At 62.7% G+C, this 55,695-nt stretch carries 54 protein-coding genes (2 of these 54 running past the window's edge); 12 read left to right on the top strand and 42 right to left on the bottom strand.

Annotated features, from left to right (window positions below):
- From AC4BBN_RS04565 to AC4BBN_RS04520, 10 genes are all read right to left on the bottom strand, one after another.
- Window positions 1-517, bottom strand: the 5' portion of a protein-coding gene (locus AC4BBN_RS04565) for a DODA-type extradiol aromatic ring-opening family dioxygenase (protein ID WP_490590764.1). Its footprint begins 320 nt before the window's first position; the window shows 517 of its 837 coding nt (coding positions 1-517); the start codon lies at window positions 515-517; its stop codon lies off the left edge, out of view.
- A gap of 100 nt (window positions 518-617) precedes the next feature.
- A complete protein-coding gene (locus tag AC4BBN_RS04560) occupies window positions 618-1,568 on the bottom strand; it encodes a LysR family transcriptional regulator (RefSeq protein ID WP_490590763.1) in 951 nt (316 codons plus the stop codon).
- A gap of 458 nt (window positions 1,569-2,026) precedes the next feature.
- Window positions 2,027-2,305, bottom strand: a complete 279-nt coding sequence (locus AC4BBN_RS04555; protein ID WP_490590762.1) for a hypothetical protein — start codon at window positions 2,303-2,305, stop codon at window positions 2,027-2,029.
- Between the two features lie 8 nt (window positions 2,306-2,313).
- On the bottom strand, window positions 2,314-2,727 hold the full coding sequence (locus tag AC4BBN_RS04550) for a hypothetical protein (RefSeq protein WP_490590761.1): 414 nt from the start codon (window positions 2,725-2,727) through the stop codon (window positions 2,314-2,316).
- Window positions 2,728-3,418: 691 nt separating this feature from the next.
- Complete coding sequence (locus AC4BBN_RS04545) at window positions 3,419-3,757, bottom strand: chaperone modulator CbpM (RefSeq protein WP_490590760.1); 339 nt, start codon at window positions 3,755-3,757, stop codon at window positions 3,419-3,421.
- Window positions 3,754-4,668 carry a DnaJ C-terminal domain-containing protein gene (locus AC4BBN_RS04540; protein WP_490590759.1) on the bottom strand — a complete coding sequence of 305 codons (915 nt, stop codon included), beginning with the start codon at window positions 4,666-4,668 and terminating at the stop codon, window positions 3,754-3,756. Before AC4BBN_RS04540 ends, AC4BBN_RS04545 begins: the two co-directional genes overlap by 4 nt.
- A 344-nt stretch (window positions 4,669-5,012) precedes the next feature.
- Window positions 5,013-7,160: a catalase/peroxidase HPI gene (gene katG, locus AC4BBN_RS04535; RefSeq protein ID WP_490590758.1), complete on the bottom strand. Its 2,148-nt coding sequence runs from the start codon at window positions 7,158-7,160 to the stop codon at window positions 5,013-5,015.
- A gap of 221 nt (window positions 7,161-7,381) precedes the next feature.
- Entirely contained in the window at window positions 7,382-9,388 is a 2,007-nt protein-coding gene (locus AC4BBN_RS04530) for an acetyl/propionyl/methylcrotonyl-CoA carboxylase subunit alpha (protein WP_490590757.1), read from the bottom strand.
- Between the two features lie 10 nt (window positions 9,389-9,398).
- Window positions 9,399-10,187: an enoyl-CoA hydratase/isomerase family protein gene (locus tag AC4BBN_RS04525; protein WP_490590756.1), complete on the bottom strand. Its 789-nt coding sequence runs from the start codon at window positions 10,185-10,187 to the stop codon at window positions 9,399-9,401.
- A 16-nt stretch (window positions 10,188-10,203) separates the two neighbouring features.
- On the bottom strand, window positions 10,204-11,811 hold the full coding sequence (locus AC4BBN_RS04520) for a carboxyl transferase domain-containing protein (protein WP_490590755.1): 1,608 nt from the start codon (window positions 11,809-11,811) through the stop codon (window positions 10,204-10,206).
- Window positions 11,812-11,968: 157 nt separating this feature from the next.
- Here AC4BBN_RS04520 and AC4BBN_RS04515 point away from each other — a divergent pair, with 157 nt between their 5' ends.
- A complete protein-coding gene (locus AC4BBN_RS04515) occupies window positions 11,969-12,955 on the top strand; it encodes an AraC family transcriptional regulator (RefSeq protein ID WP_490590754.1) in 987 nt (328 codons plus the stop codon).
- 56 nt (window positions 12,956-13,011) lie between these two features.
- Here the strand turns inward: AC4BBN_RS04515 and AC4BBN_RS04510 are convergent, their stop codons facing one another.
- The 5 genes from AC4BBN_RS04510 to hmgA form a co-directional block, all read right to left on the bottom strand.
- Entirely contained in the window at window positions 13,012-13,689 is a 678-nt protein-coding gene (locus AC4BBN_RS04510; protein WP_490590753.1) for an SRPBCC family protein, read from the bottom strand.
- Window positions 13,686-14,489 (bottom strand): 4-hydroxy-2-oxoheptanedioate aldolase, encoded by an 804-nt coding sequence (gene hpaI / locus AC4BBN_RS04505; protein ID WP_490590752.1) that lies wholly within the window; start codon window positions 14,487-14,489, stop codon window positions 13,686-13,688. The genes AC4BBN_RS04510 and hpaI overlap by 4 nt, the downstream gene beginning before the upstream one ends.
- Window positions 14,490-14,673: 184 nt before the next feature.
- On the bottom strand, window positions 14,674-15,312 hold the full coding sequence (gene maiA, locus AC4BBN_RS04500) for a maleylacetoacetate isomerase (protein WP_490591388.1): 639 nt from the start codon (window positions 15,310-15,312) through the stop codon (window positions 14,674-14,676).
- 10 nt (window positions 15,313-15,322) lie between these two features.
- Entirely contained in the window at window positions 15,323-16,645 is a 1,323-nt protein-coding gene (gene fahA, locus AC4BBN_RS04495) for a fumarylacetoacetase (protein WP_490590751.1), read from the bottom strand.
- Window positions 16,642-17,961: a homogentisate 1,2-dioxygenase gene (gene hmgA / locus AC4BBN_RS04490; protein WP_490590750.1), complete on the bottom strand. Its 1,320-nt coding sequence runs from the start codon at window positions 17,959-17,961 to the stop codon at window positions 16,642-16,644. Before hmgA ends, fahA begins: the two co-directional genes overlap by 4 nt.
- A 211-nt stretch (window positions 17,962-18,172) precedes the next feature.
- Here hmgA and AC4BBN_RS04485 point away from each other — a divergent pair, with 211 nt between their 5' ends.
- Entirely contained in the window at window positions 18,173-18,958 is a 786-nt protein-coding gene (locus AC4BBN_RS04485) for an IclR family transcriptional regulator (protein WP_490590749.1), read from the top strand.
- Here the strand turns inward: AC4BBN_RS04485 and AC4BBN_RS04480 are convergent.
- Window positions 18,938-19,924, bottom strand: a complete 987-nt coding sequence (locus AC4BBN_RS04480) for an alpha/beta hydrolase (protein WP_490590748.1) — start codon at window positions 19,922-19,924, stop codon at window positions 18,938-18,940. The genes AC4BBN_RS04485 and AC4BBN_RS04480 overlap by 21 nt on opposite strands.
- Window positions 19,925-20,110: 186 nt before the next feature.
- Here AC4BBN_RS04480 and AC4BBN_RS04475 point away from each other — a divergent pair, with 186 nt between their 5' ends.
- Window positions 20,111-20,734, top strand: a complete 624-nt coding sequence (locus AC4BBN_RS04475) for an outer membrane lipoprotein (protein WP_490590747.1) — start codon at window positions 20,111-20,113, stop codon at window positions 20,732-20,734.
- 7 nt (window positions 20,735-20,741) lie between these two features.
- Here AC4BBN_RS04475 and AC4BBN_RS04470 read toward each other — a convergent pair whose 3' ends face one another.
- From AC4BBN_RS04470 to AC4BBN_RS04460, 3 genes are all read right to left on the bottom strand, one after another.
- Window positions 20,742-21,116, bottom strand: coding sequence for a hypothetical protein (locus tag AC4BBN_RS04470; protein ID WP_490590746.1), 375 nt, complete (start codon window positions 21,114-21,116; stop codon window positions 20,742-20,744).
- Window positions 21,117-21,313: 197 nt separating this feature from the next.
- Window positions 21,314-21,703, bottom strand: coding sequence for a Cu(I)-responsive transcriptional regulator (gene cueR / locus AC4BBN_RS04465; RefSeq protein WP_490591387.1), 390 nt, complete (start codon window positions 21,701-21,703; stop codon window positions 21,314-21,316).
- A gap of 14 nt (window positions 21,704-21,717) precedes the next feature.
- Window positions 21,718-24,102 (bottom strand): heavy metal translocating P-type ATPase, encoded by a 2,385-nt coding sequence (locus AC4BBN_RS04460; RefSeq protein ID WP_490590745.1) that lies wholly within the window; start codon window positions 24,100-24,102, stop codon window positions 21,718-21,720.
- 173 nt (window positions 24,103-24,275) lie between these two features.
- On the opposite strand from AC4BBN_RS04460, the gene AC4BBN_RS04455 reads away from it, so the two are divergent.
- The gene (locus tag AC4BBN_RS04455) at window positions 24,276-24,482 is read left to right on the top strand and encodes a heavy-metal-associated domain-containing protein (protein ID WP_490590744.1); all 207 of its coding nucleotides are present in this window, start codon (window positions 24,276-24,278) and stop codon (window positions 24,480-24,482) included.
- A 2-nt stretch (window positions 24,483-24,484) separates the two neighbouring features.
- On the opposite strand, the gene AC4BBN_RS04450 is transcribed toward AC4BBN_RS04455, so the two are convergent.
- From AC4BBN_RS04450 to AC4BBN_RS04425, 6 genes are all read right to left on the bottom strand, one after another.
- The gene (locus AC4BBN_RS04450; RefSeq protein WP_490590743.1) at window positions 24,485-25,870 is read right to left on the bottom strand and encodes an MFS transporter; all 1,386 of its coding nucleotides are present in this window, start codon (window positions 25,868-25,870) and stop codon (window positions 24,485-24,487) included.
- A 143-nt stretch (window positions 25,871-26,013) separates the two neighbouring features.
- Window positions 26,014-26,946 carry a CysB family HTH-type transcriptional regulator gene (locus AC4BBN_RS04445; protein WP_490590742.1) on the bottom strand — a complete coding sequence of 311 codons (933 nt, stop codon included), beginning with the start codon at window positions 26,944-26,946 and terminating at the stop codon, window positions 26,014-26,016.
- A gap of 205 nt (window positions 26,947-27,151) precedes the next feature.
- Window positions 27,152-27,880: an amino acid ABC transporter ATP-binding protein gene (locus AC4BBN_RS04440; RefSeq protein WP_490590741.1), complete on the bottom strand. Its 729-nt coding sequence runs from the start codon at window positions 27,878-27,880 to the stop codon at window positions 27,152-27,154.
- Window positions 27,877-28,569: an amino acid ABC transporter permease gene (locus AC4BBN_RS04435; protein ID WP_490590740.1), complete on the bottom strand. Its 693-nt coding sequence runs from the start codon at window positions 28,567-28,569 to the stop codon at window positions 27,877-27,879. Before AC4BBN_RS04435 ends, AC4BBN_RS04440 begins: the two co-directional genes overlap by 4 nt.
- 16 nt (window positions 28,570-28,585) lie before the next feature.
- Window positions 28,586-29,281, bottom strand: coding sequence for an amino acid ABC transporter permease (locus AC4BBN_RS04430; RefSeq protein WP_490590739.1), 696 nt, complete (start codon window positions 29,279-29,281; stop codon window positions 28,586-28,588).
- 69 nt (window positions 29,282-29,350) lie between these two features.
- The gene (locus AC4BBN_RS04425; RefSeq protein ID WP_490590738.1) at window positions 29,351-30,178 is read right to left on the bottom strand and encodes an ABC transporter substrate-binding protein; all 828 of its coding nucleotides are present in this window, start codon (window positions 30,176-30,178) and stop codon (window positions 29,351-29,353) included.
- 215 nt (window positions 30,179-30,393) lie between these two features.
- Between AC4BBN_RS04425 and cysK the strand changes: the two genes are divergently transcribed.
- Window positions 30,394-31,368: a cysteine synthase A gene (gene cysK, locus AC4BBN_RS04420; protein ID WP_490590737.1), complete on the top strand. Its 975-nt coding sequence runs from the start codon at window positions 30,394-30,396 to the stop codon at window positions 31,366-31,368.
- 42 nt (window positions 31,369-31,410) lie between these two features.
- Here cysK and AC4BBN_RS04415 read toward each other — a convergent pair whose 3' ends face one another.
- The 8 genes from AC4BBN_RS04415 to msuE form a co-directional block, all read right to left on the bottom strand.
- Window positions 31,411-31,761: a FlxA-like family protein gene (locus AC4BBN_RS04415; protein WP_490590736.1), complete on the bottom strand. Its 351-nt coding sequence runs from the start codon at window positions 31,759-31,761 to the stop codon at window positions 31,411-31,413.
- A gap of 51 nt (window positions 31,762-31,812) precedes the next feature.
- Entirely contained in the window at window positions 31,813-32,565 is a 753-nt protein-coding gene (locus tag AC4BBN_RS04410) for an ABC transporter ATP-binding protein (protein ID WP_490590735.1), read from the bottom strand.
- A 150-nt stretch (window positions 32,566-32,715) separates the two neighbouring features.
- Window positions 32,716-34,032: an ABC transporter substrate-binding protein gene (locus AC4BBN_RS04405; RefSeq protein WP_490590734.1), complete on the bottom strand. Its 1,317-nt coding sequence runs from the start codon at window positions 34,030-34,032 to the stop codon at window positions 32,716-32,718.
- Window positions 34,033-34,222: 190 nt separating this feature from the next.
- Window positions 34,223-35,224: a branched-chain amino acid ABC transporter permease gene (locus tag AC4BBN_RS04400; protein ID WP_490590733.1), complete on the bottom strand. Its 1,002-nt coding sequence runs from the start codon at window positions 35,222-35,224 to the stop codon at window positions 34,223-34,225.
- Window positions 35,221-36,117 (bottom strand): branched-chain amino acid ABC transporter permease, encoded by an 897-nt coding sequence (locus AC4BBN_RS04395; protein ID WP_490590732.1) that lies wholly within the window; start codon window positions 36,115-36,117, stop codon window positions 35,221-35,223. The genes AC4BBN_RS04400 and AC4BBN_RS04395 overlap by 4 nt, the downstream gene beginning before the upstream one ends.
- Window positions 36,117-37,031 carry an ABC transporter ATP-binding protein gene (locus AC4BBN_RS04390; protein WP_490590731.1) on the bottom strand — a complete coding sequence of 305 codons (915 nt, stop codon included), beginning with the start codon at window positions 37,029-37,031 and terminating at the stop codon, window positions 36,117-36,119. The genes AC4BBN_RS04395 and AC4BBN_RS04390 overlap by 1 nt, the downstream gene beginning before the upstream one ends.
- Before the next feature lie 12 nt (window positions 37,032-37,043).
- Window positions 37,044-38,171 (bottom strand): dimethylsulfone monooxygenase SfnG, encoded by a 1,128-nt coding sequence (gene sfnG / locus AC4BBN_RS04385; RefSeq protein ID WP_490590730.1) that lies wholly within the window; start codon window positions 38,169-38,171, stop codon window positions 37,044-37,046.
- Between the two features lie 24 nt (window positions 38,172-38,195).
- Entirely contained in the window at window positions 38,196-38,771 is a 576-nt protein-coding gene (gene msuE, locus AC4BBN_RS04380; protein ID WP_490590729.1) for an FMN reductase, read from the bottom strand.
- 293 nt (window positions 38,772-39,064) lie between these two features.
- On the opposite strand from msuE, the gene AC4BBN_RS04375 reads away from it, so the two are divergent.
- On the top strand, window positions 39,065-39,214 hold the full coding sequence (locus AC4BBN_RS04375; protein WP_490590728.1) for a hypothetical protein: 150 nt from the start codon (window positions 39,065-39,067) through the stop codon (window positions 39,212-39,214).
- A gap of 252 nt (window positions 39,215-39,466) precedes the next feature.
- Complete coding sequence (locus tag AC4BBN_RS04370; RefSeq protein WP_490590727.1) at window positions 39,467-40,321, top strand: toll/interleukin-1 receptor domain-containing protein; 855 nt, start codon at window positions 39,467-39,469, stop codon at window positions 40,319-40,321.
- Between the two features lie 188 nt (window positions 40,322-40,509).
- Here the strand turns inward: AC4BBN_RS04370 and AC4BBN_RS04365 are convergent, their stop codons facing one another.
- Genes AC4BBN_RS04365 through AC4BBN_RS04355 form a run of 3 tightly spaced genes read right to left on the bottom strand, consistent with a single transcriptional unit; the run spans window position 40,510 to window position 44,476 of the window.
- Complete coding sequence (locus AC4BBN_RS04365; protein ID WP_490590726.1) at window positions 40,510-41,943, bottom strand: LLM class flavin-dependent oxidoreductase; 1,434 nt, start codon at window positions 41,941-41,943, stop codon at window positions 40,510-40,512.
- 3 nt (window positions 41,944-41,946) lie between these two features.
- Window positions 41,947-43,200, bottom strand: a complete 1,254-nt coding sequence (locus AC4BBN_RS04360; RefSeq protein ID WP_490590725.1) for an SfnB family sulfur acquisition oxidoreductase — start codon at window positions 43,198-43,200, stop codon at window positions 41,947-41,949.
- 28 nt (window positions 43,201-43,228) lie between these two features.
- Window positions 43,229-44,476 (bottom strand): acyl-CoA dehydrogenase family protein, encoded by a 1,248-nt coding sequence (locus tag AC4BBN_RS04355; RefSeq protein ID WP_490590724.1) that lies wholly within the window; start codon window positions 44,474-44,476, stop codon window positions 43,229-43,231.
- Between the two features lie 419 nt (window positions 44,477-44,895).
- Between AC4BBN_RS04355 and AC4BBN_RS04350 the strand changes: the two genes are divergently transcribed.
- Complete coding sequence (locus AC4BBN_RS04350; RefSeq protein WP_490590723.1) at window positions 44,896-46,014, top strand: S-(hydroxymethyl)glutathione dehydrogenase/class III alcohol dehydrogenase; 1,119 nt, start codon at window positions 44,896-44,898, stop codon at window positions 46,012-46,014.
- Window positions 46,015-46,276: 262 nt separating this feature from the next.
- Window positions 46,277-46,846: an S-(hydroxymethyl)glutathione synthase gene (gene gfa, locus AC4BBN_RS04345; protein ID WP_490590722.1), complete on the top strand. Its 570-nt coding sequence runs from the start codon at window positions 46,277-46,279 to the stop codon at window positions 46,844-46,846.
- A gap of 4 nt (window positions 46,847-46,850) precedes the next feature.
- Here the strand turns inward: gfa and AC4BBN_RS04340 are convergent, their stop codons facing one another.
- Together AC4BBN_RS04340 and AC4BBN_RS04335 are read right to left on the bottom strand one after the other, a co-directional pair.
- Window positions 46,851-47,849 carry a GlxA family transcriptional regulator gene (locus AC4BBN_RS04340; protein ID WP_490590721.1) on the bottom strand — a complete coding sequence of 333 codons (999 nt, stop codon included), beginning with the start codon at window positions 47,847-47,849 and terminating at the stop codon, window positions 46,851-46,853.
- Complete coding sequence (locus AC4BBN_RS04335; protein ID WP_490590720.1) at window positions 47,846-48,637, bottom strand: hypothetical protein; 792 nt, start codon at window positions 48,635-48,637, stop codon at window positions 47,846-47,848. The genes AC4BBN_RS04340 and AC4BBN_RS04335 overlap by 4 nt, the downstream gene beginning before the upstream one ends.
- 32 nt (window positions 48,638-48,669) lie before the next feature.
- Here AC4BBN_RS04335 and AC4BBN_RS04330 point away from each other — a divergent pair, with 32 nt between their 5' ends.
- The 3 genes from AC4BBN_RS04330 (at window position 48,670) to AC4BBN_RS04320 (ending at window position 51,438) form a co-directional block, all read left to right on the top strand.
- Window positions 48,670-49,389 (top strand): alpha/beta fold hydrolase, encoded by a 720-nt coding sequence (locus tag AC4BBN_RS04330; RefSeq protein ID WP_490590719.1) that lies wholly within the window; start codon window positions 48,670-48,672, stop codon window positions 49,387-49,389.
- A gap of 220 nt (window positions 49,390-49,609) precedes the next feature.
- Window positions 49,610-50,014 (top strand): (R)-mandelonitrile lyase, encoded by a 405-nt coding sequence (locus AC4BBN_RS04325; RefSeq protein WP_490590718.1) that lies wholly within the window; start codon window positions 49,610-49,612, stop codon window positions 50,012-50,014.
- Window positions 50,011-51,438 carry an MFS transporter gene (locus tag AC4BBN_RS04320; protein WP_490590717.1) on the top strand — a complete coding sequence of 476 codons (1,428 nt, stop codon included), beginning with the start codon at window positions 50,011-50,013 and terminating at the stop codon, window positions 51,436-51,438. The genes AC4BBN_RS04325 and AC4BBN_RS04320 overlap by 4 nt, the downstream gene beginning before the upstream one ends.
- Here AC4BBN_RS04320 and AC4BBN_RS04315 read toward each other — a convergent pair.
- From AC4BBN_RS04315 to AC4BBN_RS04300, 4 genes are all read right to left on the bottom strand, one after another.
- Complete coding sequence (locus AC4BBN_RS04315) at window positions 51,435-52,343, bottom strand: LysR family transcriptional regulator (RefSeq protein WP_490590716.1); 909 nt, start codon at window positions 52,341-52,343, stop codon at window positions 51,435-51,437. The genes AC4BBN_RS04320 and AC4BBN_RS04315 overlap by 4 nt on opposite strands.
- An 812-nt stretch (window positions 52,344-53,155) precedes the next feature.
- The gene (locus AC4BBN_RS04310; RefSeq protein WP_490590715.1) at window positions 53,156-53,917 is read right to left on the bottom strand and encodes an ABC transporter ATP-binding protein; all 762 of its coding nucleotides are present in this window, start codon (window positions 53,915-53,917) and stop codon (window positions 53,156-53,158) included.
- Window positions 53,918-53,971: 54 nt separating this feature from the next.
- The gene (locus AC4BBN_RS04305) at window positions 53,972-55,303 is read right to left on the bottom strand and encodes an ABC transporter substrate-binding protein (RefSeq protein WP_490590714.1); all 1,332 of its coding nucleotides are present in this window, start codon (window positions 55,301-55,303) and stop codon (window positions 53,972-53,974) included.
- A gap of 81 nt (window positions 55,304-55,384) precedes the next feature.
- Window positions 55,385-55,695: the final stretch of a branched-chain amino acid ABC transporter permease gene (locus tag AC4BBN_RS04300; RefSeq protein ID WP_490590713.1), read on the bottom strand. Its footprint extends 760 nt past the window's final position; only the last 311 of its 1,071 coding nucleotides appear in the window; its start codon lies off the right edge, out of view; the stop codon is at window positions 55,385-55,387.

Below are 55,695 nucleotides of genomic sequence, written 5' to 3'. Positions count from 1 at the left end.
TGATCAATACTCCTTCGTCACGTAGTCTGCTGATGGCCTCCCCCACGCAAATATGATCAACGGCGGAGTAATCGCTTCTGAGCGATAAAAGAACGATCGGCATGTCGGCATCTGGATACATCAGACTTAGTGGCACAAAAGTGCCGTGGTCAAAACCACGGTTCGCATCACCGGTGGTCTCGAAGCCGGCTTCGGCAAGCAGCGCTTGTACTCGGCTTGCCAGTGCAGGCGATCCAGGCGCAGCGTATTGAATGCGGTAGGTGTGTTCTGGAAATCCGGAATAGTCGTATTCCATCGGCGGACGCGCAGACGTCGATACCGAGAAGCGTGGGGCCTCCCAGTGACCTGTGATGACTAACACCGCCTTGGGCTTAGCTGGTAGGCGCAATGGCAGCGCCGCAAACTCTCGGGCGGTCTTGGCAAACATCTGCTTCATTCCGTCCACCCAGGGCCAGGGGCCGCCACCGTGGGACAGGAAAAAGACGGGCATGCGGATGGAGCTGGTGGTTTCGGTCATGTGTCGCTCAAAAAGTCAGGTTGTCAGAGCAACTTTAAGGCCATCCGACTCCGGGAAACACAGTACGAGTGTCTATACGTTATTGACATTGTGTCAATAATCAGCTGACCGAACGCGAACTGCGCGAGTGGGTCTGGTTTGCACCTTGAGTCATATTTTCCTGCACATGTTTAATTAAATGCTCTAAAAAAACACGTCCGCGCACAGGAAGAAATTTACGATTGGGAAATGCCGCTAGCAGGGTAAGGCGGTTGGTTATCCAAGGCGAAACCACTCTCAATAATTGCCCACTTTTGACGAATGGCGCCGCAATATCTTCTCCCTGGCTGCTGATACCCCCACCGTCCAGAGTTGCACGCATCAAGGTGTCCGTATGGTCTGCGATTAGAACGACGGGAGTCTCCACCACGATGTCTGGGGTACCTGCATCGGTGCTCATCAATGTCAACGGCCCCATGCGCCCAGTCGCAAGACGTAGGCGGAGCATGCGGTGGTTGTTTAGATCGCTCGGCACCATAGGTTCGCCGAATCGCTGTATGTAGGCCGGCGATGCATAGAGCACAGCGTGGCTTTTTGTCACCTCACGCACGACAATGTCCGCAGGCAGCGGTGCAGAGCCGCTCAGGAACGTCAGGTCGTATTCTTCGATAGGCGGATTTGCCATGTCAAGCACACGAATGTCCAGTTGAATCTCGGGGTGCAACGCATGGAAATCCGCAATAGCCGGTGCCAGCATGTGCGTGGCGATGACTGGCGATGCGAGGATGCGCAGCCTGCCTCGCAGCTCCTTCGTTTGCCCCCGGATATTGGCATCCGCTTCGTCGATGTCAGCCAGAATCAACCTCACCCGGGCCAGATACTCTTCTCCGGCAGGAGTCAGTGCTGCTCGCCGGGTAGTTCGTTGAAGCAAGGGTGCGCCGAGGTGCTTCTCCAAGTCCACGAGCAACCGTGTTACGACGGCGGGGTCAAGGTGCATTTTCCTTGCTGCCGCAGCAAACCCTCCCTCATCGACGACGCGTTGGAAAACGCGCATTGATTGCAACCGATCCATGTCTGCCTTTCGTTTTCGGAATGACTTTACTCCGCATCCGCAAACCCGCTGTATGTGCGCGTGACAAACCTATCTTGATGAGGTTTTGCGGCCGAAGTTTACGGTTGCTAGCGATGCGGCAAAGTCCATCTCCCAAGCGTCTAGGCCATGGCCATGCACAAAAGTACCCCAGGTAGCCCCAGGCTGAGCGAAGAGCAAGCCTTGAATGGCATTGTGTTCGTGCAGCGCACAGGCACGCTATAGGAGCATTCGCCCCAGGAACTGGGCTTTGGCCGTGGCATTGCATGCTGGAGGCGGCTAATCGCCATGATTCGGTGATCTTCGGGGAATTGGTGGATGTCCTGCCTGCCGTGGGAGGCAAGCCAGGTAGACCAGCGTCGCTGGCTACAGAAACTGCATGCGGACAGGGGTTAAGACTTCGCCCGCTGCCACACTGATCTCAGAGCTTGAACACGTTCTCAAGCGTCGGGGTATCCAGGATCGGATTGCCCGCTGGGGTATTGAGCGCATTGACCGGCTTGGGCGTCATCGGTCTTGACACTCACACCCAATGCATCCAGCTTCTTTGCGTACGAGTCCCTGCGTTTTGCCGCCTTAGTAGCCGCGTCAACCGCAGCTTGGATGGCTTTGGGCCCCTTTTTCGCAGCTACTTTGATCAATCCGAACTTGTGAGCGGCATCGGCCTCCGCCCGCTTGAAAGTGGCGATGATTTCGGCATGGGCAAAAGATGGATTCACAGGTGCCCTTAAATTTTTATGTGAGTGCGAAGCAACGCTGTTCTCAATTCGCGGTTTGCGGGTTTTGAAACATCTACACCCTGAACCGCCAGGTCGAACGGTGAGCCAGGTCTGATGCTGGTGGGGAGTATTTTTTTTACGGGATTCGTAGCTGGGTACTTGCCATCAGCAGCGCACATACGAACGGAAAACCCGAATTCGTCGAGTACCCCTTTCGCGTACAACTCCACCAAATGTTGAAACGACACGAATGTTGAGTATTTCACCTCCTTAACCCCTGGCTCACGGATGCTACGAACGATCTCAAATTTGCCAAGAGTATCTCGTTGTGTATTCGTAAAGGGATGCACCAAGAACGTCCCAGGATGTCCTCCCTTTTGGGGTGCCAGCGTGTGCTCGACGGCAATATCAGTGAGTAGCATGTTGTTTTCCTTGTGATTCAATAAGCCACAGCTGTCGGTGGACGCAGGTGTCCAGTATTGCGGCAAGGCGCTACGGACCTCATTTGCCGCGTCTGAAACAGGTGGCCCAAAGTGTTTGATTCCGACGAACTATCAACGCATGGAACGTGTTGATGGAATCATGGCCTTAGGGCGGGAGTATCCAACGGACTTTATTTGTTTCAGTCAGGCGCTCAGAATCTTTTGCGCGGAAAAATTGATTTCGTCGAGAGCTTACAAAATAAGAAGGGCCCAGTGGCCCCTTTTTTCGACGTTTGTTCTGCGTATGCAGCAGAAATTGAGAGTGCAGGGTGCCATTGCTTGCGGAGCCAAGCGGGGCAAGATGGATGATCTTTTCATCTAGGAGATTGGTAATCTGCCTAGCTTCTGGGCCAAGCGCCTGATGCTAATTGTGACCAAGCCCCTTGCCGCGTGCGTTGACACATCCGCCTTTTTGCTGCCGATCTAGGTGTGCCTTTGTGGCGTTCGCATGCCGGATGTTGGATGGACTCTAAAAGTCGGTACTTGGGCGTGCAACCTTGGGGAGCAAGAGTCGTTTCTAGCCAAGGCCGGTGCATGCACCGTGCATTCAAAGTTTATAAGACTTTTATGCCTCTAGCGCATATTAAATAAGCGTGAGTAGCTATCATTATTGATGGCGTCTAGCACCAAGCTAGCCAAGGTCGTAGGCTGGCAGTTGTGCCTGCAGCGACCGCACTTGGCGCTCCAGTGCCTCTATGCGGTTGAGGTGGCCCAGCAGCAAAGCGACGCTGAACATATCCAGGTCAAAGTCCTGGCGCAATTTGCCGGCGGTGCGCAGCGGTGCTACCCATTCGGCGCTGAAAGCGGATTCTTGTGGAGCGGCCTGCAGTGGGGCCAGCGGCACCAAGGCGCTGTAGTCGATCAGTTCTTCCAGATCTGCCGTGCCCATTCCGCAGCAGCGGGACAGTTCGGCCAAAGTCATGGTTTCGCTGGCATCCAGCCAGACCCATTCAACGAGGGTGAGGTTCATGGTGCGGCTCCTTGTGGGGGCGTTTGGCGTGGGTTGAAGTGTGAGATGCGCGACAGCTCCACATACAGCTCGCGCTCGCGGTCTGACAGCGTGGTGGGCACGTCGATGTGGACCAGTGCATAGAGGTCGCCAAACCCGCTTTTCCCTTGGGCCAGGCCCCGACCGCGCAAGCGCAGTTTGCGGCCCGAGCGGGTGCCCTTGGGCACGGTTAGCAACACCGGGCCATCCAGTGTGGGTACCTCGATTTCTGCGCCCAAGGTCGCCTCCCACGGGGTCAGCGTCAGGTCAAAGTACAGGTCGTGGTGGTCCGGGCGGAACAGGGGGTGGGGCGCCAGCGTGATGTGCAGGTAAATGTCGCCATCGGCCCCGCCGTTGCGGCCCTTGCCACCTTTGCCGCGCAGCCTGAGCTTTTGGCCTTCGCGTGTGCCGGGCGGGATGCTGACCTCCAATGTGCGCGTGCCACCGGCATCGGCTAAGTTCAGGTTGAGTGTGCGGCCCCGGTGTGCGTCTTCCAAGCTGATCTGCACCGTGTTTTCGTAGTCGTGGCCGGGTGTGGCCATCGCTTCGCGGGCTGAGCCTCTGCGGCCATGGCCCATGGCGGCCAGCAGGTCGGCCAGGTCCATGTCGTCAAACGATGTGGCATCTGCCGCATGGTCGTGCCGCCACTGGGGTGGTGGCGCAAATTCTTCTCCGGCCCGTGGCTGGCCCAGTGCGTCGTAGGCGGCTCGCTTCTCGGGGTCCTTGAGTGTGGCGTAGGCCTCGGCAGCATCTTTGAAGCGGGCTTCGGCATCGCTTGCCTTGGATACGTCCGGGTGGGTCTGGCGCGCCAGTTTGCGATAGGCCTTCTTGATCTGGTCCAGGCTGGCATCGCGTGGCAGGCCCAGTGTGGCGTAGTAGTCTTTGTATTGCATAGCGGGAGGCCTTATGTAAAAGACGCATTCATGGGCCGGGTGTTGTGCACCCATGTGCCAAAACCCATGGTGTCCGCATTTGCGCCGGGCAGGCTGATCTATGTCAAGGATTGGTCTGGAACTTGTCGCCTGTTCAGGCGACTCTGGCTTGAATGGAGCCAATGGGGCTTCATCGGCGTGTCCGCCGGCACATCACCTTTGCCGCTGGGACATGCATTGCTTGGGAGGCCTGTCACCGTCCAGCTGTCATCGGTATTTTTCTGGCGCAAGCCTCAATGCCCCAGGCGCAGAGGGCTATGCCTTTCCGCCTGGGGTACTGGAGATGGATGATTCGACTTATGCGCTTATGCCAGGTCGAAGCGGTCCAGGTTCATGACTTTGGTCCAGGCTGCGACGAAGTCCGTCACCAGCTTTTGCACGCCGCCAGCGCTGGCATAGACCTCGGCGTATGCCCGCAGAACCGAGTTGGAGCCGAAGATCAGGTCGTTGCGGGTGCCGGTGTATTTCACCTGGCCGGTCTTGCGATCGCGGCCTTCGAATACTTCAGCCTCGCCGTCCACGGCCTTCCATTCGATACCCATGTCCAGCAGGCGCACGAAGAAATCGTTGCTGAGCACGCCGACCTGGTCGGTGAATACACCGTTCTTGCTGCCATCGGCATTGGCGCCCAACACGCGCAGGCCACCGACCAATGCGGTGAGTTCGGGCGGGGTCAGGGTCAGCAACTGGGCTTTGTCGACCAGCAGGGCTTCGGTCGGCGCGCCGATCTTGCCCTTTTTGTAGTTGCGGAAGCCATCGGCCACGGGTTCCAACACAGCAAAGGATTCGACATCGGTCTGCGCCTGTGTCGCATCGACACGGCCCGGCGCGAAAGGCACCACCACGGCCACGCCAGCCGCTTGGGCCGCCTGTTCGACACCCACGCTGCCCGCCAGCACGATCACGTCGGCCAGCGATGCCTTGCCAGATGCCTGCTGGATCTCAACCAGCTTGGGCAGCACCTGGACGGCGATCTTGTTGACTTCCCAGTCCTTTTGCGGGGCCAGGGCTAGGCGTGCGCCGTTGGCACCACCGCGTTTGTCGCCGCCACGGAAGGTGGAAGCCGAAGCCCAGGCCACGGATACCAGCTCGCTTACCGACAGGCCGGAGGCAGCGATCTTGGCTTTGAGCTCAGATACATCTGCCGCCGTTGGATGGAGGGTTGCTGCTGGCAGCGGGTCTTGCCAGATCAGGTCTTCCTTGGGCACTTCGGGGCCTAGGTAGCGTGCCTTCGGGCCCATGTCGCGATGGGTCAGCTTGTACCAGGCACGGGCAAAGGCTTCGGCAAAGGCCTGCGGGTCTTCATGGAAGCGCTTGGAGATCTTGCCGAACTCGGGGTCGAAGCGCAGCGTCAAGTCGGTGGTCAGCATGGTCGGCTTGTGGAATTTGCCCGGCACATGCGCGTCAGGGATGATCTCCGGGCCATTCGTGGCCACCCACTGCTTGGCACCGGCGGGCGAATGGGTCAGCTCCCATTCGTACTTGAACAGGTTTTCAAAGAAGTTGTTGCTCCATTGCGCCGGGGTAGTGGTCCAGGTGACTTCCAGGCCGCTGGACACGGTGTCTTTGCCGTGGCCGCTGCCAAAATTGCTGTTCCATCCCAAGCCCTGGGCTTCGATGCCCGCACCTTCGGGCTCTGGGCCCTTGTGCGACTCAGGCGCAGCGCCATGTGCCTTGCCAAAGGTATGGCCGCCAGCGATCAGGGCGACGATTTCTTCATCGTTCATCGCCATGCGGCTGAACGTGGTGCGGATGTCCTTGGCGGCGGCAAGGTAGTCACCGCTGGCATTCGGGCCTTCGGGGTTGACGTAGATCAGGCCCATGTGGGTGGCAGCGAGGTTGTTGTCCAACTCGCGATCTCCGCTGAAGCGCTTGTCTGTGGCCAGCCAGGTGGTTTCTGCGCCCCAGTTCACGTCCATATCGGGTTCCCAAACGTCTTCACGGCCGCCGGCAAAGCCGAAGGTACGGAAGCCCATGGACTCCAGCGCCACATTGCCGGTCAGGATGAACAGGTCTGCCCAGGAGATGCTTTGGCCGTACTTCTGCTTGATAGGCCAGAGCAGGCGGCGCGACTTGTCGATGTTGACGTTGTCGGGCCAGGAGTTCAGCGGTGCAAAGCGCTGTTGGCCACGGCCACCGCCGCCTCGGCCGTCTTGGGTGCGGTAGGTGCCGGCGCTGTGCCAGGCCATGCGGATGAACTGTGGACCGTAGTGGCCAAAGTCGGCCGGCCACCAGTCTTGGCTGTCGGTCATCAGCTTGACCAGATCCGCCTTGAGCGCCTTGTAGTCCAGCTTCTTGAATTCTTCAGCGTAATTGAACTTCTCGCCCAGCGGGTGGGACTTGTTGGAATGCTGGTTCAGCACATCAACCCGCAGCTGGTTGGGCCACCAGTCTTTGTTGGTTGTGCCGCCGCCGGCAGCATGGTGAAAAGGACACTTGGCTTCATTGGACATGGGGTTCTCCTTTGTCGGTTGGTGGCTGCATTTGTGGATACAAGGTGCCGCAGCAGCAGGCAGAAATATGCATGTGCGGCCTTTGTTTGCAAATGACAGACTGGGATGTTCATAGTAATTAATTCCTATGAATCCAAGAACTCAATAAAATTTATGTATTGAATAGAGTTTTTCAAAGATGCCCCCGGATTCTTTGCCCCCAAAGCTCTTTCAATCCCCTATCAGGGTGTTCCATCATCGAATTCGACCAGCTCCGCGTCCTCTGCCACCTGCTCGCCGATGGCGCAGTAAAACGCTTTGACCACCCCGTCACGCGGTGCGGTGATCGTATGCTCCATCTTCATCGCTTCCATGACCAATAGCGCCGAGCCTTTGTCTACCCGCGTACCTGCGGCGACCAGCAGTGCCAATACCTTTCCGGGCATTGGCGCTTTCAGGTGGCCTTCGACAGCGTGATCAGTGGCTATATATGCGGTAGGCACCAGGGCCAAAGCCCAGGTTCTTCCTTCGAAGAAAACATGTCTTTTGTCACCGACCGAAACTACTTTTGCGTGTAGTTGGCGTTCACCTATGCGGGCCTGCAGCTGGCCTTGCATGTTCAGTTGGGCGTGTACGTGCCGGCGTTCTGAATGCATCCACAGCGCATATTCGCCGGTCGTTCCCAGGCTTTCTGCCTCGATAGCTTGCACGGTATCCGCCATGCGCAGCTGTACCGTGCGTCTAGCCCGTCCATACAGGCGCCAGCCGTCGAGTGCATGCCAGGGGGAATCTGGATACGCGTCACACGCCGCCGCGCGTGCAGTCTCCTGGACGTGGTGCAGCAGTTCGGCCAGTGTTGCCAGCAACCACACCTCGTCAGGCACGCGGGTGTTGGGTGGGAATAGAAACCCTGCTTCGCGCTCTATCAGGCCGGTGTCAAGATCTGCATGGCTGAAGGAGGGGCTTGTCACCAGACGCGAGAGGAACTCGATGTTGGTCTGAACGCCCGCCACCTGGTACTGGCACAGCGCCTGGTGCATGCGCGCAAGTGCCTGGCTGCGGTCTGTGCCCCAGACGATCAGCTTGGCGATCATGGGGTCGTAGTGGGGCGTGATCTCGTCGCCTTGCTCCACACCCGTGTCAATGCGTACGTGGGCCGATTCCTGCGGTGTTGCCAGATGCACCAGCCGCCCGGTAGAGGGCAGGAATCCTTTGTTGGGGTCTTCGGCATAAATGCGGGCCTCCAGCGCGTGGCCGCGAAGGTTAATTTGGTCTTGCCGCAGTGGCAGCGGCTCGCCACTGGCAACGCGTAGCTGCCACTCCACCAAATCCAAACCCGTCAGCATTTCGGTCACAGGGTGTTCGACCTGCAGGCGGGTATTCATCTCCATGAAGTAGAAGCTGCCGTCCTGCTGGGCAATGAACTCCACCGTTCCGGCACCCACATAGCCTACGGCTTTGGCTGCCTCTACGGCTGCCTGGCCCATGGCCGCGCGGCGCTCCGGCGTCATGCCAGGAGCGGGGGCTTCTTCCAGTACCTTCTGGTGGCGGCGTTGCACAGAACAGTCGCGTTCGAACAAATACACCATTTGCCCCTGCATGTCGCCAAACACCTGGATCTCGATATGCCGGGGCTTGAGCACATATTTTTCGACCAGCACCTGGTCGCTGCCAAAGGCGTTCAATGCCTCGCGCTGGCAGGAGCTGAGCGCGGCAGCAAAGTCGGCCGCCTGGTCTACGCGGCGCATGCCTTTGCCGCCACCGCCGGCGCTGGCTTTGATCAGCACGGGGTAGCCTATGCTGTCTGCCTGCTGGGCCAGGAACAGCGGGTCCTGGTTGCTGCCGTGGTAGCCGGGCGTCAAAGGTACGCCGGCCTTCTCCATCAACTGTTTCGCGGCAGACTTGCTGCCCATGGCCTGGATCGCAGTGGCTGGCGGACCAATGAAGACAATGCCTGCCCGTTCACAGGCTTCGGCGAAGCCTGCGTTCTCGGACAGAAAGCCGTAGCCGGGGTGGATGGCCTCCGCGCCGCTCTGCTGTGCAGCCGCCAAGATACGGTCCGCACGCAGATAGGAATCCAGCGCGGGGGCTGGCCCGATCCACAGGGCTTCGTCGGCCAGGCGGACATGGCGTGCATGGGCATCTGCATCGGAATACACCGCGACGGTGGCAATACCGAGTTGGCGTGCTGTCTTGATGACACGGCAAGCGATTTCCCCCCGGTTGGCGATGAGGATTTTTTTGAACATCTTTTCCTCCTTATGTGTGGTTCCAGACGGGCGAACGCTTTTCCAGAAACGCGCTCAATCCCTCTTTGGCTTCGGGGGTTGCGCGCAGCTCTGCAATACGCTGCGCAGTCTTGGTGGCTAGCGCTGCGTCTATCGGTTTGTGGGCGATACGGCGGATCAGTTGGGTTGCGGCCGCCTGCGCAAGTGGGCCGCCGGCCAACAGTGCATCGACGATCTGCTGCACGCAGGCGTCCAACTGCTCGGGCTCGACCACTTCATGTGCCAGGCCGATGTGCTGTGCGCGCTGGGCATCGATGCGCTCCGCCGTCTGGAAGTAGCGGTAGGCCTGCCGCTCGCCGATGGCGCGCACAACGTAGGGGCCAATGGCTGCGGGAATGATGCCGAACCGGACTTCGGTGATGGCAAATGAGGCCTTGGTGGATGCGATGCAGATGTCGCATGCCGCCGCCAATCCCATGCCACCGCCCAGGGCTGCACCATGTACGCGCGCAACCGTGGGCGTGGCGCATTGCGACAGGGTGCTGAACAGGGCTGCCAGCTTGTGCGCACTGGCCAGGTTGTCGTCCAGCGGGGCCTCGCCCTGGCGCCGCATCCAGCCCAGGTCGGCTCCGGCCGAGAAACTTTTGCCGGTGCCTGCCAATACGATGGCGCGCACTGCAGGCGTGGCGTCAAGCTCGGCGACACAGCTTGTTAGCTCCTGGACCAGGATTTCGTCGAAAGCGTTGTGGACTTCGGCGCGGTCCATCCAGATCCAGGCACAGCCGCCACGGTGTTCGATCTTCAGGTATTGGTAGTGCATACGGGCCTCACATGCCTTACATACGAAACAGGCCGAACTTCGTCGGCAGGATGGGTGCGTTCAGCGTGGCCGCCAAGGACAGGCCCAGTACGCGCCGCGTCTGGGCCGGGTCCACCACCCCGTCATCCCACAGGCGGGCTGTGGCGTAGTAGGGGTGGCCTTGCTCTTCGTATTGCGCCCGAATGGGGGCTTTGAAGTCTTCTTCCGCTTGTGCGGACCACGTACCTTGTTGGGCCTCTATGCCATCGCGCTTGACGGTGGCCAGCACGCCGGCAGCCTGCTCGCCGCCCATTACGCTGATGCGTGCGTTGGGCCACATCCACAGCAAGCGCGGGGAGTAGGCGCGGCCGCACATGCCGTAGTTGCCGGCGCCAAAGCTGCCGCCGATCAGCATGGTCAGCTTGGGCACGCCCACGGTGGCTACCGCCGTGACCATCTTCGCGCCGTCCTTGGCAATGCCCGCGTTTTCATACTTGCGGCCCACCATGAAGCCGCTGATGTTTTGCAGAAACACCAGCGGCACACCCCGCTGGCCGCACAGCTCTATGAAGTGCGCGCCTTTTTGTGCCGACTCCCCGAACAGGATGCCGTTGTTGGCGATGATGCCCACCGGCATACCGTACAGGTGCGCAAAGCCTGTGACCAGGGTGGCACCGTAGCGGGCCTTGAATTCGTCAAAGCGGGAGCCGTCCACCACGCGGGCGATGACTTCGCGTACGTCGTACGGCTTGCGCGTGTCTTGCGGGATGATGCCGTAGATGTCCTCGGCGTCGTACAGGGGCTCTTCACTGGCTTGCAGCCGCAGGCCCAAGGGTTTTCGGTGGTTCAGATTCGCCACGATGCTGCGTGCAATGGACAGTGCGTGCTGGTCGTTTTCTGCCAGGTGGTCGGCCACGCCGGAGATGCGGGTGTGGGTGTCACCCCCGCCCAGGTCTTCCGCGCTAACCACTTCGCCGGTGGCCGCTTTTACCAGCGGCGGCCCACCCAGGAAGATCGTGCCCTGGTTCCGCACGATGATGGTTTCATCGCTCATGGCCGGCACATAGGCCCCGCCCGCCGTGCACGAGCCCATGACCACAGCGATTTGTGGAATGCCCTTGGCCGACATGTGCGCCTGGTTGTAGAAGATGCGGCCAAAGTGTTCCCGGTCGGCGAACACCTCGTCTTGCAGCGGCAGAAATGCCCCGCCTGAATCCACCAGGTAAATGCAGGGCAGGTGGTTTTGCTCGGCAATTTCCTGCGCACGCAGGTGCTTCTTCACCGTCATCGGAAAGTAGGTTCCGCCTTTGACGGTGGCGTCATTGGCCAGCAGCATGCATTCCACGCCATGGACGCGTCCTATGCCCGCCACTAGGCCGGCGCCGGGGGCATCTCCGCCGTACATACCGTAGGCCGCCAGTTGGCCAATTTCCAGGAAGGGGCTGCCCGGGTCTACCAGCTGATCCACGCGGTCCCGTGGCAGTAGCTTGCCGCGCGCGGTGTGGCGGCTTCGCGCCAGCTCGCCACCCCCCAGTGCGGCTGCATCCGTTTTGGCGCGCAAGTCGGCGACTGCTGAACGCATGGCTGCGGCATTGGCCTGGAAGTCGGCCGCGCGCGGGTTGATGTGTGTTGCCAAGGCGTGCATGTAGTGTCTCCTTGCGATAGATGCTGGTGCCTGCACTCTATGCCCGGGCTTCGCACATGTCTTGCCAGTGGAGTTGCAAATCCTGCCATGCCACTCTAGACTTTCAGCGATGCATGTTTCGCCCCGTTCGGCAGCTTCACTCTCGGCTGTAACGCCTATGGCTTTTATACGAGCCATATTGCTGGCTTACCAGAAATACGGCGTAGACCCTGCAAATGCTCTGCATGCGGCACAAATTGCGACACGAGATGTGGACCGCGCCGATGCCCGGGTCACGGCCGCGCAGATGGAGGCCATCAGTGCCCACGCCATGCACGAGCTGGACGATGAAGCCCTGGGCTGGTTCTCGCGCAAGCTGCGTTGGGGCAGCTACGGCATGTTGAGCCGGGCATCCATTTCCTCCCCTAATCTCGGCGTGGCGCTGAAGCGCTGGTGCCGCCACCACGGCTTGCTGGTGGACGACATCGCGCTCAAGCTGGAGGTGGCTGCCGGCGTGGCCACGCTGTCCATAGACGAGCGGCGTGATCTGGGCCCGTTTCGCGAGTTCTGCCTAGTCACCTGCCTGCGCAACGCGCATGGCGTGGCCTGCTGGATGGTGGATTCGCGCTTGCCGCTGGCCCAGGCCTGCTTTCCCTTCGCGGCGCCTGCCCATGCCGCCGTATATCCGCTCATGTTTCCTGGGGCAGTGGAGTTTGGCGCGGCAGGTGCCTGCATACGTTTCGACGCACAGTACCTGGCTTTGCCCATACGCCGTGACGAGAAGGCCCTGGGCCTGATGTTGCGCCGGCCCTTGCCGCTGATTGTGTTGCCCTACCGGCGTGACAGGCTGCTGGCGCAACGTGTCAAAAATCTGTTGCAGCAACGGCCAGCCGACTTTACCCAGGCCGAGGCTATCGCCACGGAGCTACGGCTTTCTGTGCGCAGTTTGCACCGCCAGTTGCTGGCCGAGGCGGTGTCGCTGCAAGGTTTAAAGGACGAAGTGCGGCGCGACCTGGCCACGCAGCAGTTGCTGCGCACGGCCAAGCCGGTCAAACAGATTGCTTTGGCGGTGGGCTTTACCAATGAAAAGAGCTTTTCCCGTGCATTCAAGGGCTGGACGGGCCAGGCGCCGGCAGAGTTCAGAGCTGCGGGACATGCGGCGTAGTGGGTTTGGTGGTTAAAACCGCCTGCACCGCATATAAATACTGCGCAAGCAGCTATCTAAAGTGTAGCGAGGCCTCTGCGGCGCAGCATCTCCCGCACCATGGCCGAAAACTGGGCCGCGGTGTCGTGCCGTACCAGGGACGGGCCTATCAACGGCGGGAACCAGAAGCCAGCCAAGGCTTCTACGTGGTAGACCAGCTTTGTGCCGCTGCCCTCGGGGTGCAGATGCATCACGCTTTCCAGGTGCTGCAGATTGCCACCCACGCCGTGGGCGTGGATTTCGGTTTCGGGCGTCAGCGTGATTTCGCGGATGGACTCGAAGTTGGCCGAAAACACGCCGTACTTGGCCACACCGGTCTGGCTGACTTTGAGCTCGGTATCACTGATTTTGTGGGCGTGGCTACTGGTCAGGTTGGGCAGAAACTCCGGCATGTGCTCGAAGTCTGTCAGCACGGCCCAGGCCTGGGCTGGGGGCACAGGGGCGTAAAAGCTCAGGTCCACGGTAAAGCTTTGCCCGGAGCGCTGGACTTGCACGTCCTCTTCCGCGACGGCCTGGGGTGGGTCCGCCGCCTGCGCGAATGGAGCAGCAGCCCACAGGGCTGTTGCAGTGAAACCGACCCAACATGCACGGCGCAACATAGCAATCCATTTCCTCAAATTGAGGTCCAGTGTGCCATGCGTTGCGCCGCCGTGCAGGGCGCCCACCCGCGAATACAGCAGGGCTGTGGGGCTCAATAACCAGACCCAGCGCCGCTGGTGATGGGACTGGCTGTCTTGAAGAGGGCCAGCTGTTCCTTGGCCGCCTTGACCAGCAGGCTGGTGTCCACGCCCACGGCCACAAACAGGGCACCCAGGGCCAGGTATTTTTGGGCCAGCACCGGGTCTACCGCCAGGATGCCGGCCGCCTTGCCCGCCGCCTGTACGATGGCCATGCCCTCGGCAATCGCCTGCTGCACGTCCGGGTGGCCGGGCTGGCCCAGCAGCCCCATCGAGGCCGACAGGTCCGAGGGGCCGAAGAACACGCCGTCTACCCCTTCCACCTCGGCAATGGCTTTCAGGTTCTTCAGCGCGGCCAGGGTTTCGACCTGCACCAGCACGCACATTTCGGCATTGGCCTGGTGCAGATAGCCTTCGATCTGGTTCCAGCGCGAGGAGCGGGCCAGCGCGCTGCCCACGCCGCGTACGCCGTGCGGTGGGTAGCGGGTGGCGGCCACCATCTGGGCGGCCTGCTCGGCCGTGTCCACCATGGGGATCAGCAGGGTTTGCGCGCCGGTGTCCAGCAGCTGCTTGATCAGCGCCACATCGCCTATGTGCGGGCGCACGATGGCGTGGCCAGGGTAGGGCGCCACCGCCTGCAGCTGGGCCAGGATGCTGCGCACATCGTTGGGCGCGTGTTCGCCGTCGATCAGCAGCCAGTCGTAGCCGGTGGTGGCGAGGGCTTCGGCTGCATAGGCATCGGCCAGGCCGACCCACAGGCCGATCTGGGCGCGGCCTTCGCGCAGGTTTTTCTTGAAGGTATTGGTGGGCATGTGCATGCCGAAATCCTACGCTACCTAAGGCAACGTTGAACAAGTCCCTCGCGGTCTGCGCATCCCTGGCCTCGGGCGGTCTGCTGCGTTGCAAATCCTCGCCATAGCCCAAGCTATGTCTGCGGTTTGCGCCTTGCATCCCATCCCGAGCCAGGGCGCGCAGCCTCGCGGGGGCTTATTCAGCGTCGCCCTAACCCGCGTCGGGCTGCATCTCCGGCGCGGCTTGCTGGAACGCTTTTAAGGCGCTGCAGCGCGCATGCACGGCCACCACGGTGGGGAACGGGTCCAGCTTGCAGGCAAAGCGCTGGGCGTTGAAGACCTGGGGCACCAGGCAGCAGTCGGCCAGGCTGGGGCTGTCGCCCACGCAGAACTGGCCTGCGGTGTGCGCCAGGCGGGCCTCTATCGTGGCCAGGCCGGTTTCGGTCCAGTGGCGGTACCAGCGCATTTTTTGCTCTTCATCCAGGCCCATTTCGTCTTGGAGGTAGTTCAGTACCCGCAGATTGTTCAGCGGGTGGATTTCGCAGGCAATGTCCAGTGCCAGCGCGCGGATGTGGGCGCGCTCTAGTGGTGAGCGGCCCAGCAACGGCGGCTGGGGGTGTAGCTCTTCCAGATACTCGATGATGGCCAGCGACTGGGTGAGGACGTGCCCGTCGTCCACCAGGGCCGGCACCAGGCCTGCGGGGTTGATGGCGCGGTAGGCGGCGCTGCGCTGCTCGCCGCCGTTTTTCACAAGGTGCACCGGCAGTATCTGGGCGTCCAGGCCTTTCAGGCCCAGCGCGATGCGCACGCGGTAGGCGGCCGAGCTGCGGAAGTAGCTGTGCAGTTGCAGCATGGCAGCCTCAGGGCAGAGGGGGAGCCGCCAGCACCGTACCGCTGGCTTCGCCAAAGCCGATGCGGGCGGCACCGGGGCGCTCGCAGTAGGCGCGCAGCGTGAGGGTGTCGCCGTCTTCCAGGAAGGTACGCGACTCCCCACCGGGCAGCGCAATAGCCTGCTTGCCGCCCAGCGACAGCTCCAGCAGCGAGCCGCCCTGGCCGGCCGCTGGGCCGGACTGGGTGCCCGTGCCGAGCAGGTCGCCGGGCTGCAGATTGCAGCCATTGCTGGCGTGGTGCACCAGCAGCTGGGCCAGGGTCCAGTAGGCGTCGCGGAAGTTGGACTGCGACAGTCGCACCGCCGCCAGCCCTGCCTCGCGCATGGCGCGGCTTTGCAGCCAGACTTCCAGCGTGATGTCGATGGCGCCTTGCGTGCGGTTGGCGTCGCTGCTCAGATATGGCAGGGGCTGTGGGTCACCGGCGGGCCGCTCGAAGGCGACACGGTAGGGCGCCAGCGCCTCCATGGTGACGACCCAGGGTGCTAGGGTAGAGCCAAAGTTCTTGGCCAGGAATGGGCCTAGCGGCTGGTATTCCCAGGCTTGCAAGTCGCGGGCCGACCAGTCGTTGAACAGGGCCAGGCCGAACAGCCGGTCTTCGGCTTCGGACATGGGTACGGGCTCGCCCAGCGCGTTCGCCGGGCCGACAAAAGCGCCCAGCTCCAGTTCGTAGTCCAGGCGCCTGCTGGGGCCGAAGCTGGGCGTGTCTTCTGCGCCCTTGAGTTGTCCTAGTGGGCGGCGCACCGGTTGGCCGCTGACCACGATGCTGGAGGCGCGGCCGTGGTAGCCAATGGGCACCCATTTGTAGTTGGGCAGCAACGGGTTGTCGGGGCGGAACAGCTTGCCCACCGTGGTGGCGTGGTGGATGCCGGTGTAGAAGTCGGTGTAGTCGCCGATGTGGCAGGGCAGGGCCATTTCTGCATCTTGCTGGGCTACCAGGCAGGACTGCAGCGCAGCGGCTTGAGGGCTGCCTTCCGCCAGGGCCGCAGAGAAGGCAGAGCGCAGGGCCTGGCGCTGGCTCTTGGGTGCGGCCATTACGGTGTTCAGGTCGCCGCCTGCCAGTGCGGACACCAGCGGGGCCAGCGCTGGCGGCCAGGCGGCGTGCTGCTGTGCGCGCTGCAGGTCCAGGATCTGGTCGCCAATGGCGATGCCGATACGCCAGGCCTCGCCGCTGCCGGCGCGGCGAAAGCGGCCATAGGGCAGGTTCTGGATGGGGAAGTCGCTGCCATGCTGGTTGGCTGAGGCTACCCAGCTGCGCAGCGTGGGGGCGTGGGTGAAATCCAGTGCGTTGCTCATGGGGTGGCTTTCTTGAAATGGTCTTGCAGGCCTTGCCAGCATTGGGCGTAGTCGGGGTCCAGGCTGCTGCCCTGCATGGCGTAGGCGGTAGGTACGAAGCGGTAGCGGCTCTCCAGCATGAAGGCCAGGGTGTCGTCCAGCTTCTGGGGTGCCAGGGGAGCGTGGCTGGCCTTGTCGAAGGCGTCGGTGTCCGGGCCGTGCGGCACCATGCAGTTGTGCAGGCTGGCGCCGCCGGGTTTGAAGCCCTCGGGCTTGGCGTCGTACTGGCCGTAGACCAGGCCCATGAATTCGCTCATCAGGTTGCGGTGGTACCAGGGCGGGCGGAAGGTGTCCTCGGCCACCAGCCAGCGCGGCGGGAAGATGACGAAGTCGCAGTTGGCTGTGCCCTGCGTATCGCTGGGGCTGGTTAGCACGGTGAAGATGGACGGGTCGGGGTGGTCAAAGCTGATGGAGCCGATCACCATGAAATTGGCCGTGTCGTACTTCAGCGGCGCCAGGTTGCCGTGCCAGGCCACCACGTTGAAGGGCGTGCCCTGGTGGGTGTTGCGCCACAGCCGGCTACCGAATTTCTTGATGATTTCGTAGTCGCCGGTGGGCTCCTCAAAAGCCGCCACGGGGGCCAGAAAGTCGCGTGCATTGGCCAGGCCGTTGGAGCCTATCGGCCCCAGCTCGGGCAGGCGGAAGGCGGCGCCGTAGTTCTCGCACACATAGCCTCGCGACATGCCATCCGGCAGGGCCACCTTGAACGCCATGCCGCGTGGGATGAGCGCGATCTCGCCGGGGCGTACGTCCAGCACGCCCAGCTCGGTGGTGATGACGAGCCGGCCTTGCTGCGGGATCAGCAGCAGCTCGCCATCGGCATTCACCAGCGCACGCTGCTGCATGGAGGTGTTGGCGGCATAGACCAGGGCGCCCATGCCGGTCTGGGTTTCGGGGTCGCCATTGGCCACCACGGTGGCCAGGCCGTCGATGAAGTCCACCGCCGTATCCGTGGCAGGCAGGGGAAACGGGTTCCAGCGCAGCGGGTCGGGCGGCATGACCACGCCGGTGGCGGCGCCGCTGGTCCACCGCGGCTGGGCATAGGGCTGGTAGGCGCCGGTGACCACCGAGGGCTGGCGCCGGTACAGCCAGCTGCGGCGGTTTTCGGCGCGCGGCGCGGTGAAGGCCGAGCCGGAGACCAGCTCGGCGTATAGGTTCAGCGGTGCCCGCTGTGGGCTGTTGCGGCCCAGCGGCAGGCTGCCGGCCACGGCTTCGGTGGCGTGTTCGTTGCCAAAGCCACTCTGGTACTGGCGCGGGGCCAGGTTTGTCTCTGTCATATCGCTCTCGCTTTCTATAGCGGTGCTATGTTTTATGTAGCTACCTGCGCAGATAAATTGTGCGCTGGAGGCACTTTTCTTATAAATCTACACAAGGCTCCACGGCGTCAGTTTGCATTTGAATTCGTTATTTGCAAATTGATTTGTTGAATCATAGTCAAAAATTAGCGTATGGCAAAATTCTTTGGCATTAACGAAATTTGGACCCGCCATGCAGGAACCCCGAGAGCAACGCGCCGTACAGTCGATTGAGGTGGGTGGCCGCTTATTACTGGCCTTGGCTGAGAATGCGTCGCCCATGACGCTCAAGGACCTGGCCGCTCAGGCAGGCCTGCCAGCTTCGCGGGCCCATCCTTATTTGGTTAGCTTTGCCAAGTTGGGACTGGTGGAGCAACGCCGGGCCGACGGCCTGTATGCCCTGGGGCCGGCTGCGCTCCAGCTGGGGCTGACCTACTTGCACCAGCTGGAGCCCATGCGGCCGGTAAACGATGCCGCCGAGGCGCTGGCACAGGCTACAGGGCATGCAGTGGCCGTGTCCGTATGGGGCAATCTGGGGCCAACCGTGGTCCGGATGGTGGAGGCGCGCCGGCCTTTGCATATTGCGCTGCGGCCCGGCTCGGTGGTGTCCTTGCTGGGGTCGGCGACCGGGCGGGTTTTTGCCGGTGTGCTGCCACGTGACAAGATTGCCGCGGCCTTGAACCACCCCGTGGAGGTCTTGCTGAGCGCGCCCGGCACGCCGCTGGATTTTGAGCGTGAGCAGGTACACATTGCGGCGGACCTGCAAGCCCACGGCATGACCCGGTCCGATGGCAACACCCAACCAGGCATCAGCGCATTCAGCACGCCGGTGTACGGCCTGGACCGGCAACTCGTCGCCGTGCTGACACTCATTGGCCACAAGGACTACCTGAGCGCCGCCTGGGATGGCCCCGATCCGGCCGCCTTGCTGGCCGCAGCGCGGCAAGCCGCCATGCGCCTAGGGCACTTTGGTTTGTAAATGGGCCCGGTCTGCAGGCTGCGGCTGCTGGCGCACAAAGGCCAGCACCGTGGGCAGCACCGGTGCCAGCCAGTCCAGCGGGCGGGCCAGCGCCGCTACGGTGGTGATGTGGCCTACGCCTTTCAGCATCTGCACTTGCACATCGGCCCCGGCTGCGCGCAGCTTGTTTGCCAGGCCCTGGGTGTTGCGTTCTGCATCCACGATGTCGTCGCCCGTGCCGGCCATCAACAGGCTGCGCGGGGCGGCGCTGCTGGCATGTTCTATCGGCTGTGAGTCGGCCGGGGTGCGGGGCCAGTCAAAGGCGATCTGCACCTCGGGATCGACTATGGGCAAGAAGTCGTAGGGCCCCGACAGGCCGATCCAGCCAGCGAGTTGGCTGGGCGATAGCCCGACCTGTTGCAGCCAGCGCGGGTCCAGCGCCAGCATGGCGGCGTTGTACGCCCCGGCAGAGTGGCCCATGAGGTAGGTGCGCGTGGGGTCGCCGCCCAGCTCGGCGGCGTGCGCCAATGTCCACCGCAGGGCCAGGGCGTTGTCGGCCAGCATGCTGGCGTAGCGCACCTGGGGGCTCAGGCGGTAGTCGGCTACCACGGCGATGATGCCGTTGGCGGCCAGCGCCTCGCCGACGAAGCGGTAGTCGGCACGCTCGCCGCGTGTCCAGCTTCCACCGTAAATGAACAGTACTACCGGGCTTGTGCCGCCGGCTGTGGGCATGGCAGGGCGGTACACGTCCAGCCGCTGGCGCGGGTCGCTGCCGTAGGCCACACCAGCCTCGCCCTGGTAGGTGTCGTGCGGCACCAGCGTGTCCAGCAGCTTGCTGGCAGAGCAGCCAGACAGCAGCGCCAGAGCCGCAGCACCCGCAGCCAGCAAACTGAAACGGCGCGTGATGCGGGCCGTGCCACAGGAGGTAAAAGGCGTAATAAAGAAGGGCATGGCGGTGGTACGCAGCGTATGGCGGTTTGGATGCATAACAGCTCCGTATGGGGGGCTAAAGGCTGGTCGAACACATTGCAGGGGCGAACTTGTAACAACCACTGTTACCCGCCGGGGCTGGTTTCGTGTCATCTTTACAGACAAGGGCCGCGTTATCCAAATAACTTTTCATGCCGTGTGCAAGCTTGGCCCGTCAACACTCTAAAAACAAAGGTGATCGTTATGAATACGCCCCTGGACGCAGTTTCCAAACCCCGTCTCCACCCCATGATTCTGGCGGCCTGTGCCGCCGTGGTGGTCGTCTGCGCAGCCGGCACCGCCGCCATTCTGGGCTGGCTGCCTTCGTCCGCTGCCAAGAACGCCGAGATGAGCGAGCTGTCGCAGTCGAACCAACCCGTGGTGGTGGCGCCTACGGTGCAAACATCGGTACAGAACATGACCCCCGTGGCCAAGCCTGTGACACAGCACGCCACCCCGCGTCCTGCCGTTCAGCCCGTGACCGTGGCGCAGCGCTGTGGTGACTGCGGTGTGGTGGAGTCGGCCCGTGAAGTGACCACACCGGCGCAAGGCAGTGGTGTGGGCGCTGTGGGTGGCGCTGTGGTCGGCGGCGTGCTGGGCCACCAGGTCGGCGGTGGCCGTGGCCGCGACGTAGCGACTGTGCTGGGAGCTTTGGGTGGCGCGTTTGCGGGCAACCATATCGAAGGCCAGGTCAAGGCCACGCACAGCTATGAAGTGGTGGTGCGCCTGGACGATGGATCGACCCGCACGCTGCACCAGTCGGAACAGAGCGTGCGTCCTGGCGACCGGGTGAAGGTTGTGAATGGCGTGGCGCGTTTGAACGGTTAAATAACGTTTAAAGACTGGACGGATAGGCCGCATCGGCTGGCTCGCCGCGCAAACCCAAGCCGGCCAAGCCCAGCGGCAGCAGCAGGGTGAAGCTGGTGAAGCCAGCGGCCACGGGGCCGAACAGGGTGCCCACGCCCACCACCACGGCGGCCACCAACAAGGCGCCCACCATGTGCTGGGTTTCCGCGTACTGCAGGGGCCGTAAGGATGCGTGAAAGCAGGCCCAAGCCAGGCTCGCGCCCAGCGGCCACCATAGTGCCCATAACGCGCCAATCAAGACCGCCATCAGCACCGCCAGCGCGATGGCTAGGCTGGCGGGATGGCTGATGCCATCGATGAACGAGCGTTTTACGTGGAATTCGGTGCGGGGGTAAGAGCGCATATACAGATCTTTACAAATGACACTGCATATTGCAACCCGGTGCGCTTGAGTTCCATCAGCAAGATGGGGGATTCTTTGTAGGACGCTTTCCCGTGTGCGGCGGCCGTACGCCGTTTGCTGGCATACCAGGTGCTATAAATTTTGCAGCTTCTTGCGCAGGTAGCGACTGCGCTAGAGTGCTAAAAGGCTTGTAAAAACTAGCCCTTGTCCAACTGCTCCAGGATGGGGCACTCGGGCCGGTCGTCACCATGGCAGCAATGCACCAGGTCCTCCAGTGTGGCTTTCATGGCCAGCAGCTCTTGGGCTTTTTGTTCCAGCTCCTGGATATGCGCCTGGGCCAGGGCCTTGACCTGGCGGCTGGGGCGCTTGCGGTTCTGCCACAGGCCGACCAGTTCGCCTATCTGCGCAATCGAAAAGCCCAGGTCACGCGCCCGGCGGATGAACTGCAGGGTGTGCACCTCGGCCTCGCTGAACTGGCGGTAGCCGGCCTCGGTACGGCTGGGTTCGGGCAGCAGGCCCACCTGCTCGTAGTGGCGGATCATCTTGGCCGATACGCCCGAGGCCTTGGCGGCCATGCCGATGTTCATGGCAGTAAGCATGCTTATTCCTCCTTTGTTGTGGCGGGCCGCCAGCGGCTCAGCAGCAGCGCGTTGGCGACCACACTGACGCTGCTCAGGGCCATGGCCGCGCCGGCCACCACCGGGTTCAGCCAGCCAAGGGCTGCCAGCGGTATGCCGACCACGTTGTAGGCAAAGGCCCAGAACAGGCCGCGCCGGATGGTGGCGTAGGTGCGCCGCGAAATGTCCAGCGCATCGGCCACCAGGCCGGGGTCGCCGTGCATCAGGGTGATGCCGGCGGTTTCCATCGCCACATCGGTGCCGGTGGACATGGCGATGCCTACGTCGGCCGTGGCCAGGGCGGGTGCATCGTTGATGCCGTCGCCCACCATGGCCACCACCTGGCCAGCCGTGCGCAGGGCTTGCACAGCGGCGGCCTTGTCGGCGGGCAGCACTTCTGCGCGTACCTGCTGTATACCCAGCGCCTGGCCCACGGCTTCGGCGCTGCCACGGTTGTCGCCGGTCAGCATCACGGTGGTGATGCCCTGGGCGTGCAGGCGGGCTACCGCCGCCCGGGCCGTGGGTTTGATGGCATCGCCAAAGGCCAGCAGGCCCAGCAATGCGGGTGGGCTGCTCTGGCGCAAGAGCCAGGAGATGGTGCGACCCTCCGCTTCCAGGCTTTGGGCCTGTGCCGCCAGAGGGCCCAAGTCCAGCCCTTGCAGCAGGCGGCTACTGCCCAGCTGGTACAGCTGCCCGTCCACCATGGCTTCGACCCCGCGCCCGGGCAGCGCGCGGGCCTGCTGGGCTGCGGGCACCGTCAATTGCTCGGTCTGCGCCTGGCGGTCTACCGCGCGGGCCAGGGGGTGTTCGCTGCTGTGCTGCAGGGCAGCGGCCAGGGCCAGCACTTCTTCACGGGTATGGCCTGCGGCGGGTAGCACCGCCACTACAGAGGGTTGGCCCTGGGTCAGGGTGCCAGTCTTGTCGAAGGCGACGGTGGTGACGGCGTGGGCTACCTCCAGCGCTTGCGCGTCCTTGATCAGAATGCCGTGCCGCGCGGCCACGCCGGTGCCCGCCATGATGGCCGTGGGTGTGGCCAGGCCCAGGGCGCAGGGGCAGGCAATCACCAGCACCGCCACGGCGTTCAGTATGGCTTGCGAGGCATCTGCACCCACCAGCAGCCAGCCCACCAGCGTCACCAGCGCAATGCCCAGCACCACGGGCACAAACACTGCGCTGACTTTGTCCACCGTGCGCTGGATGGGGGCTTTGGCGGCCTGCGCGGACTCCACCAGACGGATGATGCGGGCCAGCCGGGTCTCGGCGCCCAGGGCGCGGGTGGCCAGCGTCAGCGCGCCCTCGGCGTTGATAGCGCCGCCGGTGACATGGTCGCCCACGGTTTTACTCAAGGGGCGGCTTTCGCCGGTGATCAGCGACTCGTCCACATGGCTGCTGCCTTCGACTACCTCGCCGTCCACGGCAATGCGTTCGCCGGGCCGCACCAGCACCCAGTCGCCCAGAACGAGTTGGTCCACCGGCAGCTCCACCAGCTCAGTGCCGCGCTGCACCCGCGCCGTGGCGGGGCGCAGCGCGTTCAGCGCGCGGATGGCGTCGGCGGTCTGCCGCTTGGCTCGGCCCTCCAGCCATTTGCCCAGCAGCACCAGCGTGATGACGGCGGCCGAGGCCTCGAAGTACAAATGCGGCATGCCGTGGCCCTCATGCTGGAACAGCAGGTAGACCGACAGGCCATAGGCGCTGCTGGTACCCAGCGCCACCAGCAGGTCCATATTGCCGGTGCGCGCGCGCAGGGCGCCCCAGCCGGCCCGGTAAAAGCGTGCGCCCAGCCAGAACTGCACCGGTGTGGCCAGCGCCCACTGGGTCCAGCCGCCCAGCATGGCGTCTATGCCCAGCCAGCCCAGCAGCATCGGCAAGACCAGGGGCAGGGTGAGTGCTACGGCAACCGCCACCGGCCACCAGTCCGGCAACTTCCGGGCCGCTGTGGGCGCCGCGATGTCCTTGGCGGTGTAGCCGGCTTTGGCGATGGCCGCCTTGAGCGCGGCTGGCGTCACGCTGGACAGTGCCAGTACGGTGGCCTTTTCTGTCGCCAGATTCACCGAGGCGGACAACACGCCGGGTAGCTTTAGCAATGCTTTTTCGACCCGGCCCACGCAGGATGCGCAGCTCATGCCTTCAATCTGCAGGCTGCTTTCGGTGGTTTGCACCGCATAGCCGGCGCGCTGTACTGCCGCCGCCAGCGTGGCTGTGCCCACCGTGGCGTCGGCCTGCACCGAAGCTTGTTCGGTGGCCAGGTTGACGCTGGCCTCGCGTACGCCCGGCACGGATTTCAGGGCTTTCTCCACCCGCGACACGCAGGACGCGCAGCTCATACCGGCAATGCCGAGCTGGAGGGGGGCTGCGAGAGTCTGTGACATGGTCGGGCTTCGTGATGGATAAGGTGCTGATGATGGACCTTTCCATCATGGCAATGTCAAGGTGAGGCGGAGCAAGTCAATGCCACAAGGATGGGTACTGCATAGCGCTGTTTGACCTTACCATTGTGTGAAGGTGCACAGTAGGCCCAACTACCCCTAACCAGGAACATTCCATGATCAGCTTCGAAGTCCAGGACATGACTTGCGGCCACTGCGCCAGCACCATCACCAAGGCCGTGCAGGCCACCGACCAGGCCGCTCAGGTGCATATCGACTTGGCCGCGCACCGCGTGGATATAGAGACGAGCGCAGCAGACACCCAGGCCCTTAGCGCCGCCATTAGCGAAGCGGGCTACACACCCGTGCCGCTAACGCAGTAAGTTCAGCGCGCCCACAGCCGGGCGAAGCTGGCGATGGACGCCAGGCCGGCCGATGCCGCGCCCAGCGACAGCGCCCAGGTGGAGCCCTGCATGCCGGCCAGGCTGAAGCACAGGGCCACCAGGGCGGCGCCCACGGTCTGCCCCAGCAGCCGCGCCATGCCGATCACGCCGCTGGCGCCACCGCTGCGCTCGGGCGGGGCGCTGGACATCAGGGCTTTCAGGTTGGGGGACTGGAAGAAGCCAAACCCCGCGCCGCAGAGCGCCATGCGCAGCACGATGTCCAGCGTATGCGGGTTGTCCGGCAGCAGCGCCAGCGACGCCATGCCCAGGGTCAGTAGCGCCAGGCCCACACCGCCCAGCAGGCCCGGCGGGTAGCGGTCAGACATGCGGCCCGCGATCGGTGCGGCCAGCGCCACGATGACTGGCCAGGACATCATCAAAAAGCCGGTGTTGATCGGGTCGCGGTGCAGCACCTCTTCAAAGTAGAACGGCAGCGACACAAAGGCCAGGCCCTGGGCCGCGAACGACGCCATAGCCGTGATGGTTGAGAGTGCGAACATGGGCCGGCGGAACAGGTCCACCGGCAGCATGGGTGCGGGGTGGCCGGCCTGGCGCCGCAACAGCAGCAGGCCGGTGACCAGGCTAAGTCCCAGCGGCGGCAGCACCACTGATGCTGCCTCACGCTGGGCGGCAGAACCCAGGGCGAAGATCAGCGCCGAGAAGGTGACGGCGGTCAGCGCAGCAGCCAGCGGGTCAAAGCCATGGCCACGCCGGGGCGATTGCGGCAGCGAATTGAACGCAAACGCCAGGGCCAGCAGGCCCAGCGGCACATTGATGGCAAACAACCAGGGCCAGGTCGCCACCGCCAGCACCAGCGAGGCCACCGCCGGGCCCAAGGTGAAACCTATGCCGACCACCAGTGCGTTCATGCCCACACCACGGCCCAGGCGCGCTGGCGGGTAGATCAGGCGTATCAGCGCGATGTTCACGCTCATCACCCCCGCGCCGCCCACGCCCTGCAAGGCACGTGCAAAAGCCAGCTGGGGCAGGGTGCTGGCAAACGCGCAGGCCAGCGAAGCGGCGGTGAACAGCGCCAGGCCGCCGATGAAGATGCGCCGTGGCCCCACCAGGTCGCCCAGGGCAGCAAACGGCAGCAGGGTTGCTACCACTGCCAGCTGGTAGGCGTTGATGATCCAGATGGAGTTGGCCGCCGGTGCGTGCAGGTCGGCCGCGATGGCTGGCAGCGCGGTGTTGGCAATGGCGGTGTCCAGCGCGCTGAGCACCACGCCCAGCAGGATGGCCACCAGGGCCAGCACCTCGTGGTTTTTAGCCTGGCTAGCTGGGCTAATGGTCGCGGGGCGGGCGGTGGCGGTGGACAGTTCGGACATCGGCGGAATCTGGAGGCCCTGAGGTACAGCTGCAGGGCGTGAAACAGGTGTGGGTAGGTAGTAACCCGAATGCTGCGATCCTAGCTGCAGACCGTAAACAACACATGCCGCTGGGGTACTTGCGGCATGCGTCCGAGCCGGCTTTAGCCGACGAAGCTGTTCTGGCCCAGGGCCTGCTCCACCACCTCGCGGGTCAGCGTGGGGGCAAAGGCTGCGATGAAGGCATACACATAGCTGCGCAGGTAGGTGCCCCGGCGTACCGCCAACTTGGTCAGGTTGATGCCGAACAATGCACCCGCGTCGATGGCGCGCAGCGACAGGTCGCGCTCGGCCTCGAAGGCGATGGACGCGACGATGCCCACGCCCATGCCCAGCTCCACATAGGTCTTGATGACATCGGCGTCCATGGCCGCCAGGGCGATGTGCGGCGTCAGCTGCTGCTGGGCAAAGGCGTCGTTGATACGGGTGCGGCCGGTGAAGCCGTTGTCGTAGGTGATCAGCGGGTAGGCGGCCAGGCGCTCCAGCGTCAGCGGCGCGTCCAGCAGCGGGTGGCCGGGTGGCACGATGACCGAGTGCGTCCAGCGGTAGCAGGGCAGCACCACCAGCTCTTCGTACTGGTCCAGCGCCTCGGTGGCAATGCCCACGTCGGCCTCGCCGGACAGCAGCATTTCTGCCACCTGGCCGGGCGAGCCCTGGTGCAGGTGGAAGGTCACGCTGGGGAACAGCGTGCGGAACTCTTGCACCGCTGCCGGCAGCGCGTAGCGGGCCTGGGAATGGGTGGCGGCGATGGCCAACTGGCCGTTTTGCTGGGACATGTATTCCTCGCCGGCGCGGCGCAGGTTGCTGCTGTCCAGCAGCATGCGTTCAATGATGGGCAGCACATGGCCGCCCGGGTCGGTCAGCCCGGTGAGGCGCTTGCCGGCGCGCACGAACAGCTCGATGCCCAACTCTTCTTCCAGCTCACGGATCTGGCGGCTCACGCCGGGCTGCGAGGTGTGCAGCACATTGGCCACTTCGGTCAGATTGAAACCGCGCCGCACCGTCTCGCGCACGGAGCGTAATTGCTGAAAATTCATGGAGAAAAGTCCCACCGCATAGCCAAACAGACCGCGATTATTCGATGGGTGACTTATTTCTCAAAATACTGAATTGTGGGTTGTATATAGCCTGAGTATCTTTAGGACTGCAGCATCCACACTCGGCGTAGCGGATTATTTACATGCAAAAAGTGCCGCTAGCGCAGTATTTATATGCGCAAGCAGCTATGTATTCAGTAGCAAATTAATGGCTGCGTATATCGGCCAGGAATTGCTGGGCGCGCGGATGTTGCGGCTGGCTGAAGAAGCTATGCGGGTCGGCGCGCTCTAGCACCCGGCCGGCGTCCATGAACAGCACGCGGTCGGCCACCTCGCGGGCAAAGCCCATTTCGTGGGTGACGCAGACCATGGTCATGCCGTCCTTGGCCAGGGCGCGCATCACCTGCAGCACCTCGCCCACCATCTCGGGGTCGAGCGCGCTGGTGGGCTCGTCGAACAGCATCAGCGGTGGCTGCATGGCCAGGGCGCGGGCGATGGCCACGCGCTGCTGCTGGCCGCCGGACAAGGCATTGGGGTAGGCGTCCGCTTTGTGCGCCAGGCCCACGCGGTCCAGCAGGGCCAGGGCTTCTTCCCGGGCGGCGGCCGGTGTCAGGCCGCGCAGGCGCACGGGGGCCAGGGTGCAGTTTTGCAGTGCCGTCAAATGCGGGAACAGGTTGAACTGCTGGAACACAAAACCTATGCCCGAGCGAAAGCGGTTCAGGTCCACGCCCCGGCGGTGGATGTCTTCGCCGTTGATCAGGATCTGGCCAGACTGGATGGACTCCAGGCGGTTCAGCGTGCGTATCAGCGTGGACTTGCCCGAGCCCGACGGGCCGCAGACCACTACTACTTCACCGCGCTCTATGGTCTCAGACACATCTACCAGCGCGTGGTAGTCGCCATACCATTTTTGGACTTGTTGGAATTCGATCATGCGCTTGCTTTCACAGAGGGGGTGCTGCGCCGTTCCAGCCAGAAGGCGAAGCGCGACAGGCCGAAGCACAGCACAAAATAAGTCAGGGCCAGCAGCGTGTAGACCTGGGTGCTCTGGGTGAACACCTGGGTATTGATCTGCGCGGCAATAAAGGACACTTCGGTCAGGCCGATGATGTAGCCCAGCGAGGTGGCTTTGATGGAGTCCACAAACTGGTTCACCAGTGAGGGCAGCATATGGCGCAGACCCTGCGGCAGGATCACCAGGCGCATGGTGGCCATGTAGCTGAAGCCCAGCGAACGTGCGCTCTCCATCTGCCCCTTGGGCACGCCCAGCACACCGGCCCGCACGATCTCGGCCAGGTACACGCCGTCGAACAGCACCAGCGCCATCAGCATGGTGCTGAACTGCTCGGTCTTGTGGCCGGTGATGCTGGGCAGAAAGAAGTAGGCCCAGAAGATCACCATCAGCAGCGGCACGCTGCGTACCAGGAACACCAGGGCAGTGATGGGCCAGCGCAGCCAGCGCCACGGGCTGACACGCGCCAAGCCCAGCAGCAGCCCCAGCGGCAGGGCCAGCAGCAGCGCCAGCGCCGCCAGTGAAACGGTCAGCGCCAAGCCGCCCAGTGGCCCGTTCGGGTACTGGCCGACCAGAAAATAGACCCAGTAGGTCTGTATCAATTCCAACATGCTTATGGCCGCCTACTTAGATGGAGCGCACTGGGTAGCGGTGCTGGTACCAGGCGCCCAGGCCGGTGATCAGTAGAGCCACCGCCAGGTAGGCGCTGGTGGTGAAGGCAAAGGCCTCCATGCTGCGGAAGGTGGCCGATTCGACCTTGGCGGCCTGGTACATCATCTCGGCCACGCCGATGACGGTGGCCACGCTGGTGTCCTTCCACAGGTTCAGTGTTTGCGACAGCAGCGGCGGTATGGTCACGCGCAGCGCTTGAGGCAGCACCACCAGGCGCATGGTGGCGATGAAGCCAAAACCCAGTGCGCGGCTGGCCTCGGTCTGCACCGTGGGCACGGCGCGTATGCCGCTGCGTATGTCTTCGGCCATGTAGGCCGCCGTGTACAGCGTCAGCGCGATGATGGCGCTCAGCGCCTCAATATTGCCGGCGTACAGCCATTCCTTCACCGGGTCGGGCAGCAGCTCGGGCGCTCCAAAGTACCAGAACAGCAGGTGCGCCAGCAGCGGTACGTTGCGGATGCTCTCCACATACAACCAACCCAGGCTGCGCAGCACGCGCAAGGGCGACAGGCGCAGCAGGGCGACCACCGTGCCCAGCGGTAGCGCCAGCACCAGGGTGATGCCAGCCAGCTGTAGCGACAAGGCCAGACCGCTGAGCAACCAGTCGTGGTACTGGCCGGTCAGCAGCAGGTTCAGATCAAAATTCAACATGGGCAAAAAGCAAAAAAGAATCCGCACCGTCCTGTTGCCAGGAAGGTGCGGACAAACACGAAGCCGCTGTTAAATCTGGTCGCTATCGATCTTGAAGCTGCGCTTGTCGAACTGCAGCTTGGTGGTGGGGCCATACCATTTGACGAACAGCTTGTCGGCTTCGCCCGAGCTTTCCAGCTCGCGCAGCACGCCGTCCACCGTGGTCTTCAGGCTCTTTTCGCCTTTCTTCAGGCCCAGGGCCAGGGGCTCCACGCTGATGCTTTGCGACAGGATGGCGTAGTCCTTCTTGGCTGCACCCAGCTTGGCGTAGTCGTTGACCAGCGAGGCTTCGTCGTTCACGTAGCCCACGCCCTTGCCTTGTTGCAGCGCCAGAAAGGCTTGCTGCGTGGTTTCAAAGGTCACCACATCCACGCCCGGCACGGCCTTGCGGATATTGGGCTCTTGGGTACCGCCCTTCACGGTCAACACCTTCTTGCCGCCCAACTGGGGCAGGTCGTTGATGCCGCTGGCGGTCTTGACCAGCACTTTTTGGCCGGTCACGAAGGTGGTGAGGGAGAAGTCCACTTGGGCTTCACGCTCTTTGTTGTGCGTCAGTGACGCGGCCAGGATGTCTACCCGGCCTTGTTGCAACTCGGGAATACGCGCAGCCACGGCCAGTTGCTTGAATACCGGCTTGACGCCGATTTTCTTGGCGATGGCACTGGCGATGTCTACCTCGTAGCCCACGATCTCACGGGTCTTGGGATCGACAAAGCTGTTCGGTTCGTCGGTGCCCAGCACGCCGATGACCAGCTCGCCTTTCTTCTTGATGTCATCCAGTTGGTCGGCCATTGCGGCGTGGGACAACAGGGTCGCAGCGAGTGCGGTGGCAATGATTGCGGCAGGACGGAATGGCATTGTGTGGTTCGCTCAGAGAAGTGATGAGGAGGCCGACTGTAGGCATCCCGCTACATGCTGTGAACGAATGAATGGCGATATTCAAGATTGAAAAACGCATAAGCGATGTGGCAGCTAGCTCATACACATTGCTTGTATGGAACTGATTTTTTCTTCGTTGGAGTAACCGCGCTTTGATCCTAAAGTGGCCGTTTTCACCACGGAGCACGCCCACCATGACCGCGATTTACGCAGACAACTCTTTGTCCATAGGACGCACGCCGCTGGTCCGCCTCAAGCGCATTACCGATGGCGCCAAGGCCACGGTGTTGGCCAAGATCGAGGGCCGCAACCCCGCCTATTCGGTGAAGTGCCGCATTGGCGCGGCGCTGATCTGGGACGCTGAAAAGCGCGGTCTGCTGGGCCCCGGCAAGGAAATTGTGGAGCCCACCAGCGGCAACACCGGTATCGCCCTGGCGTTTGTGGCGGCAGCCAAGGGCATTCCCATCACCCTGACCATGCCCGAGACCATGAGCATCGAGCGGCGCAAGATTTTGCTGGCCTACGGCGCCAAACTGGTGCTGACCGAGGGCGCCAAAGGCATGAAGGGCGCCATCGCCAAGGCCGAGGAAATCGCGGCCAGTGACCCCAAATACGTGCTGCTGCAGCAGTTCCAGAACCCGGCCAACCCGGCCATCCACGCCACCACCACGGGCCCTGAAATCTGGCAAGACACTGAGGGCCGTATCGACATCCTGGTGTCGGGCGTAGGTACGGGCGGCACCATTACCGGCGTGTCGCGCTACATCAAGCAGATCCAGGGCAAGGCCATTATTTCGGTGGCGGTGGAGCCATCGGCCAGCCCGGTGCTGACGCAAAAGCGTGCCGGTGAAGAGCTGAAACCCGCGCCGCACAAGATCCAGGGTATAGGCGCGGGCTTTGTGCCGGATGTGCTGGATTTGTCGCTGGTGGACGCGATAGAGCAGGTCAGCAACGAAGAGGCGCTGGACTATGCGCGGCGGCTGGCGCGCGAGGAGGGCATCTTGTCCGGCATTTCGTGCGGCGCTGCCGTGGCAGCCGCCGTGCGCTGGGCCAAGAAGCCGGAGAGCGAGGGCAAGACTATCGTGGTGGTACTGCCCGATTCGGGCGAGCGCTATCTCAGCTCGGCCTTGTTTGAAGGTGTGTTTGACGCGGCTGGCGCCGCTGTGTAGCCGCCCAAGAAGTGGTTCTGAGGCTTTGGCCTCAGATACGCATCAAGCGTAGGTATCGACCAACTCGCCCAGCCCCGGCGTGCGTTTTTTGGCTGCGGTTGGCGCTTGCGCAGCGTCGGCTGCGTCTGGCTTGGAGTTGTTTTGAATCTTTAGCGCATCAGCCTGTTGGCGCTGTTGCTGCAGTGCGGCGATCTGCGCCTGCAGCATCTGGATTTCGTTCTGTAGCAGCTGACTTTGGGTTTCTTTGGCCTTGGCATCCATGTCGCTGGCGGCCAGGTTCTTCAACTCGGTCGTCAGTGCCTGGATCTGCTTTTGCAGCTTGGCGATGGCGTCAGAAGTCCCGCTGCCTGACGAGGCACTGGAGGACGTTGCGCTGATGGATGAGACGTTCATGCTTACTTTATCGGCCGCGTGCACACGGACTTGAGAGAGAAATGGGCGGTATTAGCCCATCAATTCCTCCGCTATGGCTTCGCCAAAGTAAAAAGATTGGATGTCCGAGCGCTGCCGTAGCTCCTCAGCGCTGCCCGTCAGCACGGCCACGCCGGTGTCCAGTACGGTCGCCCGGTCTGCGTACTGCAGTGCCACGGTGGAGTTCTGCTCAGCCACCAGAATGGTCAAGCCCTCGTCCTGATTCAGCCTTTTGAGCTGCCGGAAAATGTTTTGCACCACCAGTGGCGCCAGGCCCATGGATGGTTCGTCCAGCACCAGCAGGCGTGGGCGTGACATCAGCGCGCGGCCTATGGCCGTCATCTGTTGTTCGCCGCCAGAGGTAAGCCCTGCCTGGGCGCGGCGCTTGTCCCGCAGGTGCGGAAAGATGGCGTACACGCGTTCCAGGTCCTGGGCCAACTCGGCCCGGTTGGCGCTGCGGCCCAGGCCGCCGGTCAGCAGGTTTTCTTCTACCGTCAGGCTGCGGAAGCAGTGGCGGCCTTCCAGTACCTGCACCAGGCCCAGCCGCACCAGGGCGGCAGGGCTGGTGCGGGATACGTCGTGCCCGTCAAACACAATGCTGCCCGCCGTCACCTTGCCACGCTCGGCCGGCAGCAGGTTGGACACCGCCTTGAGGGTGGTGGACTTGCCCGCGCCGTTGGCGCCCAGCAGGGCATGGATTTCGCCAGCCCGTACATCCAGGCTCACGCCGTGCAGGGCAACGATGGCGTTTTGGTAGACCGCCTCTACGGCTTGGAGCTGCAGCATAGGTGTGTGGGGCCAGGTTGATTAATGCGCAATAGCAAAGTGTGAACCGTTCGTCCTGAGCTTGTCGAAGGAGCCTGTCCTGAGCTTGTCGAAGGGCTTCGACAAGCTCAGCCTGAACGGATTTCTGGGGGGCTTCTAGCGGCCGTATCCTCAGTCGTTGATGCTGCTGCGCACCTTGATGTTCTTCTCCTTGGCGTAGGCCAGGGAAGACTTCTCGATGATGGGGCGCAGCAGTTTCCAGTCCGGGGCGATCCAGTCAGACACCACGTTCCACTTGGCTCCATCCCATTGCTGAAATGCCACGCGGCCATCGCCTTCATGGTTGTCCCAGGTCACGTTGATCGAGTGGAACAAGCCCTTGGCACCCAGTGCGGCAGCGCGTGCTTCGTCGATCTTCAGGTTCTCCAGGCCCCAGCGGACTTCGTCGCCAGTCAGGGTGCGTTTGCCGAACTTGGCCTGGGCGATGCGGATGGCTTCCACATTCAGGATGCCGTTCAAGATGCCCAGGTTGTGGTAGCGCGTACCGATGCGCTTCTTGTCTTCCAGATTACCCTTGCCCGCGTCGTACACCGTCTTGACGATGTCTTGCACCACGGGGAACTGCGTGCCAGCGTTGACGCTGGTGATGGCGACATAGCCCTTGGCGGCGTCGCCTGCGGGGATCACGTCTTCTTCGGAGTTGGACCACACATTGCCGATGATGTGGTCGGCCGGGAAGCCGGTCTTCTGTGCGGTCTTCAATGCGACCGGGTTCATTACGCCCCAGCCACGCAGCACCACGTAATCGGGCTTGGCGCGGCGGATGGTGAGCCACTGTGACTGTTGCTCGTTGCCTGGGTGTGGCACTTCGATTTGCTGCACGGTGAAGCCGTATTTCTTGGCCAGCAGCTCGTAGATTGGGATGGTTTCTTTGCCGTAGGGCGAGCCGTGGTACAGCACCACGATCTTCTTGCCCTTGAGCTTGTCTTCACCACCCACCTTGCCGGCGATGTAGTTCACGATGCCCGAAGTTTCGCTGTAGGGGTTGAGCAGCAGCGGGAAGATATATTTGAAGACGCGGCCGTCGGTGGTGTCGGTGCGGCCGTGGTTGATGGTCAGCAGCGGCACCTTGTCGGCGGTCACGCGGTCGATCAGTGCGTAGGCAATGCCGACCGACAGCGGGTTCCAGGCGGCGATGCCGGGGTGGGTTTTCAGGCGCTCGTACACCTCCACGCCGCGCTCGACTTCGTACTGGGTTTCGCCTTCTTCCCAGGTGAGCTTGACGCCACCCACCCCGCCGTCGCGGGTGTTGACCAGGTTCAGATAGTCAATGAAGCCGCCGAAGAAGCCGGTGCCGCCGGCCGCATAGGGACCGACGCGGTAGCTTTGCAGCGGAAAGAATTGCTCGTCGGCCTGGGCCGCCTGCAGGCTGCTGATGGCCAGCGTAGCGGCGATGGCCGCAGTACGCAGGTTTTTGATGAAAGACATGGATGAAAACTCCCTTTGATGTTGTTGAAAGAAAAGACGAGGGGAAAACCGCAATAGCCCGTCCCCGGTTAAGGCAGAACGTGCACCCTCCAGAACACCGCAGAACTGGCTTTGCCAGGCTGCTGGTGTTGTCCCCTGCAAGGGGGTTGGCGCAAGATGCGAAGCACTGAAGCCTGGGGGTGAGTCATATCTACAGCTTCTTCCGTGCGCGATGCCAAAGGGCGGCCAAGCCTTGCGGTTCTACGATGAGGAAAAAGATGATCAGTGCGCCCAGCACGATGCGCTGGGTCATGTCGAGTACGCCAGAGTCGAACCAGCCGCCAAGTAGCAGAGCACCCACGCGTGATAGCAGCAGTGGAAACACCACAATTAGCGCGGCACCCAGAAAGGCCCCACGTATGGTGGCCAGCCCGCCGATGATGACGATGAACAAAATCTGGAACGAGCGGTCCAGGTTGAAGCCCGCAGGCTCCACCGTGCGCAGGTACACAAAGGCCCACAGCACACCCGCCACGCCAACGATGAAGGACGAAATCGCAAACGCCAGCAGCTTGGTGCGCAGCACCGGCACGCCGATCACGCGGGCGGCCAACTCGTTGTCGCGGATGGCGATGAAGTTGTGCCCGGTCTGCGTACCCACCAGGCGCCAGATCAGCGCAGTCAACACCGCCACCAGGGTCAGCGCAAACAGGTAGCGGCCCACCGGCGTGTCAAAGCTGAAGCCCAGCACCTGCAGCGGAGGCGCATCGATCACACCCGACGCGTTGTCGTTGGTGAACCAGCTGAACTTGGTCAAGGCCCATTGCACAAAGAATTGCGCCGCCAGTGTGGACACGGCCAGGTAGAAGCCGCGCAAACGCAGGCTGGGCAGGCCAAACACCAGACCGATGACCGTGGCCGACAGGCCCGCCAGTGCAATGCTGACTAGCAGCGGCAGGCCGGGCAGGCGCAGATTGAAGTTGTATGCCGCGAACGCGCCCACGGCCATAAAGGCGGCCGATCCCAGAGACAGCTGGCCGGCGTAGCCCGTCAACAGGTTCAGCCCCACGGCCGCCAGCGACAGCGCCAGGAACGGGATCAGGATCGCATCGAACAAATACGCACTGCCCACTGCGGGCACTAGGCCATAGGCAATCAACAGCAAGGCCACTGGTGCGACCCACAACTTGGCGGGGAATGCTGCGGTGCTCATGCGCGCTCCACCAGCTTCTGGCCAAACAGACCAGCTGGCCGAACCAGCAAAAAGGCCAGTGCCGCCACATAGGCAAACCAGCTTTCAATGCCGCCACCGACGAAGGGGCCCAGATACACCTCGGCCAGCTTCTCCAGCGCGCCGATCAGCAGGCCGCCGACGATGGCGCCCAAAATGGAATCAAAGCCACCCAGCATCAGCACCGGCAGTGCCTTCAGCACCACCAGCGACAGCGAAAACTGCACCCCCAGCCGTGCGCCCCACAGCAGGCCTGCCACCAGCGCGATGGTGCCGGCGGTGGCCCACACCGTGGCCCAGATGCGCGGCAGGCGCAGACCTACGGCGATGGCGGCATAGGTATCGTCGGCCACGGCGCGAAAGGCCAGGCCCACATGCGTATAGCGGAAGAAGGCCGACAGCAGCGCCACCATGGTGCCGGCAATGGCAGCCGCAAACAGGTCGAAGGTGGAGATCAAGATGCCCCACACCTCGATCGGCTCATCGGCAATGCCCAGGTCCAGCGCATGCACCTGGGTGCCCCATAACATTTGGGCCACACCTTCGATCACATACGACAGACCCAGCGTGGCCATGAACAGGGTGATGGGCGGCTGGTTCACCAGCGGGCGCAGCACCACGCGCTCCACCGCCAGGCCTAGCAGCACCATCAGCGCAAAAGTAGCCAGCAGCGCCAGCGGAAAGCTGATGCCCCGCTCCACCAGGCTCACAAAAGTCAGCGCAGCAAACAGCAGCTGTGCACCCTGCGCAAAATTCAAGGCACCGGATGTTTTGTAGATCAGCACAAAGCCAATCGCCACCAGCGAATACATCACACCGGAGAGCAGGCCACCCACCAGCACTTCGGCAAAAAAGGCGAAATCAAATCCGTCCATCACAGGCTTTCTTCTGCATGGGCTACGCCCAGATAGGCGTCAATGACCGCCGGGTCGTCGCGCACTTCGGCGGGTGTGCCGTCGGCGATCTTGCGGCCATAGTCAAGCACCGCCACGCGGTCCGACAAGGCCAGCACCACGCCAATGTCATGCTCGATCAACAGGATGGTGGTGCCGAACTGGTCGCGCGCGGCGCGCACGAAATGCGCCATCTCGCTCTTCTCGGTCACGGTCATGCCGGCCATGGGTTCGTCCAGCAACAGCAGTTGCGGGCGCGCCACCAGGGCACGTGCCAGCTCTACCCGCTTTTGCAGGCCATAGGGCAGGGTTCCGGCCGGCTTTTCACGGACGTTTTGCAGGCCCAGAAAGCCCATGATCTCGTCGGTGCGGGCCTGCGCATCGTCACGCTCGCGCCGTGCGCGGCCCAGGCCTATCCATTGCTCTATGAATGTGGAGCGCACGGTATCCACCCGGCCCATCACGATGTTGTCGCGCACTGTCAGCCCCTTGAACAGCGCCAGGTTCTGGAAGGTGCGCGCCACGCCCAGCCGCGCCAGCTGTGGCGTGGGCACCTGGGCAAAGTCTTTGCCGCCTATCCATATGCGTCCCTGGTCGGGCCGGTACAGGCCGCTGACCACATTCACCAGCGAACTTTTACCCGCACCATTCGGCCCGATCACGGCGCGGATTTCTCCGGCCGCAATCGACAGGTCCACGCCGGCCAATGCGGTCACGCCGCCAAAAGACAGATGGATGTCTTCCAGCCGCAACACGGGCGTCGCTGCCGTGGCAGCGGCGGGCGCTGTGTGGGCGGGCCGTACCGGGCTGGGCCGCTCGGTGCTTTGCCTGAGCGTGGTGGTCGGTGGCGGCGAGACCGGTGCGAGCCGGTCCAGGCCTAGGCTGGCGCTGGGCATGTTGTGCAGTCCTTAGGCCACGGCTTCCAGCGCAGGCTCGGCCTGCTTTTCTGCCTGGGCTGCTTCAAGGGCGCGCACCAGGGGCAGCACCTTCTGGCCGAAGTACTCCACCTCTTCGATGAAGTGCAAAAAGCCGGTCAGCACCAGGTCCACGCCAATCGCCTTCAGCGCGACGATGCGCTCGGCGATCTGCTGCGGCGTGCCGATCAGGTTGGTGCGGAAGCCGTCGTTGTATTGCACCAGGTCTTCAAAGGTGGACTTGGCCCAGTTGCCTTCACCCTCGGGCGATGCCTTGCCGGCTTGCTTCACCGCGTCGCCAAAGGCGTGCACGGCTTCCACATGGGCGTGCTTGATGATGTCGGCCAGCACGGCCTTGGCTTCTTCCTCGGTGTCGCGCGCGATGACGAAGGCGTTCACACCTATTCGCACCTTGTGGCCGTTCTGCGCTGCCTTGGTCTGGATGTCGTCGATCTGCTCCTTCAGCTTGTCGGGCGTGTTGCCGTTGGTGAAGTACCAGTCGGACACGCTGGCCGCGTTGTCGCGTGCGGCACGCGAGCTGCCGCCCTGGAAGATTTCCGGGTGCGGCTTTTGGATGGGCTTGGGGCTCAGCGTGTAGTCGGTGAAGCGGTAGAAGTCGCCCTTGAAGCTGAAGTTGTCTTGCGTCCAGATGCCTTTGAGCGCACGGATAAATTCGTTGGTGCGGCGGTAGCGCTCGTCGTGCTCCAGCCAGGGTTCGCCAATCGCCTGGAACTCGCCCTTGAACCAGCCACTCACCAGGTTGACAGCAATGCGCCCGTTGGAGATGTGGTCGATGGTGGCGATCTGCTTGGCCACTACGGCCGGGTTCCAGGGGCCAGGCAGGATGGCCGCAATCACTTTCAGCTTGGTGGTGGCATGCAACAGCGCCTGGCTGAAGGACACGGACTCGTGCTGGTACTCGGCACCGTAGCCGGCGGTAAAGCGGATCTGACTCAGCGCGTACTCAAAACCGGCTTTCTCGGCCGTGAGCGCCAGCTTCTGGTTGTATTCCAGGCTCCAGTCTGTGCGCTGCTTGATGGTGCTGACCACCAGGCCGCCGCTGACGTTGGGTACCCAGTAGGCGAACTTGACTTCTGCAGGGGTGGAGGGGCTTGTGCTCATGTGGGGGCTCCTATTCGTTGTGGCTTAGGCGGCGACGGCTTCTTGCGCCGTGGCTGGGGCTGCGCGGTGCGACAGCTGGGGAACGGCGCGGGCAATCGCCAGGGCAATGCGGTCGCGCAGCGCAGGGCTGCTGATCTCGTAGCCGTCAAAGTCCTTCTCCACCGCGTACACGCCAATCGGCAGCGTGCGCGACTGGAAGAAGCTGAACAGAGGGCGCAGTTGGTGGTCGATCACCAGCGCGTGGCGGTCGCTGCCACCGGTGGCGGCCAGCAGCACTGGCACATCGATCAGCGCCTCGTGGTGCACGAAGTCAAACAGGTGCTTGAACAGGCCGGTGTACGAGCCCCGGTACACCGGGCTTGCCACGATCAGCAGGTCGGCCGATTCGATGGCGGCCACCTCGGCCTCCACAGCGGCGGGCAGCTGGCTGCGGTATAGCGCACCGGCAAACTGAGGACCGATGTTGCCCAGTTCGATCAAATGCACGTCGATAGGCAGGGCATCGCCCAGCGCGGCCAACAGTTCTTGTACCAGCACCAACGTGCGGGAGGGGCGCTGCAAACCACCGGATACAGCCACGACTTTCAGTTTCTTCACCATGTTGATAGGACCTCTGTTTGGAAGCCGCAACCTATTTGCAGCACAGTGGCTCTATGCGAATGGCGTGCCAGAAGAAATATTGATTTAAATCAATGGTTTAGGAAGTTTTTTGGGGTGGTGTGGGTGCTGGGTTTCCAACAGGCTGCGGATGTGTTGCTGCTGGGGCAGCAGCGCGTGCGGCATAGTTGGTTTGCGCACATGCATATGCTGTTTTTGGATGCTGCTGGGGCAGCAGGTCGAGGTGGTGGTGCTGCGCGGTCAGCAAAGAGCTGTGCGCGTAGTTGGAATGTGTGGTGACAGCCTTTGCCGATTCACAAGGCTTATTCACTGAAGGCAGGAAGCGCCAATTGAATGGGTTGCCATCAGGCATGGGTCTGGCCCTGGCGTTGTTGAATGCGGTGGAGCAGGGTTTTCTGGGGTGTGATCTGCCTGTTTGCGAATAGATTTTTTCATCTGTTTGTGGTGCATCAAGTCTGCATTCGACGGCTAAGATGACTGTCGAAAAGCTTGCGGGGTTTGGAGGAGCTTTGTACCTAGATATTTGTCTAAGTAGATGGCTGAGAAGCCAGTTTTGCTAGTTATTTCTAGTAGATTTAGATGGTCGGAACATAACGTAACGACTTTTTTATCCCACAGGCTTTGCGATGTACGTTCGTTAGAACTTCCGATATACCTGCCCCATAAGACTCATCCAAATGCCGATATTTATTAGCTACTCTCACAAAGATAAGAAATTTGTAGACAAATTAGCAATTCAACTTGTTAGTCGTAACGTAAACGTGTGGCTTGACCGTTGGGAGCTAGCGGTCGGTGACTCTATAGTTGACCGTGTGCAGGAAGCAGTTGATGGCTCAAGTGCCTTGTTGGTCATCCTGTCCAAGGCATCAACAGGGTCCGAGTGGTGTAAGAAGGAGCTCTCTGCTGGCCTTTTGCGAGAGCTTGAAGAGAAACGTGTCGTAGTAATGCCTGTGATGCTCGAAGAATGCGATGTACCAGTGTTTGCTCGTGGAAAAATGTTTGCTGACTTTAGGACAAACTTTGATGACGGGCTTAGAAGCGTCACAGAAGGAATCGCCAAGGTCACAAATTCAGCAATGGCTCGAGTAAAAGAACCCGAATTCAACACTGACTGGTCTATTGACTGGAGTGTTCGAGGCGGAGACCTATCGATGGTGCTTACATACCTTCAGCTTCCGTCAAACTATCCATACTCTTGCCTCACAATTGTCGAAGTGTTAGGAAACAAAACAGCCAGCAAGTTATTTCAATTAATCAGTAATGAAAAACACTCAGATTTTGCAAAGCTGCATGTCATTGGGCAGATTGTTTCATTTTTTGATGAATTCGGTGATTTGAAGGCTTTGACTTCCGACGAGAAGGCAAAGGTCCAAAGGCTAGAGGTTAAGGGTTCCAAACCACGCGAGAGCTATGCTTTACGCATAATGACTCGACGCCTGGGTGAGGATACAGGTCGAGATGTGTTGATTCATGTGAGTAGCCTGATACGTGACACGTTGAAGCACATGACTTCAGTACTACGCGGAAAGTAACTCATATTTGTAATTGGCCTAACCGGCAGTTCAACGCGGACAAAAATGCTTCGCATGTTTGTTGATTAACTTGGGCGTTGTGTCAATTGCTAGCTGCGCGCCCAACCCCACAAGAAAAAATAGCCACCAGCGCAGAAGATACCTGCGCTGGTAGCTATAAAAAACGAAGCAAACGCCAGTCTACCGGCTTACGACAAAGCAGCCTCCCGCTCTGCCTCAGCCGCCGCTGGCGCGCTTCTTTGCCCACCCTCTCTCTTCACTTTTTCAATATCGCGGTACTGGTGCGCCGGGTGGCTGGCGGGTAGCAGGGGGCCATTGCCGAACAGTTTTTCGCGTAGCGTGCCGGGCTTGTAGGCCGTGGGGTAGACGCCGCGTCGTTGCAGCTCGGGCACCAGGTGGGTGACGACGTCTTCAAAGGTCTCATGTGCGATGGCGTAGGCCAGGTTGAAGCCGTCGATGTCGGTGGCCTCCACCCACTGTTGCAGGATGTCGGCCACGGTGGCGGCCGAGCCTACGAACACCGGGCCCAGGCCGCCTACGCCGCCCCACTTCGCTAATTCCTCGATGGTCCAGGAGCGGTCGCCACCGGCCAGCACTTCCACGGCGGACAGGATGGCGTTGGTGTCCACCTTGCGCACCAGCTCGGTGGGTGCGTATTGGCCGAAGTCGATGCCGGTCCAGCCGGACATGAAGACCAGCGCGCCGTCGTAAGAGGCGTAGCGCTGGTATTCCTCGAACTTGGCTTGCGCCTTGGCGTCGGTCTCGTCGACGATCACGGTCACCAGGTTGTAGACCAGTAGCTTGCGCGGGTCGCGCCCGGCGATGGCTGCCTGCTCGCGCACGTCGCGCACATAGTTTTTCAGCACGTTCTGCGTGGGCGCGGCGACGAACACGCATTCGGCGTGCTGGGCCGCAAAGCTCTTGCCGGGGCCGGACGCGCCGGCCTGGTACAGCACGGGTGTGCGCTGCGGTGAGGGCTCGCTCAGGTGGTAGCCGGGCACGTCGAAGTACTTGCCCTTGTGGGCGATTTCGTGGATCTTTTCCGGGTGGGCAAAGATGCCCTTGGCCCGGTCGCGCACCACGGCGTCGGCCTCCCAGCTGCCTTCCAGCAGCTTGTACAGCACCTCCACGTATTCGTTGGCCACCTCGTAGCGGTTGTCGTGCCGGCGCAGGCCGCCCTGGCTGATGTTCTTGGCGCCGCTCTCCAGGTAGGAGGTGACGATGTTCCAGCCCAGCCGGCCCTGGGTGTGGTGGTCGGCGGTGGAGAGGCGCCGCGCAAAGGTGTAGGGATGCTCAAACGATGTGGACGCGGTAATGCCTATGCCCAGGTGCTCGGTCACCATGGCGATGGGCGCGGCCAGTTGCAGCGGGTCGTTCACCGGTATCTGCGCGCCCTGTTGTAGCGCGTGGTAGTTGCTGCCCTTGTAGACGTCGTAGTAGCCGATCACGTCGGCGATGAAGATGCCGTCGAAGAAGCCCTTCTCCAGCGTCTTGGCCAGGTCGGTCCAGTAGCGCAGGTCTTTGTATTCCCACGACCTGTCGCGCGGGTGCGCCCACAGCCCGGGAGACTGGTGGGCCACGCAGTTCATTTCGAACGCGTTGAAGCGTATCTGTCGGGCCATTGCTTAGCTCCAGGCGTGGCGTGGGGCGTGAACACCGTTCAGGTGGTAGTTGCCCAGGTGGAAGTATTTCCAGCGTACCGGGTCGTGCAGGGTGTGCACGCGGGCGTTGCGCCAGTGGCGGTCCAGGTTGTGCTCGGCCAGGGTGGAGCGGGTGCCGGCCAGTTCGAACAGCTTGTTGGTGGCGGCAATCGCGGCTTCGGTGGTCAGCACCTTGGCTTCGGCGGTGGCCAGGGTGGCGGCGTTCACCGTGGCCTCGTTGGGCTCGGCCAGGGCCAGGTCGATGGCGCGGCCGGCGCGCTCCAGCAGGGCTTCGGCGGCGTGCAGGCGCAGCGTCAGGTCGCCGATGGCGCTGATGGTGAACGGGTCTTCGGCAGCGGTTTCCTTGCCGCTGTCGATCCAGGGGCGGCTGCGGTTTTTCACGAAGGAGATGGTCTCGGCAATCGCGCCAGCGGCAATGCCGCCGTCAATCGCGGCCTGGATGATTTGCGAGATGGCGCCCGCTGCCGTGGGTCGGTCGAATGCCGCCACCGGCACCAGGCGGCTCAGCGGCACGCGCACGTCCACGATTTGGATGGAGCCGGAGGCGGTAGTGCGCTGGCCAAAGCTGGACCAGTCGTTCACCACGGTCAAGCCGTCGGCATTGCGGTCGGCAAAAGCCAGGTAGCCTTTGCCTTCGATGGGGTCTACCGTGACGATGGGCACGATGTGCGCCAGCAGCGCGCCGGTGGTGTAGAACTTTTGGCCGTTAACCACAGCGGTATCGCCTTCGATCTTGAAGGTGGTCTCGAACGCCGCCACGGTCTTGCTGTTTTTTTCAGAGAAGGCATTGCCGAAGCGTATGCCTTGCAGCACCAGGCCGAACAGCTCGGCCTGCTGTGCGGGTGTGGCGTCCAGCGCGATGTGGGCGACCAGGGCCAGGTGGTTTTGGGTGATCTGGGCCAGGCTGGAGTCGCCCTCGGCCAGGATGCGTATCACCTGGGCCAGCGTGGCGTAGGACACGCCCGCACCGCCAAATGCCTTGGGCACGTTGATGCCCCACAGCCCGCTTTGCGAGTACGCGTCCAGCTCTGAAAGTGGTAGCAGGCCTTCGCGGTCGCGCAGGGCCGATTCCTTGCGGAACTCTGCTGCCAGGCGGTGCGCCACGGTGATGGCTTCGGCATCGTCGCGGATCATGTGGGCCGGTTGAATGGGTCGAGGGCGGGCGGCAAACGGCGCTGTGGAATTGACGCGGGGGCGGTCCAGGGTAGCAGTACTCATGGTGATTCCTTGAAGATGAAAGACAGGTTCAAACCTTGCGGCTTGGGCCGTTGCCGATTTGCCATACGTAGGGTGGCTCGGTGCCGTTGATGCGCCAGTCGCCCACGATGCGCGACTTGTAGACGATGGGGTTGTGCGATGCCACGGTGCGGGCGTTGCGCCAGTGGCGGTCTAGCGACTTGCTGGTGCTGGCGGCAGATGCGCCCAGCGCGTTGAACAGGTCGGTACCGGCACGCAGCACCAGCTCGGACACGACGATCTGCCCTTGGGCGGATTCGATTTCGGCGTCGATATTGGCCTGGCGCTCGGCCTCGGGGTTGTCGCCCTGCAGCCGGGCTTCAAATGCGCGCTGGGCCGGCAGGGTGGCGCGCAGGGCCGTGGCTTCGGCGGCGTAGACCAGGGCCGAGATTTGGCCCACCACCTGCTGGATTTGCGCGTCCTGGCTGACGTGCGATGCGTTGCCGTTGCTGTAGATGCGCTGGCGATCCCGCACCTGCTGGGCCACGTCACGCTCAATCGCGCGGCCAATGCCGGCCAGCGTGGCCAGGTGGAACAGCTGGTAGTAGGCGGTCTGGTACTTGAAGCGGGTCTCGAAGGGGAAGATGTTTTCTTCGGCAATCTTGGCGTCGGTGTACACCGAGGTGCCGCTGCCGGTGGTGCGCTGGCCAAACCCGTCCCAGTCGTCTTGCTGCACCACGCCCGGCTGGTGGGTGCTGACCGCCGCGATGATGTCTGCGTTGTTGTCGGCACGGCGTGCGTACAGGTCGATCCAGTCGGCAAAGATGCTGCCGGTGCTGTAGAACTTGCGGCCATTGGCCACCCATTCGCCGTCCTTTTGCGACACCTTGGTGATCACGTCGCCAATCGCCACGCTGCCCACTTCTGACCAGGCATTGCCTACCAGCTCGCCCGCCACAAAGCGCTTAAGCCACACATCGCGCTGGGGGCTGGCCGGTGCGTTGAGCCGGTCTTCCACAAATGCGAAATGCCCGCGCAGCGCCTGGGTGACGTTGGAGTCGGCTTCCGACAGTTCAACCAACAGCTGGAACAGCTGCGGAATCGACGCGCCGCCTCCCCCATGCTCCACCGGCACCCGCACCGCGCCAAAGCCGGCCTGCTTCAGCCAGGTGATGGGCTCATGCGGCAGGGTGCGCGTGCGCTCGCGCTCCAGCACGGTGTCTGCTATGCGCTGGAAGATGGGGCGGAACTTGTCGGCCAGGGCAGGGTGGTCGTAGGGGCTCCAAGCAGCGGTGGCCGGCGTGGGGTGGGGGTTCATGGCGGTTCTCCTGGAATGTTGATATGCCCACTGCACGGAAGCCGCAGCGGTTTGATCGCATATTCCATATATGCCAGGACTGTGCCAATGATTTTTATGAGTTAAATCAAAGACTTAGCTGCTTTGCGACAGGCTACGTCTGCTGGTTTTGCAGCAGGCTGCGGCCCAGGTGCTGCGCTGGCAGCAGGGCTTGCTGTTGGGTCTGCGTTTTGAAAATACAAGTGTTTTAGGGCTCTGGCGCAGGAAGTACCTGCACAAGCAGCTATGTTTTGCATAGCAAATGTTTGACAGGGGTGCAATCCGGCCAAGATGCGCCCCAACACGGCCATTCATGCTGGATGGGCCCGATGGCAGCGTGGCACGGGCCGGCGCAGCATTACATTCGCGTCCATATTTGTAGACCCCCACAGAGACACACCATGAAAACCAAAGCCGCAGTCGCCTGGAAAGCAGGCGCCCCCCTGACCATAGAAACCGTGGACCTGCAAGGCCCCAAGTTCGGCGAAGTGCTGGTCGAGATCAAGGCCACCGGCATCTGCCACACCGACTACTACACCCTCAGCGGCGCCGACCCCGAAGGCATCTTCCCCGCCATCCTGGGCCACGAAGGCGCCGGCATCGTGGTCGATGTCGGCCCCGGTGTCACCAGCCTGCAAAAAGGCGACCACGTCATCCCCCTGTACACCCCCGAATGCCGCCAGTGCAAGTTCTGCCTGAGCCGCAAGACCAACCTCTGCCAGCTCATCCGTGGCACCCAGGGCAAAGGGCTCATGCCCGACGCCACCAGCCGCTTCAGCCTGGACGGCCAGCCCATCTTCCACTACATGGGCACCAGCACCTTCAGCAACTACACCGTGGCCCCCGAGATCAGCCTGGCCAAGATCCGCAAGGACGCGCCCTTTGACAAGGTCTGCTACATCGGCTGCGGCGTCACCACCGGCATCGGAGCCGTGCTGTTCACCGCCAAGGTGGAAGCTGGTGCCAACGTGGTCGTCTTCGGCCTGGGCGGGATCGGCCTGAACGTGATCCAGGGCGCCAAGATGGTCGGTGCCGACAAGATCATCGGCGTGGACATCAACCCCGAACGTGAAGCCATGGCCCGCAGCTTCGGCATGACCCACTTCCTGAACCCCAAGGACATTGAAGCCGCAGGCGGCAACATCGTGGACGCCATCGTCCAGCTGACCGACGGTGGTGCCGACTACAGCTTCGAGTGCATAGGCAACACTAAAGTCATGCGCCAGGCGCTGGAATGCACCCACAAGGGCTGGGGCCGCAGCATCATCATCGGCGTGGCCGAGGCCGGTGCCGAGATCAGCACCCGCCCGTTCCAGTTGGTCACCGGCCGCAAATGGGAAGGCTCGGCCTTCGGCGGCGCACGCGGCCGTACCGACGTGCCCAAGATCGTGGACTGGTACATGGAAGGCAAGATCAGCATCGACCCGCTGATCACCCACACCATGCTGCTGGAGGACATCAACAAGGGCTTTGATTTGATGAAGCGCGGGGAGTCGATTCGCGGCGTGGTGCTGTACTAACCCACCCCGTTCGCACTGAGCTTGTCGAAGTGCCTGGTGCGGTGAATAGAGGCTTCGACTAGCTCAGCCCGAACGGTGGTTGTGGGCACTGACCTATTCCACTTCCAGATCAATACGAGATTAGGCGCGAAGCCGCAGACAGTGGTTTGCCACGGCAAGGTGAAGCAACGACATATTCGGATTGATCTGGAAATGGAATGACTACCTGCGAACGTGTTGTTATCGGTGCGCGGCCGTTCCGCGCGACTTTGAGGAGACAAACATGAGCACATCCGCATTGCACCCCGCCCTGGGCCAAAGCAAGAAGCCGGGCGCACCGGGTTTCAGCGGCGGCACTCTGACCTGCCACTGCAGCAGCGATCCGGTGGTGGTGAAGGTCGATGCGCAGGTGGCGCACAACCATGCCTGCGGCTGCAGCAAATGCTGGAAGCCGGCCAACGCGCTGTTCTCCATCGTCGGCGTGGTGTCGCGCGACAAGGTGCATGTCACCGCCCACCCTGAAAAGCTGCACATCGTGGACCCCAGCGCCACCATCCAGCGCCATGCCTGCAAGGCGTGTGGTGTGCACATGTTTGGCCGCATCGAGAACAAGGACCACGCCTTCTACGGCCTGGACTTCATCCACACCGAGCTGTCGAAAGACGCTGGCTGGGCAGGGCCAGAGTTCGCGGCTTTTGTCTCGTCCATCATCGAAACCGGCACACCACCCGAGCAGATGGCCGGCATCCGCAAGGAGCTGCACGACGCTGGGCTGGAGACCTACGACTGCCTGTCGCCCACGCTGATGGACGTGTTGGCTACGCAGGTGGCCAAGCTGCGCAAGGCGGGTTGATTTTTCAGGGCTGCGCCCCGCCAAAGCGCTCGCGGTAGGCCTGCGGGCCTACGCCGAGGCGCTTGATGAACAGCTTGCGCAGCGACTGCTCTGACGCAAAGCCTATGCGCCCGGCAATGGTTTTCAGGGGCAGCTCACCTTCTTCCAGCAGGCGGCGGCTGGCTTCTAGCCGGGCCGACTCGATGAACTGCAGCGGGCTGCTGCCCACCTCTTTGGCAAACACGCGGCGGAAGTTGCGCTCGCTCATGGCGGCGCGGTCGGCCAGCATGGCCACGTCCAGCGGCAGCGACAGGTTCGATAACACCCAGTCCTGCACCTCGCGGATGCCGGGGTGGCTGGTGCTCTGGCTGTTCAGGTGCACGCTGAACTGCGACTGGCCGCCGGGCCGCTTCAGGTACACCACGAGATCGCGCGCCACCTGCAGCGCCAGGCTGCGGCCGTAATCTTCCTCCACCAGGGCCAGCGCCAGGTCGATGCCGGCCGTGACGCCGGCCGACGTCCACAAGCGGTCCGAGCGCAGGTAGATTGCGTCGGCCTGCACCTGCACCGCCGGGAACTTCTCTTGCAGCAGTGTCGCCACGCTCCAGTGCGTGGTGGCGGGCAGGCCGTCCAGCACGCCGGCTGCTGCCAGGAAGAAGCAGCCGGAGCACAGGGCCACCAGGCGCTCGATGCGCGGCGCTACCGCTGCGGCCCAGTCCACGATGCTGCTGTGGGCCGCCAGCGCTTTTTCAATCTGCCGTGCGCCGACGATGATGGCGGTGTGCGGCAGGTCGTTGGCATCTACCGCGCTGGCCGCTTGCAGCAGCATATGGGTGTCCGAGGCCACCGGGCCGGCGGCGACGGAGACGATGTTCAGTGCGTAGCCTGCGGGGCGGCCTTCTTGCAGCAGATGCAGGTTGGCGTATTCAAACACGCTCATGGCGCCAATCGCCTCTATTGCCTTGAAGCCGGCGTAGACCACCACGTCGATTCGGCGTGGGGTTTGTGTGGGAAGGTTCGTCATGGAAGCTGGGGGCGCTGTGTGCTGTGTGGAAGATCCATTGTCGGCGAGCCATCGGGCGTGGCCACGCGCCACTGGCCGGATTCTGAGCACACCTGAGCCGGTGCGCCTTGCCACCAGAGTTGCTCGTCATCCAAGCGCTGGGCCGCAGGAGGGTCTACGTCAAATACCAATTGAAGTGCCTGCGCGACATGTGCATCTTCGATGGGGAGTTCCCAGGTCAGGAACAGCTGGCTGCAATCCTGCCCAGGCCTAAAGTCGGCTGCATGGAAGGCGTTGCGGTGGCGTGGAATCACGGCGTGCGGCTGGCCGGTGTCGAACACCAAGGCCGTACCCCGGCGCAGCGGGATGCGTTGGCCGGTGTGCGGAAAGTGCACGTCCAGCCCTTTGTCTTCGCTCAGAAACAGGTTGCAGAAAGCGGCACTGCCATAGTGGGCGGCGTCATGGTGGTAGCGGGCGCCCAGGCAGGCCATGAGGGCGGCATCGCTACCGGCCAGTGCGTTGTGCAGCCCAAAGCTGCGCAGCCATTCGGACATGGCCTGTACCCAGGCCGGGTAGCCCGGCCAGCGCGCCCGTGCACGCGCCCAGGGCAGGGGCTCCACGTCGCCCGCCTCCAGGCCCTGGCGCAGGACTTCCCGCTCGCAGTCGGCCAGTAGCCGTAGGGGCAGCGCCGGCAGGTCCACCGTGCCGGCCAACACATGCGCACCCACGCTGCGGCTGCGCAGGCTGTCGCCGCTCCAGTAGTAGCTGGTCAGGTGATCTTGCGCGCTGGGCTGTGGCGGGAGGGACATGCTCCGCAGTGTAGTCAGGCTACTATCTGCGCATGACACTCGTTTTGCTTCCCGGCCTGTTGTGCGATGCCAGCGTTTGGCAAGACATGTTGCCCGCGCTGCAACAGCGCAGCCCCTGCATGGTGGCCAGCTACGGCACGCTGGACCGTATCGAATCCATGGCCCAGCACGTGCTGCAGACCGCGCCCCCGGGGCTGTTGGCGGTGGCTGGCCATTCCATGGGCGGGCGCGTGGCTCTGGAGATGTTGCGCCAGCAGCCGGACCGCATCCAGCGCCTGGCGCTGATGGACACCGGCTATGAAGCCCGTGACGCCGGCGCAAAAGGCGAGAAGGAAAGAGACAACCGCATGGCGCTGCTACAGACCGCGCGCCAGCACGGCATGCGCGCCATGGGGCGTGACTGGGCGCGTGGCATGGTGCACCCATCGCGGCTGGACAGCCCGCTGTTCGCGCAGATTCTGGACATGATCGAGCGCAGCACGCCCGAGGTGTTTGCCGCGCAAATCCAGGCGCTGCTGCACCGCCCCGACGCCACCGCGCTGCTGGGCCAGATCCGCTGCCCCACGCTGCTGCTGTGCGGCCGCGAAGATGCCTGGAGCCCCGTGGCCCGGCATGAGCAGATGCAGACACTGCTTCGGGCGGCGCCGGTGCAGCTGCGCGTGGTCGAGCAGTCCGGCCATATGAGCACCATGGAGCAGTCCGATGCCGTGTGCCAGGCCCTGCTGCAGTGGCTGGACTGGAACCCGGCATAGGCGCGTCAATAGGTTTGCTGCGATTTTCATAGCTTCTTGCGCAGGTAAATACTGCGCTGGAGCCACTTTTTGTTGTGAATTTTCGGCGGCGATGTATTCGTGAGGAAATCTCATAAGTCCATGCCAATTTAACCGTCTTATCAAGTACGCCCCCCGTGGATAAAGTTCTTTTCGTTCGCAGTGAACCCCACTGCATCCACGAAACATAGGAACCCTCACCATGGACATCCAACGCAGCGGCGCACCAGCTTCCGCCAAAGGCCCGACCGACTATTTCACCGGCACGGTGCGGGTGGACTACCTGTTTCCCGCCCACCCGCCGGCACGTGCGCTGGGCGCCAGCGTCACCTTCGAGCCCGGTGCCCGCACCGCCTGGCACCAGCACCCACTAGGCCAGACCCTGATCGTCACTTCAGGCGCCGGCTGGGTGCAGCGCCGTGGCGGCCCGCGCGAGGAGATACACCCCGGCGACGTGGTGTGGATCGCCGCCGGCGAGGAGCACTGGCACGGCGCCCAAGCCCATGTGGCCATGACACACATCGCCATCCAGGAGGAGCTCGACGGCAGCACCGCAGCCTGGCTGGAGCAGGTCAGCGATGCGCAGTACAGGATGGACAGCATATGAAACATGCAAGCACGTCGGGCGCCGCCACACACCGCACGGCGGTGATGGCGATTGTGCTGGTGAGCTACTTGATGACCTTGCTGGACGTGTCCATCGTCATCACCGCGCTGCCCAAGATCCAGCAAAGCCTGCAGTTCAGCGCCACCGAACTCAGCTGGGTGCAAAACGCCTACACGCTGGCCTTTGGCGGCCTGTTGTTGTTGGGTGCGCGGGCCGGCGACATCCTGGGCCGGCGCCGCATGTTTCTGTGGGGCATGGGCTTGTTCACACTGGCGTCCCTTGCGATAGGGCTGGCCCAGTCGCCCGAATGGCTGTTGGGCGCCCGCGCAGTGCAGGGCATAGGCTCGGCGATTCTGGCGCCTTCGACATTGGCGTTGCTGTCCACCAACTTTGCCGAGGGGCCAGAGCGCACCCGCGCCCTGAGCCTGTACGGCGCCACTGCCGGCGTGGGCGCCAGCATAGGTCTTGTACTGGGCGGGGTGATTGCCGACTGGCTGTCCTGGCGCGTGGGCTTCTTCATCAACCTGCCCATAGGCCTGGCGGTGATCTGGGGCGCGCGGCGCTATATCCAGGAGACCGAGCGCTATAGTTCTGGCCAGTTTGATGTGTTGGGTGCCGTGGCCTCTACCCTGGGCATGGGCGCACTGGTGTACGGCCTGGTGCGTTCGGCCGGCACGGGCTGGGGCGATGGGTTGACGGTGGCGTCGCTGGCTGCAGGCCTGCTGCTCCTTGCCCTGCTGGTGTGGCATGAATCGCGGGTGCAGCAGCCCATCATGCCGCTGCGCCTGTTTGCCCACCGCGAGCGGGCCGGGGCCTGTGTGGCGCGGGTGCTGTTCCTGGGGGCGATGGTGGGCTTCTGGTTTTTCACCACCCAGTTTCTGCAGGGCGTGCTGGGCTTCAGCCCGTTCGAGGCGGGCCTGGCATACCTGCCCACCACGATTCCCAACTTCGCCGCCGCTATGGCTGTGCCCCGGTTGACCCAGCGCTTTGGCAATGGCCGTGTACTCGGGGCGGGCCTGGCTACCACCGCACTGGGCATGGTCTGGCTCAGCAGCGTGTCGGTGGACTCGTTGTATCTGACGGGCATCGCCTTGCCCATGGTGCTGCTGGGCCTGGGCCAGGGCTGCACGCTTAGCCCGTTGACGGTGGCCGGCATCTCTGGCGTGCGCCGGGAAGACGCGGGCGCTGCGTCCGGCCTGGTGAACGCGGCCCACCAACTGGGCGGCTCGCTGGGGCTGGCGATTTTGGTGGTGGTGTTTGCCGCTGTGAACCAGGGCACGCTGGATGCGCGGGCGCTGCTGGCCCACCGGATTGCTGCAGCGTTTGCCGCGGGCTCGGTGATGCTGGTGCTGGCCTTGGCGGCGGTGCTCTGGCTGATCGTGCTGCCGGAGAGTCGCCGCAAGTTGGCGGCTTGTATGGGTTAAGCGGCTGCGCCCGCGGTCTGGTGGCGAAGTGCGTCAATCACCAGGGCCATCGCCGGCAGCGACTGGCGGCGCCGGGGGAAGTACAGGTGGTAGCCCTGGAAGTAGGGGCACCACTCCTGCAGCACGCGCACCAGGTGGCCCTGGGCGATGTGCGCATCGACCATATCTTCGGGCACGCAGGCCACGCCAAATCCTTCCAAAGCCGCTTGCAGCATGGGCACGCTGTCGCTGAATACCAGTTGGCCCTCCACATGTACTTTGAGCGCTTGGCCGTCTTTCTCGAACTCCCAGGCATAGATACCGCCCAGCGTGGCCAGCCGCAGATTGATGCAGTTGTGCTCGGCCAGATCGTGCGGCGTTTGCGGCAGGCTGCGCGCTGCAAAATAGGCCGGTGTAGCGACGATGGCCATGCGCAGGTCGGACGAGATGCGCACCGCCACCATGTCTTTTTCCACCTGGTCGCCCAGACGCACGCCCATGTCAAAACGTTCGGCTGCGAGGTCTACGAAGCGTGACTCGGTGACGATCTCGACCTTCACGTCCGGGTAGTGCGGCAACAGCTTGGCCAGCTTGGGCCATAGCACGGTGCGGGCGGCATGGTGGGCGGCGGTGATGCGCACCGTGCCGGCGGGCTTGTCGCGCAGCTCACTCAGCGCGGCCAGTTCGGCCTCAATCTCTTCGAAGCGGGAGCTGAGGGTGAGCAGCAGGCGCTGCCCGGCTTCGGTGGGCGAGACGCTGCGCGTGGTGCGTGTCAGTAGACGTATGCCCAGCCGGGTCTCCAGCCCACGGATGGTGTGGCTCAGCGCCGACTGGGAGACACGCAGCTGCGCGGCGGCCCGGGTAAAGCTGCCTTCGCGCGCCACCAGTACAAAGGCATGTAGATCGTTGAAGTTCTCGCGGGCCATGTGCGGGCAGCTTGGGTCGGTATTCCTATGTACCGATTTTGCCAGCCTGCGGCATACCCAGCCAACGGGTGGCGTACTATATTTTTTATAGCTGCTTGCGCAGGTATCGCCTGCGCTAGAGGCCTTTTTCTTCTGATTGGATACATGCCTCGGATCCCAGTCACACAGGCTAACCCCTCCGTTGGCCTTGAGCCCTTCGACGGGCTCAGGGCGAACGGTTTTGGTGACGGGGCTAAGGCATGTAGCGAATCAGCTTGTTCTTTGTGCGGACACCAGAGGCACCGCTTGGGATTGCTAGCGCTGGACTGCTGCTGTGTACTGGGCAGTCAGGGTGTTTCCGTTGGCTATGCTGCTGGCGTCGTCGTCCTGTACCGCATAGGCCGCGATGCACGCGATGAGAATGGCTGCCATACGCCACTTGTTGCTTTTGGTCTGCTTCATGTGTCCGCCCATTTGCTTACACCTAACGCACTTTTGCGCCGGATTGTGTACAAATTATGTAAGAGCTGGGCAGATTGCATACTATCGCTTGTGCCTAAGTAGTACTACTTGGCCGGGCTGGCTGCGATGGCACTGCATGCCACGCGCTGCTGTGACATACGCGGCGATCTCGGCCATCTTTAACGCGCGTATCACTATGCTTTTCATAGCTTCTTACGCAGGTATTACCTGCGCTACAGCCACTTCTCATGTAGAGATCTGCAGCGCCGCCGTATCCCGGTAGCAGCTGGGCGCATCCAGCGCAGGCCGCTGCGCAGGTCGAACAGGCGGGTGCTTTCCAGGTCCCAGGCCAGGGTGACTTCATCGCCCGCTCATGCGGGCGCCAGTTCGGCGCCCAGGTAGAACTCGTGCACGTCGTCGCGTGCCAGCAGGGTTTTGGCCGGGCCTTCCAGGGCGACGCGGCCGGACTCCAGGATGTAGGCGTAGTCGGCGTAGCGCAGCGCCAGGTTGGCGTTCTGCTCGGCCAGCAGAAAGGACACGCCGGCCGTGCTGTTGAGCTGGCGGATGATTTCAAAAATCTCCTGCACGATGATGGGCGCCAGGCCCATGGAGGGCTCGTCCAGTAGCACCAGCTTAGGCTGGGTCATCAGCGCGCGGCCTATGGCCACCATTTGCTGTTCACCGCCAGAGGTCAGGCCAGCCTTGGTGCTGCGTTTGTCGCGCAGGCGTGGAAACCACTGGTAGACCTGCTCCAGCTGCTGCTGCAACAGCGCGCGTGAAGGCTTGTGCAGAAAGCCGCCAGACAGCAGGTTTTCTTCGACCGAGAGCTGGGCAAATACATGCCGGCCTTCCAGCACCTGCACCACGCCGGCTTGCACCAGTTGCGCTGCGGAAAGCTGGTCGATGGAGATGCCATTCCAGCGGATACTGCCCTGGCTGACGCGGCCACGTTCTGGCCCCAGGAGGTTGGAGATGGCTTTCAGCGTGGTGGACTTGCCTGCGCCATTGGCACCCAGCAGGGCCACGATAGAGCCGGCTTGCACCTGTAGCGACACATCGCGCACTGCTACGGATGCGCCATAGACGGCCTGCACCTGGCGCAGCTCCAGAAAGCGGGATGGGGTTTCACTCATGCTTGTTTGCCTTGTGTTTGCCAGGCCCACGCGGGGCCTGGCGGGTGGGGACTGCTAGTTGTTCAGGGCGATGCTTTTTTCCTTGGCGTAGGCGGCGGCCTTGGCCTTGATGACCGGGGCGAATAGCGTGCTGTCGGCCGTGATCCAGTCGTTCTTGGTCAGCCAGCCCTTGCCGTCCCACTGGATGATCTTGGCGGCGATGCTTTCACCCTTGTGGTTGTCGGGCGTGGTCTTCAGCGGGCTGATCAGGCCCTTGGCGCCCAGTTCGGCCAGGCGCTTGTCGTCGATGTTCAGGTTCTCCAGCGCCCAGCGGCCCTCTTCGGCTGTGAGCGGGCGGTTGCCGAACTTCTTGTGGCCCACGCGCAGCGCTTCCACGAAGGTGATGGCTTCGACCACGCCGTAGTTGTAGTAGACGGTGCCGAACTTGGACTTGTCCTTCAGGTCGCTCTTGCCGGCGTCCAGGATCTTCTTCTTGAGCGTTTCCAGCACCGGGTAGTTGACGCCGGGCGGGAACACCGACACGGCCAGGTAGCCCTTGGCAGCGTCACCTGCGGGGCGGGCGTCGTCCTCGGAGCCGCTCCAGATGTCACCGATGATCTTGTTGGCCGGGAAGCCCACGCGCGCTGCGGTCTTGAGTGCGACGGGCGTCATCACGCCCCAGCCGCGCAGAAAGACCCAGTCCGCGCCAGCGCGCTTGATCTGCTGCCACTGCGCCTGCTGTTGTTCGCCCGGGTGCGGCACGGGGATCTGGATATCCTCAAAACCGTACTTCTTGGCCAGGATGCCCAGCGGCTCGATGGTGTCGCGGCCGTAGCCCGAGTCGTGGTAGAGCGTGGCGATCTTGGTGCCCTTGAGCTTGTCGTAGCCGCCGGCCTGCTTGGCGATGAAGTCCACGATGATTTGCGCCTCGCTCCAGTAGTCAAACACCAGCGGGTAGAGGTAGGGGAAGACGCGGCCGTCGGTGGCAATGTTCTGGCCGCCGCCGGGGCTGACGACGGGTACTTTGTCAATGCGGGCCTTGTCGGTCAGCGCCACGTCCAGGCCGCTGGAGTGGGGGTAGATGGCGGCGGTCAGCGCACCCTTGTAGCCGTTTTTGTAGCGCTCGTAGCATTCAATGCCGCGCTCGATGGTGTAGGCGGTTTCGCATTCCTGCACCAGGATCTTCACGCCGTCCACACCGCCTTCCACCTCGTTGATGTAACGCAGGTAGTCGATGTTGCCCGCGCCAAAGGGTATGAAGGACGGCGCATACGGGCCGGTGCGGTAGGTGAACAGCGGATACAGCTGCTGGCCCGTGCCCTCGTCGGCCTGGGCCGGGCTGGCCAGCACGCTGGCTGTGAGGGCAATCAGTCCTGCTGCCTTGAGCAGGGTGTGAAGCAATGGCATTTCAATCTCTCCCGTTTGGTATGTTTTGGATGCAACGTCGGTGGTAGGGCCTGCGCAGCGGACGTCACGCTGCGCAGGGTGTCATGGGGTGGCGCGGCGCCAGGGCAGCCGGGCGAAACCTTTGCGCAGCAGGCTGGAGAGCCCGTCGGGCTCTTTGATGAGCAGGAAAATAATCAGCGCGCCGAACACCAGGTGCTGCACATTGGCCAGCGCACCTTGGTCGGCAATGAATGACAGGCTGCCGGCTTCGGCCAAGCGGTTCAGCAAAATCGGTGTGAACACGATGAAGGCCGCGCCCAGGAAGTTGCCCCAGATGGTGGCGCTGCCGCCAATCAACACGATGAACAGGATCTGGAACGACTTGTCGAGGTTGAAGGCGTGCGAGTCCGCTG

Source organism: Rhodoferax sp. SPJ21 (assembly GCF_058216335.1).
This window is presented reverse-complemented; position numbering and strand designations above follow the sequence as displayed.

Coding starts and splice junctions, on each gene's coding strand:
- AC4BBN_RS04460 (WP_490590745.1), bottom strand. CDS start 24,102: ATGTCACAGACTCTCGCAGCCCCCCTCCAGCTCGGCATTGCCGGTATG.
- AC4BBN_RS04530 (WP_490590757.1), bottom strand. CDS start 9,388: ATGTTCAAAAAAATCCTCATCGCCAACCGGGGGGAAATCGCTTGCCGT.
- AC4BBN_RS04400 (WP_490590733.1), bottom strand. CDS start 35,224: ATGAGCACCGCAGCATTCCCCGCCAAGTTGTGGGTCGCACCAGTGGCC.
- AC4BBN_RS04405 (WP_490590734.1), bottom strand. CDS start 34,032: ATGTCTTTCATCAAAAACCTGCGTACTGCGGCCATCGCCGCTACGCTG.
- AC4BBN_RS04315 (WP_490590716.1), bottom strand. CDS start 52,343: ATGGCCCGCGAGAACTTCAACGATCTACATGCCTTTGTACTGGTGGCG.
- AC4BBN_RS04340 (WP_490590721.1), bottom strand. CDS start 47,849: ATGACGAACCTTCCCACACAAACCCCACGCCGAATCGACGTGGTGGTC.
- AC4BBN_RS04475 (WP_490590747.1), top strand. CDS start 20,111: ATGAATACGCCCCTGGACGCAGTTTCCAAACCCCGTCTCCACCCCATG.
- hmgA (WP_490590750.1), bottom strand. CDS start 17,961: ATGACAGAGACAAACCTGGCCCCGCGCCAGTACCAGAGTGGCTTTGGC.
- AC4BBN_RS04450 (WP_490590743.1), bottom strand. CDS start 25,870: ATGTCCGAACTGTCCACCGCCACCGCCCGCCCCGCGACCATTAGCCCA.
- AC4BBN_RS04540 (WP_490590759.1), bottom strand. CDS start 4,668: ATGCAATACAAAGACTACTACGCCACACTGGGCCTGCCACGCGATGCC.
- AC4BBN_RS04320 (WP_490590717.1), top strand. CDS start 50,011: ATGAAACATGCAAGCACGTCGGGCGCCGCCACACACCGCACGGCGGTG.
- AC4BBN_RS04520 (WP_490590755.1), bottom strand. CDS start 11,811: ATGCACGCCTTGGCAACACACATCAACCCGCGCGCGGCCGACTTCCAG.
- cysK (WP_490590737.1), top strand. CDS start 30,394: ATGACCGCGATTTACGCAGACAACTCTTTGTCCATAGGACGCACGCCG.
- katG (WP_490590758.1), bottom strand. CDS start 7,160: ATGTCCAATGAAGCCAAGTGTCCTTTTCACCATGCTGCCGGCGGCGGC.
- AC4BBN_RS04415 (WP_490590736.1), bottom strand. CDS start 31,761: ATGAACGTCTCATCCATCAGCGCAACGTCCTCCAGTGCCTCGTCAGGC.
- fahA (WP_490590751.1), bottom strand. CDS start 16,645: ATGAGCAACGCACTGGATTTCACCCACGCCCCCACGCTGCGCAGCTGG.
- AC4BBN_RS04360 (WP_490590725.1), bottom strand. CDS start 43,200: ATGAGTACTGCTACCCTGGACCGCCCCCGCGTCAATTCCACAGCGCCG.
- AC4BBN_RS04390 (WP_490590731.1), bottom strand. CDS start 37,031: ATGCCCAGCGCCAGCCTAGGCCTGGACCGGCTCGCACCGGTCTCGCCG.
- AC4BBN_RS04560 (WP_490590763.1), bottom strand. CDS start 1,568: ATGGATCGGTTGCAATCAATGCGCGTTTTCCAACGCGTCGTCGATGAG.
- AC4BBN_RS04350 (WP_490590723.1), top strand. CDS start 44,896: ATGAAAACCAAAGCCGCAGTCGCCTGGAAAGCAGGCGCCCCCCTGACC.
- sfnG (WP_490590730.1), bottom strand. CDS start 38,171: ATGAGCACAAGCCCCTCCACCCCTGCAGAAGTCAAGTTCGCCTACTGG.
- gfa (WP_490590722.1), top strand. CDS start 46,277: ATGAGCACATCCGCATTGCACCCCGCCCTGGGCCAAAGCAAGAAGCCG.
- AC4BBN_RS04550 (WP_490590761.1), bottom strand. CDS start 2,727: ATGCTACTCACTGATATTGCCGTCGAGCACACGCTGGCACCCCAAAAG.
- AC4BBN_RS04440 (WP_490590741.1), bottom strand. CDS start 27,880: ATGATCGAATTCCAACAAGTCCAAAAATGGTATGGCGACTACCACGCG.
- AC4BBN_RS04355 (WP_490590724.1), bottom strand. CDS start 44,476: ATGAACCCCCACCCCACGCCGGCCACCGCTGCTTGGAGCCCCTACGAC.
- cueR (WP_490591387.1), bottom strand. CDS start 21,703: ATGAACATCGGCATGGCCGCCAAGGCCTCGGGCGTATCGGCCAAGATG.
- AC4BBN_RS04325 (WP_490590718.1), top strand. CDS start 49,610: ATGGACATCCAACGCAGCGGCGCACCAGCTTCCGCCAAAGGCCCGACC.
- AC4BBN_RS04445 (WP_490590742.1), bottom strand. CDS start 26,946: ATGAATTTTCAGCAATTACGCTCCGTGCGCGAGACGGTGCGGCGCGGT.
- AC4BBN_RS04485 (WP_490590749.1), top strand. CDS start 18,173: ATGCAGGAACCCCGAGAGCAACGCGCCGTACAGTCGATTGAGGTGGGT.
- AC4BBN_RS04435 (WP_490590740.1), bottom strand. CDS start 28,569: ATGTTGGAATTGATACAGACCTACTGGGTCTATTTTCTGGTCGGCCAG.
- AC4BBN_RS04395 (WP_490590732.1), bottom strand. CDS start 36,117: ATGGACGGATTTGATTTCGCCTTTTTTGCCGAAGTGCTGGTGGGTGGC.
- AC4BBN_RS04470 (WP_490590746.1), bottom strand. CDS start 21,116: ATGCGCTCTTACCCCCGCACCGAATTCCACGTAAAACGCTCGTTCATC.
- AC4BBN_RS04365 (WP_490590726.1), bottom strand. CDS start 41,943: ATGGCCCGACAGATACGCTTCAACGCGTTCGAAATGAACTGCGTGGCC.
- msuE (WP_490590729.1), bottom strand. CDS start 38,771: ATGGTGAAGAAACTGAAAGTCGTGGCTGTATCCGGTGGTTTGCAGCGC.
- AC4BBN_RS04330 (WP_490590719.1), top strand. CDS start 48,670: ATGACACTCGTTTTGCTTCCCGGCCTGTTGTGCGATGCCAGCGTTTGG.
- AC4BBN_RS04480 (WP_490590748.1), bottom strand. CDS start 19,924: ATGCATCCAAACCGCCATACGCTGCGTACCACCGCCATGCCCTTCTTT.
- AC4BBN_RS04425 (WP_490590738.1), bottom strand. CDS start 30,178: ATGCCATTCCGTCCTGCCGCAATCATTGCCACCGCACTCGCTGCGACC.
- hpaI (WP_490590752.1), bottom strand. CDS start 14,489: ATGCACATGCCCACCAATACCTTCAAGAAAAACCTGCGCGAAGGCCGC.
- AC4BBN_RS04305 (WP_490590714.1), bottom strand. CDS start 55,303: ATGCCATTGCTTCACACCCTGCTCAAGGCAGCAGGACTGATTGCCCTC.
- AC4BBN_RS04430 (WP_490590739.1), bottom strand. CDS start 29,281: ATGTTGAATTTTGATCTGAACCTGCTGCTGACCGGCCAGTACCACGAC.
- AC4BBN_RS04545 (WP_490590760.1), bottom strand. CDS start 3,757: ATGAACCTCACCCTCGTTGAATGGGTCTGGCTGGATGCCAGCGAAACC.
- AC4BBN_RS04455 (WP_490590744.1), top strand. CDS start 24,276: ATGATCAGCTTCGAAGTCCAGGACATGACTTGCGGCCACTGCGCCAGC.
- AC4BBN_RS04525 (WP_490590756.1), bottom strand. CDS start 10,187: ATGCACTACCAATACCTGAAGATCGAACACCGTGGCGGCTGTGCCTGG.
- AC4BBN_RS04335 (WP_490590720.1), bottom strand. CDS start 48,637: ATGTCCCTCCCGCCACAGCCCAGCGCGCAAGATCACCTGACCAGCTAC.
- AC4BBN_RS04310 (WP_490590715.1), bottom strand. CDS start 53,917: ATGAGTGAAACCCCATCCCGCTTTCTGGAGCTGCGCCAGGTGCAGGCC.
- AC4BBN_RS04515 (WP_490590754.1), top strand. CDS start 11,969: ATGGCTTTTATACGAGCCATATTGCTGGCTTACCAGAAATACGGCGTA.
- AC4BBN_RS04410 (WP_490590735.1), bottom strand. CDS start 32,565: ATGCTGCAGCTCCAAGCCGTAGAGGCGGTCTACCAAAACGCCATCGTT.
- AC4BBN_RS04370 (WP_490590727.1), top strand. CDS start 39,467: ATGCCGATATTTATTAGCTACTCTCACAAAGATAAGAAATTTGTAGAC.